General features: G+C 34.5%; 57 protein-coding genes, 1 other RNA gene and 1 pseudogene (1 of these 59 only partly in view). 40 read left to right on the forward strand and 19 right to left on the reverse strand.

Going from position 1 to position 57,384, the window contains the following annotated elements; translation table 11 throughout:
• Positions 1-341 (forward strand): LPXTG cell wall anchor domain-containing protein (locus ACTJFD_RS05440; RefSeq protein WP_442260158.1); only part of this gene is annotated, 341 nt, incomplete at its 5' end.
• Between the two features lie 22 nt (positions 342-363).
• Positions 364-684, forward strand: a complete 321-nt coding sequence (locus tag ACTJFD_RS05445) for a hypothetical protein (RefSeq protein ID WP_442260159.1) — start codon at positions 364-366, stop codon at positions 682-684.
• 233 nt (positions 685-917) lie between these two features.
• On the opposite strand, the gene ACTJFD_RS05450 is transcribed toward ACTJFD_RS05445, so the two are convergent.
• From ACTJFD_RS05450 to lexA, 6 genes are all read right to left on the reverse strand, one after another.
• On the reverse strand, positions 918-2,204 hold the full coding sequence (locus ACTJFD_RS05450; RefSeq protein WP_442260160.1) for a hydroxymethylglutaryl-CoA reductase, degradative: 1,287 nt from the start codon (positions 2,202-2,204) through the stop codon (positions 918-920).
• 12 nt (positions 2,205-2,216) lie between these two features.
• Positions 2,217-3,380: a hydroxymethylglutaryl-CoA synthase gene (locus tag ACTJFD_RS05455; RefSeq protein WP_442260162.1), complete on the reverse strand. Its 1,164-nt coding sequence runs from the start codon at positions 3,378-3,380 to the stop codon at positions 2,217-2,219.
• A gap of 196 nt (positions 3,381-3,576) precedes the next feature.
• The gene (locus tag ACTJFD_RS05460) at positions 3,577-4,197 is read right to left on the reverse strand and encodes a 50S ribosomal protein L25/general stress protein Ctc (protein ID WP_442260164.1); all 621 of its coding nucleotides are present in this window, start codon (positions 4,195-4,197) and stop codon (positions 3,577-3,579) included.
• Positions 4,198-4,533: 336 nt separating this feature from the next.
• On the reverse strand, positions 4,534-5,559 hold the full coding sequence (locus ACTJFD_RS05465; RefSeq protein WP_442260166.1) for a M42 family metallopeptidase: 1,026 nt from the start codon (positions 5,557-5,559) through the stop codon (positions 4,534-4,536).
• 67 nt (positions 5,560-5,626) lie between these two features.
• Positions 5,627-5,800, reverse strand: coding sequence for a hypothetical protein (locus ACTJFD_RS05470; protein WP_442260167.1), 174 nt, complete (start codon positions 5,798-5,800; stop codon positions 5,627-5,629).
• 86 nt (positions 5,801-5,886) lie between these two features.
• The gene (lexA, locus tag ACTJFD_RS05475) at positions 5,887-6,507 is read right to left on the reverse strand and encodes a transcriptional repressor LexA (protein ID WP_442260169.1); all 621 of its coding nucleotides are present in this window, start codon (positions 6,505-6,507) and stop codon (positions 5,887-5,889) included.
• 147 nt (positions 6,508-6,654) lie between these two features.
• On the opposite strand from lexA, the gene ACTJFD_RS05480 reads away from it, so the two are divergent.
• Together ACTJFD_RS05480 and tkt are read left to right on the forward strand one after the other, a co-directional pair.
• Positions 6,655-6,897 (forward strand): DUF896 family protein, encoded by a 243-nt coding sequence (locus ACTJFD_RS05480; RefSeq protein ID WP_442260171.1) that lies wholly within the window; start codon positions 6,655-6,657, stop codon positions 6,895-6,897.
• Positions 6,898-6,995: 98 nt separating this feature from the next.
• Complete coding sequence (gene tkt / locus ACTJFD_RS05485) at positions 6,996-8,990, forward strand: transketolase (protein ID WP_442260173.1); 1,995 nt, start codon at positions 6,996-6,998, stop codon at positions 8,988-8,990.
• Between the two features lie 86 nt (positions 8,991-9,076).
• Here the strand turns inward: tkt and ACTJFD_RS05490 are convergent.
• A pseudogene (locus tag ACTJFD_RS05490) lies at positions 9,077-10,384 on the reverse strand (APC family permease); the annotation flags it as partial.
• A gap of 229 nt (positions 10,385-10,613) precedes the next feature.
• Between ACTJFD_RS05490 and lepB the strand changes: the two are divergent.
• From lepB to dinB, 5 genes are all read left to right on the forward strand, one after another.
• Complete coding sequence (lepB, locus tag ACTJFD_RS05495; RefSeq protein WP_442260175.1) at positions 10,614-11,171, forward strand: signal peptidase I; 558 nt, start codon at positions 10,614-10,616, stop codon at positions 11,169-11,171.
• A 101-nt stretch (positions 11,172-11,272) separates the two neighbouring features.
• Positions 11,273-14,851, forward strand: a complete 3,579-nt coding sequence (locus ACTJFD_RS05500; RefSeq protein ID WP_442260177.1) for a PD-(D/E)XK nuclease family protein — start codon at positions 11,273-11,275, stop codon at positions 14,849-14,851.
• Positions 14,838-18,608, forward strand: a complete 3,771-nt coding sequence (gene addA / locus ACTJFD_RS05505; protein WP_442260178.1) for a helicase-exonuclease AddAB subunit AddA — start codon at positions 14,838-14,840, stop codon at positions 18,606-18,608. Before ACTJFD_RS05500 ends, addA begins: the two co-directional genes overlap by 14 nt.
• Before the next feature lie 114 nt (positions 18,609-18,722).
• Positions 18,723-19,514 (forward strand): DUF975 family protein, encoded by a 792-nt coding sequence (locus ACTJFD_RS05510; RefSeq protein WP_442260179.1) that lies wholly within the window; start codon positions 18,723-18,725, stop codon positions 19,512-19,514.
• A gap of 245 nt (positions 19,515-19,759) precedes the next feature.
• The gene (gene dinB, locus ACTJFD_RS05515; RefSeq protein WP_442260181.1) at positions 19,760-20,878 is read left to right on the forward strand and encodes a DNA polymerase IV; all 1,119 of its coding nucleotides are present in this window, start codon (positions 19,760-19,762) and stop codon (positions 20,876-20,878) included.
• A gap of 44 nt (positions 20,879-20,922) precedes the next feature.
• Here the strand turns inward: dinB and ACTJFD_RS05520 are convergent, their stop codons facing one another.
• Together ACTJFD_RS05520 and ACTJFD_RS05525 are read right to left on the reverse strand one after the other, a co-directional pair.
• The gene (locus ACTJFD_RS05520) at positions 20,923-22,107 is read right to left on the reverse strand and encodes a toxic anion resistance protein (protein ID WP_442260183.1); all 1,185 of its coding nucleotides are present in this window, start codon (positions 22,105-22,107) and stop codon (positions 20,923-20,925) included.
• A gap of 5 nt (positions 22,108-22,112) precedes the next feature.
• Complete coding sequence (locus ACTJFD_RS05525) at positions 22,113-22,808, reverse strand: 5-bromo-4-chloroindolyl phosphate hydrolysis family protein (RefSeq protein WP_442260185.1); 696 nt, start codon at positions 22,806-22,808, stop codon at positions 22,113-22,115.
• 181 nt (positions 22,809-22,989) lie between these two features.
• Here ACTJFD_RS05525 and ACTJFD_RS05530 point away from each other — a divergent pair, with 181 nt between their 5' ends.
• The 4 genes from ACTJFD_RS05530 to ACTJFD_RS05545 are packed head-to-tail and all read left to right on the forward strand — an operon-like array spanning position 22,990 to position 25,000.
• Positions 22,990-23,550 carry an NUDIX hydrolase gene (locus tag ACTJFD_RS05530; protein ID WP_442260187.1) on the forward strand — a complete coding sequence of 187 codons (561 nt, stop codon included), beginning with the start codon at positions 22,990-22,992 and terminating at the stop codon, positions 23,548-23,550.
• Position 23,551: 1 nt separating this feature from the next.
• Positions 23,552-23,734, forward strand: a complete 183-nt coding sequence (locus ACTJFD_RS05535) for a hypothetical protein (RefSeq protein ID WP_442260188.1) — start codon at positions 23,552-23,554, stop codon at positions 23,732-23,734.
• Between the two features lie 15 nt (positions 23,735-23,749).
• Positions 23,750-24,439 (forward strand): 5'-methylthioadenosine/adenosylhomocysteine nucleosidase, encoded by a 690-nt coding sequence (locus tag ACTJFD_RS05540; RefSeq protein WP_442260190.1) that lies wholly within the window; start codon positions 23,750-23,752, stop codon positions 24,437-24,439.
• 15 nt (positions 24,440-24,454) lie between these two features.
• On the forward strand, positions 24,455-25,000 hold the full coding sequence (locus ACTJFD_RS05545) for a cysteine hydrolase family protein (protein ID WP_442260192.1): 546 nt from the start codon (positions 24,455-24,457) through the stop codon (positions 24,998-25,000).
• Between the two features lie 48 nt (positions 25,001-25,048).
• On the opposite strand, the gene ACTJFD_RS05550 is transcribed toward ACTJFD_RS05545, so the two are convergent.
• The gene (locus ACTJFD_RS05550) at positions 25,049-26,059 is read right to left on the reverse strand and encodes a YeiH family protein (protein ID WP_442260193.1); all 1,011 of its coding nucleotides are present in this window, start codon (positions 26,057-26,059) and stop codon (positions 25,049-25,051) included.
• Positions 26,060-26,177: 118 nt separating this feature from the next.
• Here ACTJFD_RS05550 and ACTJFD_RS05555 point away from each other — a divergent pair, with 118 nt between their 5' ends.
• Positions 26,178-26,993 (forward strand): LysR family transcriptional regulator, encoded by an 816-nt coding sequence (locus tag ACTJFD_RS05555; protein WP_442260195.1) that lies wholly within the window; start codon positions 26,178-26,180, stop codon positions 26,991-26,993.
• Between the two features lies 1 nt (position 26,994).
• Here the strand turns inward: ACTJFD_RS05555 and ACTJFD_RS05560 are convergent, their stop codons facing one another.
• Both ACTJFD_RS05560 and ACTJFD_RS05565 read right to left on the reverse strand, forming a co-directional pair.
• Complete coding sequence (locus ACTJFD_RS05560; RefSeq protein WP_442260196.1) at positions 26,995-27,561, reverse strand: TIGR01440 family protein; 567 nt, start codon at positions 27,559-27,561, stop codon at positions 26,995-26,997.
• Positions 27,562-27,679: 118 nt separating this feature from the next.
• The gene (locus ACTJFD_RS05565) at positions 27,680-28,705 is read right to left on the reverse strand and encodes a lactonase family protein (protein ID WP_442260198.1); all 1,026 of its coding nucleotides are present in this window, start codon (positions 28,703-28,705) and stop codon (positions 27,680-27,682) included.
• 163 nt (positions 28,706-28,868) lie between these two features.
• Between ACTJFD_RS05565 and ACTJFD_RS05570 the strand changes: the two genes are divergently transcribed.
• Together ACTJFD_RS05570 and ACTJFD_RS05575 are read left to right on the forward strand one after the other, a co-directional pair.
• Positions 28,869-29,222, forward strand: coding sequence for a PTS glucitol/sorbitol transporter subunit IIA (locus tag ACTJFD_RS05570; RefSeq protein ID WP_442260199.1), 354 nt, complete (start codon positions 28,869-28,871; stop codon positions 29,220-29,222).
• Between the two features lie 10 nt (positions 29,223-29,232).
• The gene (locus ACTJFD_RS05575) at positions 29,233-30,426 is read left to right on the forward strand and encodes an AI-2E family transporter (RefSeq protein ID WP_442260201.1); all 1,194 of its coding nucleotides are present in this window, start codon (positions 29,233-29,235) and stop codon (positions 30,424-30,426) included.
• A gap of 29 nt (positions 30,427-30,455) precedes the next feature.
• Here ACTJFD_RS05575 and ACTJFD_RS05580 read toward each other — a convergent pair whose 3' ends face one another.
• Positions 30,456-31,064, reverse strand: coding sequence for an FMN-dependent NADH-azoreductase (locus tag ACTJFD_RS05580; protein ID WP_442260203.1), 609 nt, complete (start codon positions 31,062-31,064; stop codon positions 30,456-30,458).
• Between the two features lie 199 nt (positions 31,065-31,263).
• Between ACTJFD_RS05580 and ACTJFD_RS05585 the strand changes: the two genes are divergently transcribed.
• The 8 genes from ACTJFD_RS05585 to nth all read left to right on the forward strand — a co-directional run bounded on the left by ACTJFD_RS05585 (position 31,264) and on the right by nth (position 38,283).
• Positions 31,264-31,869, forward strand: a complete 606-nt coding sequence (locus ACTJFD_RS05585; protein WP_442260204.1) for a thymidine kinase — start codon at positions 31,264-31,266, stop codon at positions 31,867-31,869.
• A 5-nt stretch (positions 31,870-31,874) separates the two neighbouring features.
• On the forward strand, positions 31,875-32,945 hold the full coding sequence (gene prfA, locus ACTJFD_RS05590; protein ID WP_442260206.1) for a peptide chain release factor 1: 1,071 nt from the start codon (positions 31,875-31,877) through the stop codon (positions 32,943-32,945).
• Positions 32,938-33,792: a peptide chain release factor N(5)-glutamine methyltransferase gene (gene prmC / locus ACTJFD_RS05595; protein WP_442260208.1), complete on the forward strand. Its 855-nt coding sequence runs from the start codon at positions 32,938-32,940 to the stop codon at positions 33,790-33,792. Before prfA ends, prmC begins: the two co-directional genes overlap by 8 nt.
• A gap of 5 nt (positions 33,793-33,797) precedes the next feature.
• A complete protein-coding gene (locus ACTJFD_RS05600; RefSeq protein ID WP_442260210.1) occupies positions 33,798-34,829 on the forward strand; it encodes an L-threonylcarbamoyladenylate synthase in 1,032 nt (343 codons plus the stop codon).
• 55 nt (positions 34,830-34,884) lie between these two features.
• Positions 34,885-36,123, forward strand: coding sequence for a serine hydroxymethyltransferase (glyA, locus tag ACTJFD_RS05605; RefSeq protein ID WP_442260212.1), 1,239 nt, complete (start codon positions 34,885-34,887; stop codon positions 36,121-36,123).
• Between the two features lie 80 nt (positions 36,124-36,203).
• Positions 36,204-36,833 carry a uracil phosphoribosyltransferase gene (gene upp / locus ACTJFD_RS05610; RefSeq protein WP_442260214.1) on the forward strand — a complete coding sequence of 210 codons (630 nt, stop codon included), beginning with the start codon at positions 36,204-36,206 and terminating at the stop codon, positions 36,831-36,833.
• A gap of 86 nt (positions 36,834-36,919) precedes the next feature.
• Positions 36,920-37,621, forward strand: a complete 702-nt coding sequence (locus ACTJFD_RS05615) for a DnaD domain-containing protein (protein WP_442260216.1) — start codon at positions 36,920-36,922, stop codon at positions 37,619-37,621.
• Between the two features lie 8 nt (positions 37,622-37,629).
• Positions 37,630-38,283: an endonuclease III gene (gene nth / locus ACTJFD_RS05620; protein WP_442260218.1), complete on the forward strand. Its 654-nt coding sequence runs from the start codon at positions 37,630-37,632 to the stop codon at positions 38,281-38,283.
• Positions 38,284-38,367: 84 nt separating this feature from the next.
• Here the strand turns inward: nth and ACTJFD_RS05625 are convergent, their stop codons facing one another.
• From ACTJFD_RS05625 to recU, 3 genes are all read right to left on the reverse strand, one after another.
• Positions 38,368-39,180 carry a MerR family transcriptional regulator gene (locus tag ACTJFD_RS05625; RefSeq protein WP_442260219.1) on the reverse strand — a complete coding sequence of 271 codons (813 nt, stop codon included), beginning with the start codon at positions 39,178-39,180 and terminating at the stop codon, positions 38,368-38,370.
• A 115-nt stretch (positions 39,181-39,295) separates the two neighbouring features.
• Entirely contained in the window at positions 39,296-41,485 is a 2,190-nt protein-coding gene (locus ACTJFD_RS05630) for a PBP1A family penicillin-binding protein (RefSeq protein WP_442260221.1), read from the reverse strand.
• On the reverse strand, positions 41,482-42,099 hold the full coding sequence (recU, locus tag ACTJFD_RS05635) for a Holliday junction resolvase RecU (protein ID WP_442260325.1): 618 nt from the start codon (positions 42,097-42,099) through the stop codon (positions 41,482-41,484). The genes ACTJFD_RS05630 and recU overlap by 4 nt, the downstream gene beginning before the upstream one ends.
• A 222-nt stretch (positions 42,100-42,321) precedes the next feature.
• On the opposite strand from recU, the gene gpsB reads away from it, so the two are divergent.
• From gpsB to ACTJFD_RS05690, 11 genes are all read left to right on the forward strand, one after another.
• Positions 42,322-42,750: a cell division regulator GpsB gene (gene gpsB, locus ACTJFD_RS05640; RefSeq protein WP_442260223.1), complete on the forward strand. Its 429-nt coding sequence runs from the start codon at positions 42,322-42,324 to the stop codon at positions 42,748-42,750.
• 27 nt (positions 42,751-42,777) lie between these two features.
• Positions 42,778-43,160, forward strand: an RNA gene (gene rnpB / locus ACTJFD_RS05645) — RNase P RNA component class B.
• Positions 43,161-43,276: 116 nt separating this feature from the next.
• Positions 43,277-44,428 carry a THUMP domain-containing class I SAM-dependent RNA methyltransferase gene (locus tag ACTJFD_RS05650; RefSeq protein ID WP_442260225.1) on the forward strand — a complete coding sequence of 384 codons (1,152 nt, stop codon included), beginning with the start codon at positions 43,277-43,279 and terminating at the stop codon, positions 44,426-44,428.
• 2 nt (positions 44,429-44,430) lie between these two features.
• Positions 44,431-45,927, forward strand: coding sequence for a carboxypeptidase M32 (locus ACTJFD_RS05655; protein WP_442260227.1), 1,497 nt, complete (start codon positions 44,431-44,433; stop codon positions 45,925-45,927).
• Positions 45,928-46,022: 95 nt separating this feature from the next.
• A complete protein-coding gene (locus tag ACTJFD_RS05660; protein WP_442260229.1) occupies positions 46,023-46,898 on the forward strand; it encodes an ROK family protein in 876 nt (291 codons plus the stop codon).
• A gap of 145 nt (positions 46,899-47,043) precedes the next feature.
• Positions 47,044-47,934, forward strand: a complete 891-nt coding sequence (locus ACTJFD_RS05665; RefSeq protein WP_442260231.1) for a fructose bisphosphate aldolase — start codon at positions 47,044-47,046, stop codon at positions 47,932-47,934.
• A gap of 106 nt (positions 47,935-48,040) precedes the next feature.
• Complete coding sequence (locus ACTJFD_RS05670; protein ID WP_442260232.1) at positions 48,041-48,709, forward strand: NAD(P)H-dependent oxidoreductase; 669 nt, start codon at positions 48,041-48,043, stop codon at positions 48,707-48,709.
• Positions 48,710-48,886, forward strand: a complete 177-nt coding sequence (locus ACTJFD_RS05675) for a hypothetical protein (protein ID WP_442260234.1) — start codon at positions 48,710-48,712, stop codon at positions 48,884-48,886.
• Positions 48,887-48,949: 63 nt separating this feature from the next.
• Entirely contained in the window at positions 48,950-49,522 is a 573-nt protein-coding gene (locus tag ACTJFD_RS05680; protein WP_442260236.1) for a hypothetical protein, read from the forward strand.
• A 149-nt stretch (positions 49,523-49,671) separates the two neighbouring features.
• The gene (locus ACTJFD_RS05685) at positions 49,672-50,547 is read left to right on the forward strand and encodes an ATP-binding cassette domain-containing protein (RefSeq protein ID WP_442260238.1); all 876 of its coding nucleotides are present in this window, start codon (positions 49,672-49,674) and stop codon (positions 50,545-50,547) included.
• 4 nt (positions 50,548-50,551) lie between these two features.
• Positions 50,552-51,307 (forward strand): hypothetical protein, encoded by a 756-nt coding sequence (locus ACTJFD_RS05690; RefSeq protein ID WP_442260240.1) that lies wholly within the window; start codon positions 50,552-50,554, stop codon positions 51,305-51,307.
• 30 nt (positions 51,308-51,337) lie between these two features.
• Here ACTJFD_RS05690 and ACTJFD_RS05695 read toward each other — a convergent pair whose 3' ends face one another.
• Positions 51,338-51,820, reverse strand: coding sequence for a methylated-DNA--[protein]-cysteine S-methyltransferase (locus tag ACTJFD_RS05695; protein ID WP_442260242.1), 483 nt, complete (start codon positions 51,818-51,820; stop codon positions 51,338-51,340).
• 82 nt (positions 51,821-51,902) lie between these two features.
• On the opposite strand from ACTJFD_RS05695, the gene ACTJFD_RS05700 reads away from it, so the two are divergent.
• Genes ACTJFD_RS05700 through ACTJFD_RS05715 form a run of 4 tightly spaced genes read left to right on the forward strand, consistent with a single transcriptional unit; the run spans position 51,903 to position 55,308 of the window.
• The gene (locus ACTJFD_RS05700) at positions 51,903-53,255 is read left to right on the forward strand and encodes a bifunctional metallophosphatase/5'-nucleotidase (protein WP_442260244.1); all 1,353 of its coding nucleotides are present in this window, start codon (positions 51,903-51,905) and stop codon (positions 53,253-53,255) included.
• A 14-nt stretch (positions 53,256-53,269) separates the two neighbouring features.
• Positions 53,270-53,893 (forward strand): YutD family protein, encoded by a 624-nt coding sequence (locus ACTJFD_RS05705; protein ID WP_442260246.1) that lies wholly within the window; start codon positions 53,270-53,272, stop codon positions 53,891-53,893.
• 9 nt (positions 53,894-53,902) lie between these two features.
• Entirely contained in the window at positions 53,903-54,667 is a 765-nt protein-coding gene (locus tag ACTJFD_RS05710) for a TIGR01457 family HAD-type hydrolase (protein WP_442260248.1), read from the forward strand.
• Positions 54,667-55,308, forward strand: a complete 642-nt coding sequence (locus ACTJFD_RS05715; protein ID WP_442260250.1) for a TIGR01906 family membrane protein — start codon at positions 54,667-54,669, stop codon at positions 55,306-55,308. The genes ACTJFD_RS05710 and ACTJFD_RS05715 overlap by 1 nt, the downstream gene beginning before the upstream one ends.
• Here ACTJFD_RS05715 and ACTJFD_RS05720 read toward each other — a convergent pair.
• Both ACTJFD_RS05720 and ACTJFD_RS05725 read right to left on the reverse strand, forming a co-directional pair.
• Positions 55,305-55,826 (reverse strand): phosphatidylglycerophosphatase A family protein, encoded by a 522-nt coding sequence (locus ACTJFD_RS05720; RefSeq protein WP_442260252.1) that lies wholly within the window; start codon positions 55,824-55,826, stop codon positions 55,305-55,307. The two genes, ACTJFD_RS05715 and ACTJFD_RS05720, sit on opposite strands and share 4 nt — an antisense overlap.
• 21 nt (positions 55,827-55,847) lie before the next feature.
• Entirely contained in the window at positions 55,848-56,840 is a 993-nt protein-coding gene (locus ACTJFD_RS05725) for an NAD(P)/FAD-dependent oxidoreductase (protein ID WP_442260254.1), read from the reverse strand.
• A 166-nt stretch (positions 56,841-57,006) separates the two neighbouring features.
• Between ACTJFD_RS05725 and ACTJFD_RS05730 the strand changes: the two genes are divergently transcribed.
• A protein-coding gene (locus ACTJFD_RS05730) for a TetR/AcrR family transcriptional regulator (RefSeq protein WP_442260255.1) crosses the window boundary here: on the forward strand, positions 57,007-57,384 show its 5' portion. Its footprint extends 276 nt past the window's final position; 378 of the gene's 654 nt are visible here — the first part of the coding sequence; the start codon lies at positions 57,007-57,009; its stop codon lies off the right edge, out of view.

Raw genomic sequence — 57,384 nt, forward strand, 5'->3', positions numbered from 1 at the left:
ACGCGACAGATTCAACAGACGCGACAGATTCAACAGACGCGACAGATTCAACAGACGCGACAGATTCAACAGATGCGACAGATTCAACAGACGCGACAGATTCAACAGATGCAGGAACAAAACCAACAGATGATGGTAAAAAACCAGCAGATAATGGTAAAAAACCAGCTAAAAAAGTTACTGTAGCTAAGAAAGATACAACAACTAAAGCAGCAACAGCTAAAAAAGCTGATGCTAAAAAATTACCTCAAACTAATGACACTGTAAATGGTGGTTTAGTTGCTGGTGGATTATTATCTATGCTTACTGGAGCATTTGTATTCTTCAGAAAAGGTAAATAATTACTGGAAGGTGTAGAACTACTTGAGAGCTGATCAACATAAAGACAATTCATCTAAAAAGAAAAAATTGTTGATTTATTTTTTAATTTTAATTGTAGTGGTAGCAATTGCTTTTATTGGTATTAAGAGTTTTGATTTTTCTAGTCCTAGTAACAAATCAGCTAAAGTAACTACTAAAACCGACAAAAAAATTGCTGAAAGTAGTGTTAAGAAAAAGGAATTAGATGAATTAGCCAAAGCAATGGATGGTGTTTTATCATTATATGAAGGTTCTGATTTGAAAGAGTTTCGTAGTGATATAACAACTGAAGATGTTGATAAGGCTAGGAAACTAGTAAACTAGTAAAACCTTTGGATAACAAAGTTAAAGTTAAAAAAGAATTAACAGAACGTTTAGATGATGCTCAAAAATTTATCAAAGAAAAGAAATCTAATGAGAAGAAGTAATTTATTTAAAAGATAAACATCTCTTCAACGATTATACTAGAAAAAAGAATTTTCTTTCAGGTAGGAATTTATTCCTACCTGTTTTTTTGGTTCTTCGTCAAAAGGAAACGAATCAAAAACGACCAATGTTTAGTTGGTCGTTTTTCTGATTCTCTGCAGTAAGTCTTTAGCAATTTCAGTATTCATCGTCTTTTCTTGTCTTAAAAGTCCAGTGAGCTGAGTAATTTCTTGATTGACCGCACCCACTTGAATAGCAAGTGAACTTGCATGTAAGTTCATGTGTCCTTTTTGGATTCCATCAGTGACTAAGGCTCTAAGTGCGGCAAAGTTCTGTGCCAAACCTACGCTAACTATCAATTGAGCTAATTCATCAGCTGATTTGATAGTTAGTAGTTTTAAATTAGTTTTAGCAAGGGGCAAGACTGAGATAGCCCCCCCAACAGTTCCAATAGAAAGGGGGAGCGTCATTTTACCAATTAAGTCATCATCTTCTCTGAACCATTCTGTTAAACATTGATAGCTTCCGTTTCTAGCTGCATAGGCCTGGATACCAGCTTCAACAGCACGGGGGTCATTTCCTGTTGCTATGACTAATGAATCAATCCCATTCATAATTCCCTTATTATGTGTTGCCGCGCGGTAGGGGTCTAATTTAGCGTAATTATTAGCCTCAATTAAGCGTTTAGCTATTTCTTCGGAACTATATTTAGTCTGGCTGGCTAGTTGCTCAATGGGAACACGGCAAGTAGCAGTAACTAGTGATTCAGTATTATAGTTACTTAAGATAGAGAGAAGGGCCTGGTGTCCACTAATGGATTCAATAAGAGGAGTCACACCTTCAAGGATTGTATTCACAATATTAGCACCCATTGCGTCCAAGGTATCAATGATAAGGTGAAGAGTAAGGTAATCATGATTATTTTTCGGATTTTTGACGATACGATATTCAATATTTTTTAAACCACCACCACGTTTAACGATCGAAGGATGCGCGATTTCAGCCATCTTGTAAATGGTTGTTTCTTGTTGTTGAAGTTGTGCAATCACTTTTTGAGGTTCTTGAACTTCTTTTAAAATAATTTGGCCAATCATTCCTTTAATTGCAGAAGTTGCAGTAAAACCATTTTTGTTAAAAAGCTTAGCAGCATGACTAGCAGCGGCAATGACAGAAGGTTCTTCAACGACCATTGGAACGACATATTTTTTTCCGTTCATTTTAAAATTGAGAGCGACTCCCATTGGCAATGCAAATTGACTAATTTGGTTTTCAATTAATGCATTTGCAACGTCTGGGGCAAGTAGAGAGTTGTGTAGATAAGCATCAATATCCTCTTGATTTAAACTCGTGGTTTGTTTCAATTGTTTTAATCGTTCTTCTCGGGAAAGATTGTAAAATTTAGTTGAATGTTGTGTCATCATAAACCTCCATTACTCACAAGTATAGTGCCGTTGCTGATTTTTTATCTCGGATAGGTAAAACTTACCCGTGTCCTGCTTTCGTTCGAGTTGGATGTCAGAACCATCTTTGGGTAAAACCTCGTTAAAAATAGCTTCGTAGTCAGGAACGTTCAATTTAATTCGGTTGAAAAGCAATTGTTTTTGTTCTGTTTTTAAAAGCTGATTTTCATAACCAGCAACAAGTTGACCACTGAAAAACTCACCGACAGCGCCAGAACCATAACTAAAGAAGCCAATTCGTTGTCCTGCTTTTAAGTCTGTTGCGTGGTTTAGAAGGGAGATTAGCCCTAAGTAAAGTGAACCGGTATAAATATTACCAATATCTCGAGTATAGTAAGTGCTTTGTTCGTAGTGAGTTAACAAATCAGTCATTATTTTTTCGGTTTCATTTTCTAAAAGAGGGAGTAAAGCTTTTTTTCCCATTTTTGTATAAGGTAAGTGAAAGCATAAAGCTGCATAATCTGAAAAAGTTAACGCGGTTCTTTTTTGATGTTCATTCCAAATTTTGTTAAAAAAGTGAGCATAGGCTTCATTTGAAAACTTACCATCAACAATGGCTGTATCTGAATAATTAGGGCGCCAAAAATCAAAAATATTTTCTGTCATTGCAACACTATCCTTGTTTAATTCAAGCAATCGAGGTTGGTGAGTGACAAGCATGGCAACTGCACCAGCTCCTTGTGTCACTTCCCCCCCAGTGGCTAAGCCATAACGTGATATATCGGAAGCGATGACTAAGGCTTGACGAGTGGGGTGATTCGTCACGTAATCTAGAGCCATCATCAAACCGGCTGTCGCACCATAACATGCTTGTTTGATTTCAACGGCCTTAGCGAAAGGTTGAATATTGAGTAGTTCATGTACAAAAGTTGCGGTTGCTTTTGATTGGTCAACGCCAGTTTCAGTACCGACAATTACCAAATCAATCAATTCTCTATTTTCTTTTGTGAGTAGAGGAAAGGCGGCATTAGCTGCCATACTGACCGTATCTTGTGTGATGGGAGGGACGGCCATTTTTGCCTGACCAATGCCAATGGTGAATTTATTTGGATCAATGTTACGCTCATTTGCTAAATCAATTAAGTCAACATAAGTATTTGGGGTATAAAAATTAATTTTATCAATGCCTACCATAAAGGGTACACTCCTTAAGTATAGATATAATGTCAAACGTTATTTTAACACAATTTATAGTAGACTTTATCTTTAGTTCTCAAAATTATGAAAGCTTTAAGAAATCTGAAAGAGTGACGATGATCTCAATCAAGAAAAATGGTAGACACAAAAAAGAGACCAACCTAGAAAGGTCAGTCTCTTTTTTTAATTTATATTATTCAGCTTCTGGTTTAGCATTGATTACTTCTGGTTCAGCAACTACTGCATCAGGATCAACTTCTGGCATTGCTTGAGCTTCAACAACGGCACAGATTTGTTCTTCAACATCAGTGATGATATCGTAATCTTTATTAACTGGAATATCTTTAACTTGTAGTGAATCCCCAATTTCTAACTTAGTGATGTCAACTTCAACACGTTCAGGTAATTTGTCTGGTGTAGCAGAAACAATAACGTTATAAAGGTTTTGTTCTAATACTCCACTAGCTTTAACTCCCTTAGCAGTTCCAGTCAGAACTAATTCAGCTTCCACTTCTTGTTTTTCATTCATATCAACAGCTAAGAATTCTGCATGAACCCAAGCTTTTGAAAATGTATCTAACTCATAAGTATGTAATAAAGTACTGATTTGTTTTCCGTCTAAGTCTAAACTATAAACAGCGTTTTGTCCGTTTTCACGAATTGCTTTTTCTAGTTCTGCTGCATCTAAAGAAATAGATAAATGAGAAACACCATTTCCGTTGATTGCTGCTGGTACTTGTCCAGCCTTTCTTAAACTTTTACGAATAGATCTTGGTCTAGTCGCTCTTTCTTCTACTTTTAATACTACTGACATAAATAATCTTCCTCCTTCAGAATAATATCTTAATTCAGTTCGTTATTTACTTCAAGCAGTTTAATCGTTGGATTGAGCACCCGATTAGCTTACTTCCTCTCTCAAGTGTATGTCAAACAATTGAAAGCTGACGAACATAAACTTAAATTCAAGCGTGGCAAATTTAACTGAAGTAAAGAAGTCAATTAAATCTTGTAAAATAAAACTTAAGCAATTTACAATTTGCCTGCTTATCGTAGATAAAAATCTACACTATATTATAAGCTTATATAACAACAATACTACTTAGTTCAAAAAAGGTCAAGTAAAATGGTGAATATGAAGAAGTTCTCCTTTTTAAGAAAGGGGACTTAATAAATAGGTGGTGACTAGTTGTTCAGTCGCTTGGATTGAATCGAGGTGTGTTCGTTCCATAGCGTGGCTGGATTCGATACCAGCACCAAATAAAGCATGTTTAACATCGTATCCTGCACGCATTGCCGCAGAAGCGTCACTACCATAGTAAGGATAAATATCTAATTGATATGGAATTTTATTTGATTGGCACAAATCAACAAGGTGACGTCGTAGACCTAAGTGATAAGGACCACTTCCATCTTTAACACACAGACTAACACTGAATTCATCTGTTTGTTGATCATCCCCCATGGCTCCCATGTCAACAGCAACGTATTCAACGACACGGTCGTCAATATTTGAATTACCTCCATAACCAATTTCTTCATTATTTGAGAAGAAGAAATGAGTCGTTACTGGTAATTCTTGCTGTTTATTTTGGATTAAAAATTGTAAGAGTATAGCAGCTGAAACTTTATCGTCAAGGTGACGAGATTTTAGAAAACCACTAGTCGTAAGTTCAGTTCGTGGATTAAAGCTAATAAAATCACCGACTTGAATACCAAGTTGTTTGGTTTCTTCTGCATTTTTAGTTTTTTCATCCAGACGAATTTCGATGTTTTCTTGATTTCTCTCCGCAGTTCCAGCATCTTTATAGACGTGGACACTTGTTTGATGCATTAAAATTGTTCCGGAAATTTTTTGACCAGATTGAGTTTCAATCGTACAGTATTCTCCTTCAATCGCATTAAAGCGAAAACCGCCAATTAAATCAATTTTTAGTCGTCCATTTGGTTTGATTGCTCTGACCATCGCACCAAGAGTATCAACATGGGCGGTAATAAATCGGTGGTGGTGATCATTTTTCCCGGGAACACTAACGAGCAGTGCTCCTTTATTCGTGAGTTGACTTGTCAGGTTGTGTTCTGCTAGCAAATCTTGAATGAATTCGATGATTTCATAAGTATTACCTGTTGGTGAAGGGATGCTGGTTAATTTTTGGATGAGCTCTATTGTTGTTGGCATAAAAAAACTCCTTTACTTTCATATAAGATAAGAGTAAGGGAGTTTTTAGACTTTAGCAAGAATAAGTTTAATAGGGATGTTTGTGATAGTTTTGAAGGTAAGATTTTTCATCCCAAATCATTAACCAAACAAAAACAAGGGGAATTAAAACAGCAAGTGCAATCTTCCAACCTAAAGAACCTAAAACAATCCCAATTGTTAATACAATTAATAGTAATGCCGTTAACCTAACCATTTGCATAAAAAATTCCTCCTAATAAAATAAATTAATGATTGTTGCGAATGTATGTTCGTTTTTTTATTAAAAAATATAAAGCACGAATGGCTTTATATTTGACTACGATAAAGACTGATTACTTTTCCTAGAATACTAACTTCGTCCAAAATAATAAGTTCCATCGTATCGTTTTCAGGTTGTAATCGGTAATAAGTTTTTTCTTTGAAGAACCGTTTGCAAGTCGCTTCATTTTCATTAGTCATTGCGATAATGATATCTCCATTGTTCGCAGAAGCTTGCTTTCTAACAATCACATGGTCCCCATCAAAAATCCCGGCGTTAATCATACTTTCACCTCGAATAGTAAGCATGAAAAGACTGTTTTCCTCATACTTAAGATGCGGAGGAATAGGAAAGAAGTCTGAAGCATCCTCTACAGCTAAGATAGGCTCTCCAGCAGTGACGACTCCTAATAACGGAATGGTTTTGGGTCTAACGCCAATTAAAGTTAAAGCTTCCTGCGTTAACTCGATGGCACGAGGCTTCGTTGCATCTCTTAAAATTAACCCTTTTTTTTCTAGGCGTGATAAATGACCATGAACAGTCGAGGTTGAAGACAAGTTGACTGCCTCGCCAATTTCTCGAACGGTAGGTGGATATCCTCGATCATTGAGGTGTTGATAAATACAGCTTATTATCTCTAATTGTCTAGAGGTCTGTTTTTTTGTCATAGCTTTCCCTCGCTTATTGTTTCTTTTTATTTATCATAGCATAACCTTGATGATTAATCAAACGTCTGTTCGCCTGGTAAATCAATTGTTTTTTTTAAAAGATTAGGCTATTCTAGTGAGGAAGATAAAATTTAAGGAGGAAATAAAATGTTATCACATGATAAATTAAGTCGCATCAATGAGTTGGCCAAGAAAGCCAAGACAAGTGAAGGTTTAACACTTGCAGAACAGGATGAGCAAAAAAAGTTAAGAGAAGAATATCTTTTTCATTTTAGAAAGGGAATGCGTCATCATATAGAAGGAATGAAAGTAGTTGATGAAGAAGGAACAGACGTGACACCAGAGAAACTAAAACAAATTCAGAAAGATAAAGGAATTCACGATCGCTAAAAAGAAAAAAATTACGATGAAAAGCCTTGCAAAAAGTGATTAAAATGGTTAGAATGTGGATAAAGGTAAAAAAAACCTAAATAATAGGAGGCTTTTGTATGTTCGATAAAACAGATCAATTAGGTGTTAATACTATCCGTACGTTAAGTTTAGATATGATTCAAAAGGCAAATTCTGGTCACCCTGGTTTACCAATGGGCGCAGCTCCAATGGCTTATGCATTGTGGACAAAGCATTTAAAGGTAAATCCAACAACGGGAACTAACTGGGTTGATCGTGACCGCTTTATCCTTTCAGCAGGACATGGTTCAAGTATGTTATATAGCTTGCTACATTTAGCGGGTTATAACCTACCAATGTCTGAATTGAAAAATTTCCGTCAATGGAACAGTTTAACTCCTGGACATCCTGAAGTAGGACATACAGATGGTGTTGAAGCAACAACTGGTCCTTTAGGGCAAGGAATTGCAATGAGTGTCGGTTTTGCGATGGCAGAAGCACATCTTGCAGCCACTTATAACAAAGATAAATTTAAAATTGTTGATCACTATACTTATGCATTATGTGGTGATGGTGATTTGATGGAAGGTATTTCTCAAGAAGCGATTAGTTTAGCAGGACATTTAAAATTAGATAAATTAATCGTTCTCTATGATTCAAATGATATTTCCTTAGATGGCCCGTTAGATAAGTCATTTAGTGAAGATGTTAAAGGACGTTTCGAAGCAACAGGTTGGCAACATCTTTTAATTAAAGATGGTAATGACTTAGTAGCAATTTCTGAAGCAATTGAAACAGCTAAAGCTGAAACAGGCAAACCAACTATTATTGAAATAAAAACAGTGATTGGTTTTGGAGCTCCAAATGAAGGAACGAATAAAGTTCACGGAGCGCCTCTTGGAGCAGAAGGCATCAAGCATGCTAAAGAGGTATATGGTTGGGACTATCCAGACTTTACCGTGCCAGAAGAAGTAGCGCAACGCTTCCATGAAACGATGGTAGCGAAGGGTGAAAATGCAGAAAGTGAATGGAACGCTTTATTTGATGAGTATCAAGTAGCCTATCCTGAATTAGCTGCTCAATTTAAGGCCGCATTTAGTGGTGAAATTGAGGTTGATTTAGAAAGCATTCTTCCACAATACGAAGTAGGCGAAAGTTCAGCAAGTCGTATTACGAGTAAAGAGGCTATCCAAGCATTAGCGGCAAATGTTCCAAATCTTTGGGGAGGTTCAGCGGACCTTTCTTCATCAAACAATACAATGATGGCAGCAGAAAAAGATTTTGAACCTGGTCAATATGAAGGTCGTAATATTTGGTTTGGTGTTCGTGAATTTGGTATGGCAGCAGCAATGAATGGTATCGCATTGCATGGTGGAAGACGTGTTTATGGTGGGACATTCTTTGTTTTTGTTGATTACTTTAAGGCAGCCGTTCGTTTAGCTGCTATTCAAAATGTTCCTGTAACATATGTGTTAACGCATGATTCAATTGCTGTTGGTGAAGATGGGCCAACGCATGAACCTATTGAACAATTATCAAGTTTACGTGGCTTGCCAAATGTAAACGTGATTCGTCCAGCAGATGGAAATGAAGTTGCAGCTGCTTGGAAATTAGCGGTGTCATCTAAAACAACACCGACAGTTTTGGCTTTATCTCGTCAAAACTTACCTGTGCTTGAAGGAACAAAAGAAAAAGCTTACGCTTCAGTTGAACGTGGGGCTTATGTTTTATCTGCACAACAAGGAGAGGTTCCAGAAGGAATCTTGATTGCAACTGGTTCTGAAGTGAATCTAGCAATGGAAGCACAAAAAGAATTACGTGCAGCAGGTCATGATGTTTCTGTGGTATCAATGCCATCGACAATGTTGTTTGATCAACAAGATTCAACCTATCAAGAATCTGTTTTACCAAAAGCGGTGAGAAAACGTGTTTCAATCGAAATGGGAGCATCATTTGGTTGGGATCGTTATGTTGGCTTAGATGGAAAAACAATGAGTATTGATCGCTTTGGGGCAAGTGCTCCGGGTAATACTGTGATTGAAAACTATGGCTTCACTGTTGATAATGTCGTTAAAACGTATCAATCTCTATAAAAAAATAAAATCTGAGTGACTTTTTAAGTCATTCAGATTTTTTTATTCTCGAATAAAAAACAATGTCTTTGCTAGTCTGACACTGATTAATTCATGAGATGCCGTCTTTTATAGTAAGCAACACCAATCCAATAAAAAATGGCACATAGAACAAAGGAAACGCTCATTTGGATTGGATTTGAAGACACTCCACCAATGACAATCACCAGACCGCCAATAATGGCAAAAATAGGAGCAATTAGGCTAGTAAAGCTATTTGATAATTGTTTGTGTCGATACATATTAAAAACTTTTAGATACAGTGTGATGTAAAAACAATAGCCAAAAACGACGGCAATTTCACTGATATCTCCTGTTGGTAATAAGTGAAAAGCTTGCGTTAAATAATGAATAGCAAACCAAAAAAGAGTGGTTAAAAAACTAATTACGGCAGAATAATGATTTAATTTTGATGAATAGATCGTCAGATGTTTGGGTAAAGGTAACATTTCTTTCGTGACTAGGGCTTTCGGCATCCGCAAGTGTCCCAATATCACGCCATTAACCACACCTAAGACTGAAATTAAGACAAAAAATAAAAGAACTTTTTCACCGCTTCGTCCCAACAATAATTGGCCAATTTTTGTAACAGCACCGTCACCAACAGCTAAGATATAGTCTGCTCCTAGGATATGAGTCATGCCTAAAAAATAAGTCAGATAGACCGTTAATACAATTAAAGGTCCTAAAACAAGAGCTTTTGGCATGTTTTTTTTACTATCTTTAACTTCATTTGAAATAGTCAAAGCAATGGGCCAACCATCAAAAGAAAAGGCCATAGGAGCTAAAGCGGCTAACCAGCCCCAACTAGTACTGCTCGGTATTTGGGCAGGAACGCCAATGGGTAGATTGGGTGTATTTTGGTGCCAAAAAAAAGCAACAAGTCCAACGCCAAGTAATGGAATAAGTTTTATGAGGGACGAGAAAACTTGAAAATGGCCTCCTAAATTTTTTGAAAAAATATTAATAGCATAAAAAAAGAGAAGATAGATTAACCCAATGAGCATTTGTAATGAAAAGGTATTGGGCAAATCAAATAAGAGCAATGTGTAAATTCCAGAGACCCAAGAAACAACGGCAATAACCGTAGGGTAGTAGAGGAAGGTTTGGTACCAGCCAAAACCACTTGCGATTTTCGGGCTAAAAAAGTCTTCAAAATAGGCAACCATCCCACCGGTTTTATCTGTTAAAATTTCTAGATTCGTTAACGAGATACTACCGAAAATAATACTAAAAGCACCAATGATGAAAACAATGACACCGAGTGTAACATTTCCTCCCGTATAAGCTAAAATATCATCTACTTTGAAAAAAATACCGGAACCAACACAAATACCGACAATCATTGAGGTCGCGGTCCATAAACCATATTTTTTTTTGTTCGATTTGAATTCTCCTTTCTTATATTAATCTATAAAAAACTATACCATAAAAAGAATGAGTTGGCTTTAAAGTAATAGATAGAATTAATTTATTTTATAAAATAAAAAAGTTTGAAGAATAATCGAATATATTTAGATAAACTGTTCATGAAGTTGATGTTATGTTAAAATAAAACTATTATGAATTGAAGGTGATATAAGGATGAATGCAAAACCATGGATTAAAGATTTACTATGGTATGTTGGCTTGATTATTGTCTTAATTCTACTTAAAGTCTTTGTGTTTACTTCAGTAATTGTTTCTGGAGACTCAATGAATCCGACTCTAGTAGACCGTGAGAGAATTATTAGCTTAAAAATGACAAAAATTGATAGGTTTGATATTGTGACCTTTCCAGCTCCAGATGAACCAAGTAAGAAGTATATCAAACGAGTAATTGGGATGCCGGGAGACACGATTGAATACAAAGATGACCAATTATATCTCAATGGTAAAATTTATAAAGAGCCTTATTTGGATGAACTGAAGAAAGGGAATGATCCAGACTTACTTCCTGAAGGGTTACCAGTAACTAAGGATTTCACCCTTGAAGAAGTCACTGGGCAAACGAAAGTTCCAGAAGGACACTATTTTGTGATGGGAGATAATCGTCAAAATTCTAAAGATAGTCGAATGATTGGTTTTATTGATGAAGCAACGATTTTAGGCGATGTGAAATTTTCTTTCTGGCCAGTGTCCAAGTGGGGTCTAGTTAAATAATAAGTATAAAGGACCATGAAATAGTAATATTTCATGGTTTTTTTAATATCTTAAATTATGTTAAAATGAGGCTATCAATGACAAAGAAATGAGGTTAATTCATGAGTATTCAGTTTTGTATTGGAACAGCAAAGGAAAATCATGCCGAAGCGTTGCTCCTTCATGCCAGTGAATGGTTACAACAAGACGTTAAGCATGATGTTTTTTACATTGTTCCCAATCATGTCAAATTTGAAACAGAAGTTAATGTTTTAAAATCTCTACATGAGTTACCACCCTATCAAAATTTAAAAAATATGGCGAGCACTCGCTTGCAGATTTTTTCGTTTTCACGTTTAGCTTGGCACTTAATGCAGCATACGGCAAGCTATCAACAAAAAGTATTATCTGAATCAGGAAAGCTGATGTTACTAAAACAAGTATTATTAGAACATGAGGCAGAAATAGAATTATATCGTTATGAATTAAACAAACCAGGATTTATGCAGCAATTGATCGAATTATTTGATGAATTACAATTAGGAAATATTGATCCAGAGGATTTAGAAGTTTTACAGACAGCACTTGATCAACAGCACGTCTTGAAGGACACATTTGCTAAGTTATCAGATTTGCAATTAATTTATCGGTATTATTTAGAAAAATGTCAAGCAGTCAATGGTGAAACAGAGGACGTTAAAAGTCGTTTAGCAGATTATTTAAGCGAGAAAGATTTAAGTAACGTCATGTTTATCATATCTGGATTTTCTAGTTTAACGGCAGTTGAAAAAAAATTGATGGCTGTTTTATGTCAAGTTGCCGGTGAAGTTAAAGTGAGTTTGGTATTGGATCGACCATATCCTGATCGACTACCCGAATCTCATGATTTATTTTATCACCCTGGACAAGTTTATTTTGAACTTTATCAAACGGCCAAAATGGCTCGTGTTCCAATTTTATTTGATCAGCGATTAAGTACTTCTAAAGACAAGGATTTAATTGCGTTAGATGAGATTTGGCGAGAAAGCCAAACGTTATCCGTCGTTAAAGAAACGAGAACTCTATCAAATAATCGGTTAGCTATTTTGAGTTGTGAAGACCCTTATGGTGAGATGGTGGTGGTTGCTAAAGAAATTCGTCGCTTAGTGGCAGAAGAAAATTATCGTTATCGAGATATTTTATTGTTAACTAGAGAAGCAAGTCAATATCAAAAAGTTTTAGAACCTGTGTTTACAAGACATGATATTCCTTATTATTTGAATGAGGAAAGTGAGATGAAACATCATCCCCTGATTGAATGGACAACAACCCTATTTCGAATGAAAGATCGGTATTATCAAGAGCATGATGTCTTACGATTTTTACGGACTGAATTGTTTAAACCCAATTTTGAAGAAAATGTTTCACTTGAGGAATGGGAAGAACAGCAAAAAGAATGGCGTCGACAAATTGATTATACTGAAAATGTTGTCTTAGCGAGTGGTTTTAGTGGGCATGATTGGTTACGCGAATGGCCATGGCGTTATGTAACTTATCAATCATTAGGTGAAGAGGAAAACAATCAAGATCAATTGATGGAAAAGGCTTCAAATGAAGTTCGAGAGGCTATTCGTGCCAATTTACCTGATTTTTATCAAGCGTTTGAAGAAGCGAAAACTTATGAAGAAGCTTGTGTCATTTTTTATAACTTTTTAATCTCTTCAGGAGTAGAGCATCAATTGAAACAATTTCGCCAACAAGCGTTATCTCGTGGAGAACTGGTAATGGCTAAAAACCATGAACATATTTGGCAAGAGCTGATGAATTTATTAGATGAGTTTGTAGAGTTACTGGGAACTGAAAGCTTTGAATGGTCTAGTTTTGAACAAATATTAATTAGTGGACTTGAAGGAATAACCTATCGGAAAGTACCGGCAACTGTCGATCAATTAATGGTATCATCGGTTGATTTTGTTCAAGCGGAGAAACGCCCTGTGACGATTATTATCGGGATGACAGACCAATCTTTTCCTAAGAAAATCGAAAATAAAACCTTACTAACAGATGAAGAACGGTCATTGTTTAAAACATTCTTAGTGGAAGATAAATATTTAAAAAAAGATGCTAACGCTGATTTTATTCGAGAGCCTTACGTTTTTTATTTAGCCTTATTATCCTCGACAGAACGTTTGATTCTAACGTATTCAAAACGTAGTGATCAAGTGAAAGATTTGAAACCATCTCCGTATTTATCAATATTGAGTCATGGCTCATCTCTTCAAGTTCAGGAAGTTTTAACAGAACCTGAATTGAATTATTTAGATGTGGTTACTAATTTTTCAACGGATCGAATGTTGTTGCGTGATTTAGTAGGGGTCAAGCGGAGGCTACAGGAAGATAAATTACCTTTGTCTTGGTTATGGCAACAATTAGAGAAACGTCTTCTGAAAAAAATGCCACTTCAAACGGAACGCGTATTAGAAAGTTTAACGTATCAAAATATACCAGAAACGTTAACGGAGGAGTCAGTCGACGCTTTATATGGAGCAACAATTCGAGCCTCTATTTCTAAAGTAGAAAGTTTTTATCTCTGTCAATATCGTTATTTTTTACAGCATGGATTAAAATTGAAACCCCGTCAAGTTTACGAATTATCCCCAGCAGTTGCCGGTGATTTTTATCACGAGGTTTTGGATGCCTTTTTTAAAGAACTAGTGAGTTCAAAACGTCATTTATCAGATTTAACAAAAGAAGAAGTTCGTGAACTTTCAGATTCGGTTTTGAAACGAGTTCTTGGTGACCATCGCTTTTCCATTTTGGATACGAGCCACCGCATGTTATATATCAAGTATCAACTAGAAAAAACCATTCATCGTATGAGTTGGTCTTTACGTGAACAGAGTCATCGCAGTGGTATGACGACACTTCAAACGGAACTTTTATTCGGAGAAGCTTGGGAAAAAGTCGGTGTTGCCGGCTTAGAATTTCCTTTACAACGTGGGAAAAGCTTGAAAGTCCGTGGGAAAATTGATCGTGTTGATCATATGCAAGTAGCAGGGGTTGATTATTTATCAGTTGTCGATTATAAATCAAGTAAACATGAATTTAATTTTATTGATGCTTATTATGGATTAGCGTTACAGATGATTACGTATTTAGATGTCGCATTACGTAATGCTGAAAAATTAGTTAAAAATAATCAAGTCAAAGCTGCTGGCGCTTTTTACCTTCATGTTAAAAATCCAACGCTTAAACCGGTTATTCCAGTCGATGACGAGGTTTTGAATGCTCAAATGTTAAAAGAGTTTCGATATGAAGGAATATTATTAAAAGATCCTCTGGTACTAGAACATTTGGATAAAGAAATTGAACCTGGTGTGTCTTCGCTAGTTTATCCTTATCGACAAATAAAAAAAGAAGAAGCGATGAAGTCGTCTCAATTTGTGACTGAAAAAGAACTATCTTTGCTTTTAAAAAATAATGAGTCCAAATTTCAAGACGCAGGAGAAGCAATCTTTGCAGGTTCTACCAAGTTAGACCCAGCCTATGATGATAGCAAGAAGGAACGGGTTGCCTGTGGTTATTGTCCATTTAGGAGTGTTTGTCAGTTTGATGTAATGCTTAAAGAAAATGAGTATCATCGTTTGAAGAAATTAACAAAAGAAGAAATTATTAATGAATTATCAGTACCTGAGGAGGAAGTCGAAAATGGTCAAGATTGAAAAACCTTTAGCTAGTCATTTTACAGACAAACAATGGCAAGCCGTTTGTGATGATGGAACAAATCTTTTGATTTCTGCCTCGGCAGGATCGGGTAAGACGACTGTTTTAGTTGAGCGTGTGATTCAAAAAATTAAGGCTGGCGTGAGTGTGGATGAGTTACTGATTGTGACCTATACAGAAGCTGCGGCTAAAGAAATGAAACAACGGATTCAATCGGCCGTTCAAGTGGCGATAAATGATGATGCTCTGTCAGTAGAAGCTAGGCAACATTTTGTCCGTCAGTTGAGTCTATTGCCAACAGCTGCGATTAGTACGCTCCATGCCTTCTGTTTGACCGTTATTCGTAAGTATTATTATTTGATTGATATTGATCCTGTTTTTCGTTTACTAACGGATGAAACAGAAAGTTTGTTGTTAAAAGAGGATACTTGGAATGATTTGCGAGAGAAACTCTATGGTGAGCGTCAAGAAGCTTTTTATCGATTGGCAGAAAATTTTTCTAATGACAGAAATGATAATGGATTAACGAATCTTATTTTTTCATTGCAATTGTTTGCATTAGCAAATCCAAGTCCTGAAGCGTGGTTAGATTCTTTGAGTGACATCTATCATGTTGAAAATAAAAAATTAGCAGAATTAGAATTATACCAAGATTATGTTAAACCTGAAATTTTAGCGGAGTTATATCAAGGTATTGATTCTTTAACGGCACAACTTTCTATTATTGAAGGTGAGGTTGATTTTAAAAAAACTGTTTCTGTTATTTTAAGCGACTTAGAACAATTGAGCCGATTGATGGAGTTACTGGAAACAGATGAGTTAGAGGATTTTTATCAACAAGCAAGTACCCTCAAATTTGCTAGAATCGCTGGACCTAAAAAAAGTGATAGTTCTGAAGAAATGCTGGAAATTTATGAACAAGTTAAAGGTGTTCGAGGGGGAGTCAAAGAAAAGATTAGTAAAATAATAAAAAAACATTTTAGCCTCTCACCACAAGATACAGTAGATTTAATGGCTCAGGCTTATCCACTTGTGACAGAAATGGTTGCGGTAACTAAAGAGTTTATAAACGCTTTTCGTGAAGAAAAGAAGAAAAGAAATGTGGTTGATTTCAACGATTTAGAGCATTTTACTTTAAATATCTTACGTCAGTTATCAGAAAATAATGGATGGCAAGAATCAGCTGCTTCTACTTATTATCGTGAGAAATTTGCGGAAGTTCTTGTCGATGAGTATCAAGACATTAATCGATTGCAAGAAAGTATTTTGTATTGGTTACGCCAACCGAAGTTGAATGAAGGTAATTTATTTATGGTAGGAGATGTGAAACAGTCGATTTATGCTTTTCGTTTAGCCGATCCCACCTTATTTATCGAAAAATATGAACAATATGCAACTGAAAATGATGGACGTCGGATTATCCTAGCCGAGAATTTTCGTTCAAGAAGCACAGTTTTAGATTTTACAAATTTAGTTTTTAAACAGTTAATGGATCCCTCTTTAGGTCAAATTGCTTATGATAAGAGCGCAGAACTTGTCACTGGTTTTAAGGATTATCCCAAAAGTGAAGCGTACCAAACGGAGATTTTGATTTATGAAAGTCAACGAGAAGAAACAGAAGAAGGCGTTTTTGATGAAAATATTGAATTTACAATTGATGATAAAACAGAAGGTGAGTTGCTATTAATTGGTAAAAAAATTCAAGAATTAATCAAGGAACCCTTCCAGTTGTATGATAAAAAAAGTAAGACAACACGTGATTTGAAATATAGCGATATTGTATTGCTGACGCCCACGAAAAAAAATAATTTAGTGATTTTAGATGTTTTTAAGAAATTAGAAATTCCTTTGATGATTAATGACACACAAAATTATTTTCAAGCCACTGAAATTCGAATCATGGTAGCGCTACTCCAAGTGATTGATAATCCTTATCAGGATATTCCGTTAGTTTCAGTTTTACGTTCACCAGTTGTTGGGTTAGCTGAGAATGAATTAGTTCGTATTCGTGAAATGGCTCCGAATGCCTATTTTTACGATGCTTTGTTACAATTTTTGGCAAAAGAAACACAGAATGATTCGTTGTATCAAAAATTAGAATGGTTCCTGAATCAACTGGATGATTGGCGTGAAATGGCACGACGAGAAAAACTTGCTACTTTAATTTGGAAAATCTATGACCAAACAGATTTATTAGACTATGTTAGCGGTATGCCTTCTGGAAAACAACGTCAAGCGAATCTCCACGCGCTATATGAACGAGCAGAAGCTTATGAAGAAATGAGCTTCAAAGGTCTATTTCAATTTGTTCGTTTGATTGAAAAGATGCAAGCAAAAGATAAGGATTTAGCTGAACCGGCGAGCCATGTTGAGGAAGAAGCCGTTCGGGTGATGACTATTCATGCAAGTAAAGGACTTGAGTTTCCAGTTGTTTTTGTTTTAGATTTAGCTAAACAGTTTAATTTACAAGATGTTCGTAGCAATAAGTATATCTTTGATGAAAAATTAGGAGCTGGAATTAAATATTTAGAGGAAGAAACGCGAGTAGTCTATGAAACTTTGCCTTTTAGTGTGATTGGCGAACAAAAGAAACGGAAGTTATTAGCGGAAGAGATGCGAAAACTTTATGTGGCGTTTACACGAGCGGAACAAAAATTATACTTAGTTGGTTCTTATAAAAATAAAGAAACCGCATTTAAAAAATGGCAAAATAATTTAACCACGCAAGAAATCATTGTCCCGATTGCTACAAAATTAAGTCATCAAAGTTTAATGAGTTGGATTGGAATGACGTTAGTTCGGGTACCATCGATTCAAAAAGCGTATCCAGAAATCGAGGTTTCTAGTGTCACTGCACTGGCAGATTTAGAAGTTCCAATCGGGTTATCATTTTATAATGATGAACAGTTGAGCGAGATGATGCATCTTTCAGTTGAGCAAAAAGATGAAAAAGCTTCATTAGTTATTGATTTAAAACCGAATGTTGCTAAACTTAAAGAAGTCACAGATTTATTGAATTTTGACTATCCTTTTGAATGGGCAACGAAAACAACGAGTTATCAATCAGTATCAGAAATTAAACGTGTCTTTGAAGACCCTGATGCCCAAAAATTGCAATGGCTAGACTTAACCAAAGTAAATGAAACAACGGGGTTTCGTTATGTAGAGCAAGAATTTAAAAAGCCTAAATTTGTTCAAGAACAGGATGAAGTCAGTCGTGCAGAAATTGGGACAGCGACCCATCTTTTGATGCAATTGTTATCTTTTGATACACCAATCACTCAAACAAGTTTGACAGAGCTCTTAGAGGATTTGATTAGTCGAGGGTTAATTACTAAAAAAGTAGGACAACAAGTTTCGATAGCCAATCTATTAAGTTTTTTTGCTTCAGATTTTGGTCAGAAAATGTTGAATTATCAAGCGACTTTACAACGTGAGCAGCCTTTCTCACTCTTATTATATGCTCATCAATTGTTTAAAGATTATCCAGAAAAATCACGAGATCAATTATTGGTTCATGGGATTATTGATGGGTATTTTGAAACAAAAGAAGGACTTGTATTATATGATTTTAAAACGGATTATGTAAAAAATCCTCAAGACAAAAAAGAAATTGAAAAAATCAAGCAACGTTATCAAGGACAAATGAATCTTTATCGATTAGCCCTTGAAGAGGCTAGTCAACGTCGAGTAGTCGAGTCTAACTTAATTTTACTCAATCCCGGTTGCGTAATAAAAATGGAAGAATTGTTTTAAAAGAAGAGGGCATTGAGTAAACTAGGGTCACATAAAAAATATGTTGTTCATTTAAAATAGTAGTAGTCTTTTTAAAAACGTGATAAACTGTAAAAAAAGGAGGTCGAGTACACCATGTATAAAACATCGAGTGAACTAAAGAAAGTGGCAAAAGATTCTCTGAAAGGTCGTTGGGGAGAAGCTATAAAATTAAGTTTGGTTCCAATCCTACTTCAATTAATCTCTATTTTTATCATTACTCTAGCGATTGCTGGCTTTTATTATTTTGTAACTGAGTATTCATCTACGGCAAATGAGATATCTGAATTCGGAGAAAGTAGTTATGATAGTATTGGAGAGAGTAGCCCAGGTTTTAGTTTTATAATTGAACCGATTTTATCGTTTGTTGGAATTTTTATTACTCTGGGGATTTCTTTTACTTTTTTAGATATGATACGTAAAGAAACAACAGGCCCTGTCGGCGTTAAAGATGCGTTTCGTTTGTTTAACGGTCAAGATTTTGTTCCTATCTTTTTAATTAATTTATTGATTAACATTTTTACTAGTTTATGGAGCTTACTTTTTATTATTCCAGGAATAGTAAAAACTTACTCTTATTCACAAGCTAACTTTATTTATAAAGATTTAACCACGCATAAAGATACACGCTCAATGCCGGTAACCTCATTTATAACAGAGAGTCGCGAATTAATTAGAGGACATAAAGGGCGTTTGTTTTGGTTAGATTTAACTTTTATTGGTTGGTGGCTTTTAGTTCCCTTTACCTTTGGTTTAATTTTAATCTATTTGATTCCTTATACAGCAGCAACAAAAGCAGCTTTCTATGATGATTTATCAAAAGGTAAATTTTTAAAACAAGAAGAAGTTTATGATGATATTGATGAAGGTGAATGGACTAATTTCTAAAGGATGAGATATTTCTCATTCTTTTTTTATTGGATTACCAACAGAAAATGGGTTGATTTTAATCATAAAAGAGTAAAATAGTTGCATACCAATTATCCCGAATTGGTTTTTTATACTTAACTCCTATCGAGAGAAAGTAATAACAACCTTCATTTCCACTAGAGCGACGGCTTTAGTGGTTTTTTTTTATGTTTTTAGTTATAATGGATAAGAACGTACGTTTGCTTTTAGAAAGGGAGAGAAAGATGGCTCAGGATTTAGTATTTCCGTTAAAAAATGATGTTTCTCGTAAAATAATCCATATTGATATGGATGCTTTTTATGCTTCTGTCGAAGAACGGGATCGTCCTGAATTAAAAGGCTATCCTTTGGTTATTGCTAGGCATCCAAGCGATACGGGCGGACGTGGGGTGGTTACCACAGCTAATTATGAAGCTAGAAAATATGGAATTCACTCGGCTATGAGTGCCCAGAAAGCCTATGAGTTATGCCCTAAAGCTAATTTTGTGCCAGGGAGACATGCGCATTATGCAGAGATTTCAAAACAAATTCATCTGATTTTTCATCGTTATACAGATATTGTTGAGCCGCTAGCGCTAGATGAGGCTTATTTGGATGTGACGATTAATAAAATTGATGCTCGTAGTGCGATTCGTATTGCCCGATTGATTCAATTAGATATTTGGCATGAATTACATTTATCGTGTTCAGCGGGAGTGAGCTATAATAAATTTCTAGCAAAACTAGCTTCTGATTATCAAAAGCCTAGTGGTTTAACGACAATTTTACCAGATGAAGCCATCCCTTTTCTTGAAAAATTACCGATTGAAAAGTTTTATGGTGTGGGGAAAAAGACGGTACCTAAAATGCATGAGATGGGAATATTTACTGGGAAAGAGCTAGCAGAAAAAAATGAAATGGAATTAATTCAAGCATTTGGTAAAATGGGCTACTCTTTATATCGTAAAGTTCGTGGAGTGCATAATGCTCCAGTTCGTGCTGAACGCGATCCTAAATCAGTTGGCCGTGAAAATACATATGCTAAAGTCCTACATACGCCAGACGAGGTGACGGTTGAGTTGCGAGGTTTAGCGAAGGAGGTCGAGCGAGCGTTAGCCAAACACCAATTGCAAGGGATGACGGTTGTTTTAAAAATTAGAGATAAAGAATATCACACGTTTACTAAGAGAGTCACTTTACCAGACTATGTTTGGTTACAAGAAGATTTATTTTATCATGCTCATGAATTATGGTCGTATTTTGAAAGTATTCAAGAAAAAGGGATTCGTTTGTTAGGCATTACCGTGACTAATCTTGCGCCTAAAACATTTGAACTGATTAAGTTACCTCTCTGGGAAAAATAAAAAGCCAACGAAACTTAAAGTAAAGTGACGTTGGCTTTTTTGTTTTAAGATTGAGTCAGTTCAAGTAGTTTATGTTTCAAATCTTCTTCCATATTGGCTAATTCTAATTCAGCATTACGGCGTTTTTCTTTACCTTCTTTTTGAATTAAGAGTGTTTCTTGAATTGTTTCAATTAAATCATCTTGTGTTTTTTGCAATGTTTCAATATCGACAACGCCACGTTCATTTTCACGTGCTGTTTCAATAGCCGAAATTTTAAGCATTTCCGAATTTTTAGTTAATAAATCGTTGGTTGTTTCGGAAACTTGACGTTGAGCTGTTACGGCATCTTTTTGACGAAGTAAAGTCAACGCAATGGCCACTTGATTTTTCCAAAGTGGAATTGCTGTATTAATCGAGGTTTGAATTTTTTCAGCTAAGGCTTGATTAGTATTTTGAATCAAACGAATTTGTGGTGCTTGTTGGATTGTAATTTGACGAGCTAATTTTAAATCATGCGTTCTTTTCTCTAAGCGATCAACAAATTGATTGAGATCGTTGACGATTTGAGCATCCATCTGATCACCGCTAGCTTGTGCTTTTGCTACAGCATCAGGAATTGTTTGGGTTTGAAGTTCTTCCATTTTATACTCACCTGCGGCAATATAGACATTGAGCGCATCAAAATAATCTTTATTTTGATGGTAGAGTTGTTCTAACATCGAATTGTCTTTGATTAAACTGTTTTTTTCTTTGTCTAAACGAACGGCAATTTTATCAATTTCAGCCCCAATTTTTTGATATTTAGCGGTAATTTCGTAAATGGATTGTTTTACTTTACCAAACATTCGTTTAAAAATATTAGATTCTTGAGCTGCTAACTCACTAGGATTCGCTTCATTTAAACGATACATTAAATTAGTTAGAGAATCTCCCATCGGTCCAATATCTTGTGCTTGGACTTGATTTAACATTGAGTGTGAAAATTCACCCAATTTTTGTTGTGCAGCGGCACCGTAACTTAAAACAGCTTGGCTATCATTAACGTCAATTTTGCTCGCTAAATCGATTGCTTGTTTTTGACGTTCAGCTGGAAGCTTATCCATCATTTTTGGAGCAACATCCCCAGAAACAAGGGGAGTACTTTCAGGCACTGAAGGCGTAGGCTCCATGGCTGGTAAATCAAATGGGTTACTTAATAAATCGTCAAGAGTTGAGTTCTCTAATGGTTGGTTGGGTTGGTCTGTCATAGCATTTATTCTCCTTTATATTCATCTTGATAATGACTAGTATTTTTTTCGGCAATTGAAATTTCAACATCGAGCTCATCTAAATCATCTTGGACAAATTTATTATAGTCTCCAATAAGAAGAATAGACGCTTTTTCAATGGCTTCTGCACATTGTTTTAATGCTTGATAGGTTTGCTTTGTTTTTAATTCATGCCGATCAATTTCAAGATATTTGTTAGTCAGTTCGGTAATGTTCGGTAAATGATTATATAAAAATTGATCCGCAAGATGGAGTTTTTGTGGGTCATTGACTAATTCTTTAAACATCGCTTTCGCTGCTGTTGTTGTTTGCAAGCGTAAATCAATAGATTTAAGTTTTGCTGTTGACGTCATATTTTTATTAAGAGTTACAATGTTGGCTTTTGCTTCTGCCATTGTTTTTCTGAAAAAAACAATTTCATCTTCGGACATTCCGGTTTTTGAATAATGCTCTTCTTTGACACGTGATAGACTAGGTAAGTTATCTTTAGTACTATTATCTTTTTTCAACAAACGTTGGAAGAGAAATTTCAAATTTAGTAAAATAGAAATCAAAAGAACAAATATCGCGATTCCTAAGAAAAATTCATCAAATCCCATTATTAGCAAAAAAACAATAACGATAATCGATACTACAGTTACTAAAGTACTTTTTCTTAATTTATTATTTTCTTTTTTCATATTGTCACTCCTATATTTATGAGAATAAGTCTCACGTTCTTTACAAAAACATCTTACCATAAAGTAGCTTATTTAATATCAGTCGAAAGTTTGATTTATTTCTCGGCCGCTAATTATATTGAAAAGAGTTACGATTAACGTTATCATAATCTTAACATAAGTCTTGATTAAGGAGAAAAGAATGTTAGAAAAATTTTATGAAAAAACAATCAGTCGTGAAGTTATTTATGATGGAAAAGTGGTTCATTTAGTAGTCGATGAGGTAACGTTACCTGATGGAAATCTCAGTAAGCGTGAGTTAGTTTTACACCAAGGCGCAGTGGGAATCTATGCAATAACAGCAGACCAACGTTTAATTTGCGTTCGTCAATTCCGTAAAGCGTTAGAAAAAACGATTATTGAAATCCCAGCGGGAAAAATTGAAAAAGATGAAAAAGATTATGAACTGACGGCACGTCGAGAATTAGAAGAAGAAACAGGTTACCAATGTGACAAGATGGAAAAGTTAACGCAGTTTATTTCATCTCCAGGTTTTTCAAATGAAATCCTCTATCTTTATCAAGCAACTGGTTTGACAAAAGTTGAAGACCCATTGCCACAAGATGAGGATGAGTTTTTGGAAATTATTGAATTAACGCTGGCAGAAGCGTTAGAGAAAATAAATACAGGTGAAATCTGTGATGCTAAGACAATGTATGCTATTCTGTATTGGCAGCAACAAATGATGATAAAGGAACGATGAAATGATTAGAAAACAAAAAAAAGAGAAAACAGAAGAAATCTCAAGTTCTTCTGATCAACTATTAACTCGTAGCCGTGTGAAGGAATATAATAGAAATAAAAAGAGAAATCGATGGTTAAATATAGCCATTGTCGTTGTTATTGTTTCACTTGGCTTAGTGATTTATGCTATTTTGAATCTATAAAAAGGGGTTTTTTTAATGAAAATAGGAATAATTGGTGCAATGCAAGAAGAAGTAACACTTTTAAAAAGTTATTTAGTTGGATTAGAAGAATGGACAGAAGCAGGCGCACAGTTTTATAGCGGTCAAATAGGTGAGCATGAAGTTGTTCTGACTCAATCTGGGATAGGCAAAGTTTTAGCGGCGGTGACAACAACATTACTTATTAGTCATTATCACGTTGATATGGTCATCAATACTGGGTCTGCAGGTGGTATTGGCGAAGGTCTTAAGATTGGTGATTTGGTTATCTCGGAAAAGTTAGCATATTCAGATGCTGATGTGACAGCCTTTGGTTATGCCTTTGGCCAAATGCCTCAGATGCCACTTTATTATGAGGCGGATACTAAATTAATTGCCTTAACGAAAGAAGCTGCTCGTGAGAATGGTTGGACTAATTACAGTGGTTTAATTGTTTCTGGTGACACTTTTGTTCATAGTCAAGTTCAGATTGATGCGATTAAAGAGCATTTTCCAAATTGTTTAGCCAATGAAATGGAAGGCGCAGCGATTGCTCAAGTTGCTTACCGTTATGAACGCCCATTTTTAGTAATTCGTGCGATGAGTGATGTTGCCAATGAAGAGGCTAGTGTTAACTTTGATGAATTTATTATTGAAGCAGGTAAAAAATCAGCTCAACTGGTTTTAACTCTATTAAATAAATTATAGAAGGAATGATAAGTGATGGAAGCTTTATTATCGATTGATTATACTGAAGATTTTGTTGCGACGGATGGAAAATTAACGACCGGTGCTGAGGGACAAAGCATTGAAAAAGAGTTAACTGCTTTAACGAAGCAATTTATAAAACAGGGGGACTATGTCGTTTTTGCGATTGATGGACATGATGAAAAGGATCAATACCATCCAGAAAACAAACTATTTCCACCTCATAACTTAATGAAGACAAAAGGACGTGAACTATATGGTTCACTTCGACCGCTCTATGAAGAAAATAAAAACAGGACTAATGTTTATTGGATTGATAAGCGTCACTATTCGGCTTTTAGTGGCACGGATTTAGATATTCGCTTGCGTGAACGTGGGATTAGAAGACTTCATTTAACCGGAGTTTGTACGGATATTTGTGTTTTACATACAGCGATTGATGCTTATAATTTAGGTTACCAAATTGTCGTCCATGAAAAGGGTGTTCAAAGTTTTGATCCGATTGGGCATAAGTGGGCGTTAACACATATGAAAAATACGTTAGGTGCTGAAATTAGATAAATAGAAAAAAGGAGGGATGGCATGATAAAAAATGCCATTCCTCCTTTTTTATTGAATGCTAAAGATTTTAATCCAAAGAATGACAAAAATAATTTGGAGCAGGCCGACGCTAGCAGTATAAAGTAAGAAACGTTTTCCTTCTTTGAAAAAACGTTTGAAATTTAAACGCAAGCCAATTGCAGCCAGAGCGGTGACTTCAAACCAACCGCTTAAAAGATGAGCGGAGTTAGCGATCCATGGTGTTAAAGTTAAAAAGCTATTTAATAAACAACTAATTAAAAAACCAATAATATACCAAGGGAGTGGTAATTTCTTTTTTTTGTTTATGATCTTTTGATCTCCTGTTTTTTCTTTAGAGTCATTTGCAAATTTACCAAAAAAGAAAACAACCAAGACCAACAGCATAATTCGCATAATTTTGAATAGCGTTGACCATTCAACGACTTCTGGACTAACCATACTAGCACTAGCTACTACTTGCCCAACCGATTGAAGAGTTCCACCAATCATTGCACTTTGAGTCATGGCCTCATTGGGGTAGAGGAAAGTGGCGAGGAAAGGTAAGGTTAGCATTAAAACAGTCCCTAAAAGATTAACGAGTGTAATGATTTGTCCTTTTTCTTCTTCTTTGGCATTAATTTCTGGAGCAATTGCTCCAATAGCGGAGGAACCACACACTGCGTTTCCACCTGCCATTAAAAGGGACATGGTTTTTGTAAATTTTAATTGTCGCCCTATTAAATAGACAGTAATAATGGTACTTGTCATTTGAAAAATAATAAAAACAAAACCATTGAGGCCCATTTTAGCAATAGTTTGAAAGGTCACAGTGAAGCCAAGGAGTACAATCGACCATTCCAATAATCGACTTTCAGAAAATTTAGTTCCTTTATTTAAGCCCGGTTGTTGGCAAAAAGTATTGCCTAACAAAATTCCTAATAAAATGGCAATCGTTGCCGCTCCAAGATTGGGAATAAAATGTGCTAAATACTTACTAAGAATAGCGACGCAAAAAGCGAGTAAGAAACCTGGTAAAATTTGTTTGAGTGTTTGTTTCAATTTTGACACATCCTCATCATTTCAATAATGTTATTAGTATAACGTACTTGTTTTCATTTGATAAATAAATAGTTATAATAGGCATTATAACTATTTATTATAGTTGAGGAGGAAAAATATGTTTAAATGGTTAAAAACATTTAAAGTGGCTTATGAATGTAAAAACTTTTCAGTTGCTGCCGAACATCTTTATATTTCACAACCTGCCGTTTCGAATCAGCTAAAAGCTTTGGAAGAAGAGTTAACGTGTAAACTCTTTGTAAGAAGTGGAAAACAGGAGATGAAACCAACGCTAGAAGCTGATCTTCTTTATGGACGTTTATTGGACTTGTCAGATGATTGGGAGGAGACGCTTCAATTATTGAAAGGCAAAAAAGAGGAGCAAAAAATTTGCCGCATTGGGGCGTCACATACATTTGCTATTTATTATCTACCAGAACTATTAAATCAACTTTTGCGATTTTTCCCAACGATTGATTTTGAAATCGAGATGATGAATTCTGAAGAAGTTTTAGAGGGAATTGAAAAGCATCATTTGCATTTGGGGTTTATTGAGAAGCCATTAGTTACGATTACGAGTGAGCGATTAAAATTAAATCAAGATGAGCTTGTTTTAGCTGGAGATTTAAACAGCTCCTTTTGGCTAAGTCGTGAAGAAACATCAGGTGTTTATCACTATATGCACCAATACTTAACAGAAATTAATTTAAAACCACAAATGATGCTCGTTAAAAATAATGAAATGATTATCAAACTCTTAGAACAAGGATTAGGAAAGAGTATGGTATCAAAAAAAGCACTCCCGGAAGGAATGCCTTATCAATCGTTGAATGACTGTTATCAACGTCATTTTTATTTGTTAAAAGGAAGTCACTTGGTGGCTAAGATTTATCAAAATTTAGTGACGAAAATTTTAGAAATTCAGCAGGATTAAATTATTTCTTTTTAATGGAAGCGGGAGCATACTGAGCTCTTTCACCACCAATTAATTTTGGACGAGTGCCAAGAGCACTTAAATGCGCACATCCTAGTTCTTTTAGAAGGGGGCGAATTGGAATTTGGACATGTTTAACGTGCATCCCGATATGTGTATCGCCAATATCAAGCCCAGCTTTGGCAATCAGATGTTCGATTTCTACGGGGTCATTCATCAGTTGATAGGCTGCAGTCGCTAACGCACCACCAGCATGTGGTCTAGGAACAACTGAGACTAAGTCAAAGGGTTGTTGCTGACTAGCGGCACGTTCAATCGTTAAAGCTCGATTGATGTGCTCACATCCTTGAACGGCTAGATGAATACCCAAAGGATTTAGAATGGTTAAACATGTACTAACAATTAAATCACCGATTTCTTCATTCGTTGCTTGGCCAATAGATTCACCAATCACCTCGCTAGAACTACCACCTAAGATAAAGAAATCCCCTTTTTTTAAGTTTGTTTTATCAATAAGATCAAGCAAGACGCTTGATAAATCTTGTTGGAGTTGTTCATTTGTTTGCATGATAATCACCTCTCTATTTAATAGTTTTATTATAGCACAAGCTTTTAAAAATAAGGGGTTAGACGAAAGGCTAAAAAGCTCTCTTTAAATTAATAAAGAAGAGCTTTTTTGAGTGAGATTAAAATTTAACGCAAACAACTTCAGGAACATAAACTTCTTTTTGTAATAAGGTTAATTTACCATCTGTGGTGTTACGTTCAAATAAAGTTAAGTTATCAGAGTTTTGATTAGCAACAATCACAAACTTTTCATTGGGGCTTAAGTTAAAATCACGAGGAAAATCACCTTCGACTGATTCGCGTTGGATTAATTCTAATTTAGAACCCGCATTACTTGTTTGGTAAACAACAATCGAGTTATGGCCTCGATTTGTGGCATAAACGAATTTTCCGTCATTAGAGACCCGAATAGCCGCGCCACTATTAAAATCAGTATGCTCTGTTGGAATGGAAGAAATAATTTGTTGTTCTGTAAAAGTTCCATCTGTTGAATCATAGTCTAAGACGATAACTTCACTAGAAAGTTCAGCAAAAAGGTATGCAATTTTTCCATTCGGATGAAAAACAAGATGTCTTGGACCAGCACCAGGATGAGTATGAAAACGAGCGGTTTCTGTTAATTTTCCTTCTTTAGAAACAGTGTAAGTATAGACCGTATCGTTTCCTAAATCACAAACAACTAAGCGATTATCAGGTGTTAAATCAGTATAATGTGCATGAGGCCCCTCTTGATTTTCATGGGGACCATGACCTTCATCTTGAATTTTATCGACTAAAGTGACAGAACCATCTGTTTCGATTTGATAAACTAAAATGATTCCTTGATGATAGTTTGCGCCATAAACGAGTTGACGTTTATGATCAACGGCAACATAACAAGGAGGTGCACCGACTTCTAAGGACCGATTAATTAATTTGAAATGACCATCTTCTTGTTTTTGATAGGCAGCAATTCCACCTTTATCCTTCTCTTGGGTAACGCTATAAATAAAATTTTCTCCATTGAAATCTAAATAAGTGGGATTGTTTTCTTTGATAAGAAGTGTTAATTCCTTTAGTTTTTTTTCATTATGATCTAAAATAATGGTATAGATACCTTGACTATCACGACGAGTATAAGCACCTAAATAAATTGTTTCTAACATATCTAAACATCCTCTCTTTGAGTCTTTATCAAAAGTATAGCATAGAATTAAAAAAACAAAAAATATGAGAAAGTGAAATTATAAGAAGACTGGAAAAAGATTATTTAGACTAATTATGTTATAATTAGTTATTATAAATCTATAGAAGTAGAGGGGTTATTGTATGATTAAATCATTAGTTAAAGAAATTGGTCCAGAAGCAACGAAAGCAGATGAACCAATTATTATTTTATTTAATGAAACAGTGACAGATTCATTAAAAAATTATTGTGTGGTACACGAAACAGAAGTAAACGCTGTTTTTTCATTAGCAGAAGGAAATACAATTTCTTTTGGTAATCAAGAATATACGATCAAAAAAGTCGGACCAATGGCTAATAAATTTTTAAATGAAATGGGTCACGTGTCTATTGTTTTTTCAGCTGTTCCAGTTGAGGATGAATTGGTAAATGCGTTATATGTTGAGCCATTCGAATTACCAACAATTTCAGATGGAATGGTAATCAGTTACAGTTAGGAGGACTTGTATGGCAAGTAAACTTAAAATAAGAGAAAAAAGAACGTGGTTTGAGAAATGGTTTCTTAATAATCAAGTTGTAACGGCGTTGTTGATTGCACTTTTGTGTTTACTAATTATTTTAACATTCACTAAAGTTTCGCACCTTTTTCGTCCAATCGCTCAGTTTCTAGGGATTGTCGGACTGCCGATTGTTATTTCGGGACTTTTATTTTATATTTTAAATCCATTAGTTAACTTGATGGAAAAGTATGGAATTAAACGAGTTTGGGGGATTACGCTTCTCTTTGTTTTAATTATTGGACTCATTGGTTGGGGATTGATTATTTTAGTTCCTAAGTTAGAGTCGCAAACCATGAGTTTTATTAAAAATTGGCCAAATTATTGGAAAATTATTGAAAGTAAAATATCTGATGTTTTAAGTTTTCCTATTTTTGATAAGATTGGTGAACCTTTAGAGAAAGCCCTAAATGAATTATTTGCTTCGATTAGTAATCTGACAAAAAGTATTTCTAAAAATGCTTTTAAAGGAATTGGTAGTTTAGTTGGAGCGGTTGCAAGTATTGTTGTGACGGTTGTGACGGTTCCATTTATCCTTTTCTATTTGTTAAAAGATGGAAAGCAACTAATGCCTTATGCTACCCAATTTTTACCAACAAAAATGCGTAAACCAACGATTGTTGTTTTAAAAGACATTAATAAACAATTGTCTTCTTATGTTAGGGGACAGGTCACAGTAGCTTTCGCAGTAGCGATTATTTTTATCGTTGGTTTTTCTGTCATCGGCTTGGAATATAGTGTAACCTTAGGGATTTTAGCAGGCTTTTTAAATCTAATCCCTTATATTGGATCTGCATTGGCTACTATCCCAGCAGTTGTTTTGGCTATGGTGAGTGGTCCCAAAATGTTAATCGCAGTGATTATTGTTTTTATCATCGAACAGACATTAGAGGGTCGTTTTGTATCTCCTTTAGTTTTAGGCAGTCAATTAAAAATCCATCCAATTACGATTATATTTGTCTTATTAACCTCTGGAAAATTGTTTGGTGTGTTAGGTGTTATCTTGGGTATTCCAGGGTACGCTGCACTCAAAGTCATTGTCACGCATGCTTTTGATTGGTATAAAGAAGTCTCAGGTCTTTACAGAGATGATACAGTTAAACAATTAGCAGCACCACAAAAAAACACTAGTGAATCTGACTGATAAAGTCATTTTCATTAGTGTTTTTTTATTTAAAATGTTTTGGCTATTTCTTTTGCTTGATTTAAAGCTTTATCTAAGATGACTTCTGCCTGGTCAGGTTGAAAATCAATTCCCTCAACAGCAAGTTGCGTGAAATCATTGATTCCGATAAAATTAAAAATTGTTTTTATGTATTGTGAAGCAGGGTCTTGTCCAGTGTAGACGCCACCATTTGATTGAATGTGTAAAACTTTGCGGCCACCGGAAAGTCCAACAGGGCCATTTTCTGTATATTTAAACGTTTTACCAGCAACATTTATTGTATCAACCCAGGCTTTTAAACGTGTTGGAATATTTAAATTCCAAAGTGGGTTGGCAATGACAATTTTATCTGCTGATAAAAATTGAGCGGTTAGTTCAGCAAAACGATTTACTTTTAAACTTTCTGCGTCAGTTAATATTTGCTTTTGACTGGCTTTAGTCCAGCCCGTTAAAAGATCTAAATCAATTTCAGGAATAAAATCTTGGTATAAATCAAGAGTTTCAATTTCATCATTGTTTTCTTTTTTATATTCATCTAAAAAAGTAGTTAGTGCTTTGATTGATTTTGATTCTTCTTGTGACAGTGGATGTGCTTTAATAACGAGTAACTTTGACATGATAATCCTCACTTATATAGTTTTATTTTACTTATTTTAAATAAGTAAATAAAGAATACCTTTTAACCTAAAATAAGTAAAGTTAAAAGCTTAGAATAAAAAAAGAAAGTCGTCTTTAAAATTTAAAGGGGTAACGGGATGATTTTTTTAAATTTTTAAAGTATACTATCATAGAATAAGCTTGAGGGAGACAAAACAAATGGCACAGTTATTTTTTAAATATGGAGCAATGAATAGTGGTAAAACAATAGAAATCTTAAAAGTCGCACATAATTATGAAGAGCAACATAAACCTATTGTGATTATGACTAGTGGTATTGATACTCGAGATGAAGTTGGTACAGTGTCTAGTCGGATTGGCTTGAAACGTGAAGCGATTCCGATTTTTAGTGAGACGGATGTTTATGCTATAATAAAAGGGTTGGAAAAAAAGCCATATTGTGTATTAGTTGATGAATCTCAATTTTTAGAAAAGCATCATGTCATCGGTTTAGCGCAGATTGTTGACGAATTAGATATCCCAGTTATGGCATTTGGACTGAAGAATGATTTTAAAAATGAACTTTTTGAAGGCTCAAAGTATTTACTGCTTTATGCTGACAAACAAGAAGAATTAAAAACAATTTGTTGGTTCTGTCATAAAAAAGCAACGATGAATCTGAGAGTTTCGGATAACGAACCCGTCTATTCGGGTGAACAAATTCAAATCGGTGGAAATGAATCTTATTATCCAGTTTGTCGTAAGCACTATTTAAATCCACCACTTAATAAAATTGAGAGTGAACAGAATGGAAAGGAAGATTAATCAAGATGTATGATCAGTTACAATCGGTAGAAGACCGTTATGAAGAATTAGGAGAATTATTGAGTGATCCAGAGGTTATCACTGATACGAAACGTTTTATGGAGTTATCTAAAGAAGAATCGAATTCTCGTGAAACAGTCGCGGTTTATCGTCGATATAAAGAAGTTATTTCAGGTATTAGTGAAACTGAAGAATTATTATCTGAAAAATTAGAAGATGAAATGCAAGAAATGGCGAAAGAAGAATTAAATGATTTAAAAGCCGAAAAAGATGAGCTAGAAGAACAAATGAAAATATTATTATTACCAAGTGATCCTAATGATGATAAAAATATTATTATGGAAATCAGAGGCGCTGCTGGTGGTGATGAAGCGGCCTTGTTTGCTGGCAGTTTATTTGAAATGTATCAAAGCTTTGCCACGGCACAAGGGTGGAAATTTGAAGTAATGGATGCTAATATCACTGATATTGGTGGCTATAAAGAAGTGACAATTATGATTACGGGTAATAAGGTCTTTTCTAAATTGAAATATGAAAGTGGCGCTCATCGTGTGCAACGTGTTCCATCGACAGAATCACAAGGACGTGTTCATACATCGACTGCGACGGTTGTTGTCTTACCAGAAGCAGAAGAGGTTGAACTTGATTTAGCAGACAAAGATATTCGTGTGGATATCTATCATGCAAGTGGCGCTGGTGGACAGCACGTGAATAAGACCGCCTCAGCAGTCCGTTTAACTCATTTACCGACAGGAATAGCTGTTGCTATGCAAGATGAACGCTCACAACTTAAAAACCGTGAGAAAGCAATGAAAATTCTACGTGCTCGTGTTTATGATCAATTAAAACAAGAAAATCAAAGTGAATATGATGCTAGTCGTAAATCAGCCGTAGGGACTGGTGATCGTTCAGAACGTATTAGAACTTATAATTATCCTCAAAATCGGGTAACTGACCATCGAATTGGTTTAACCATTCAAAAATTAGATCAAATTTTATCGGGTAAATTAGATGAGATTATCGATGCATTAGTAATATATGATCAAACAGCTCAATTGGAGAAACTAAATGGATAATTCCATGACCTATTTTGAAGTCCTCCAATGGGCTTCTTCTTTTTTAGAAAAAGCCAAAAAAGAAGTTTATATAGCAGAGTATTTGATATTAGAGCGATTAAATTGGAATAAAACAGATTTGTTAATGCACTTTAAACAAGAAATGCCTGAGGTTGAAAAGAGCCAGTTAATGGCAGATTTAAATCTAATTTTAGAAGATGTTCCACCACAATATATTATCGGCTCAACAGAATTTCTAGGGGAGCGTTATAAAGTTTCAAGAGAAACTTTAATTCCTCGTCCAGAAACGGAAGAACTAGTGATGTTGTGTTTAGAAGAAAACAATTTACCAATGCAGTCAGTAATAGATATTGGGACGGGGACTGGAATTATTGCCATCTCATTAAAAAAAGCACGACCAGATTGGCAAGTGAGTGCACTTGATTTATCAGAAGGTGCATTAGCTATTGCTCAAGAGAATGCGAAAAATCACCAGGTCGAACTTGAACTGTATCAAAGTGATGTTTTTGATGAGGTGGAAAAAACAAAAAAATTTGATATTATTATTTCTAATCCACCTTATATAGCGATGGATGAGAAGGACGTCATGGATGAAAGTGTCAAGCGTTATGAACCTTTAACTGCGTTGTTTGCAGAAGAGCAAGGACTAGCAGTCTATAAAAAAATAGCAAGGCAAGCTCAAGACTATCTGTCAATCAAAGGACAGATTTATTTAGAAATCGGGTACCAGCAAGGAAGAGAGGTTCAAGCCATTTTTCAAGCCGCTTTTCCTAAAAAAAAAGTGAGTATCGTTAAAGACATGAACCAAAATGAACGTATGATTAAAGTCACTGAGAAAGAAGATTAAACCAAATGAAAACAAAAAAATTGAATGCACAGGAAGTTGCAGAAGCCGCATGTTTAATAAAACAAGGAAATTTAGTATCCTTTCCTACTGAAACCGTTTATGGATTAGGAGCAGATGCAACAAATGAACTCGCTGTAAAGGAAGTTTATTTGGCAAAGGGACGTCCGAGCGATAACCCATTGATTGTTCATATTGCCTCACCAGAAGCGTTACTTCCTTTTGTCGAGGGTGTATCAGAGATCGCTCAAAAATTAATGAAATCATTTTGGCCGGGTCCTTTAACTTTAATTTTTAAGTTAAAAAATAACAGTGTTTTTTCAAAAGCCGTAACAGGTGGACTAGAAACAGTTGCTTTTAGAATGCCTAATAATACGCTGACACTCGATTTAATCCAACAATCAGGAACTGTTTTAGTTGGCCCAAGTGCCAATTCGTCGGGTAAACCTAGTCCAACATTGGCCGAACATGTTTTACATGATTTAGATACTAAAATTAGTGCTGTTCTTGACGGTGGGATGTGCTCTGTCGGAATTGAATCAACAGTAGTCGATGTTTCTGATGAGCAAGACGTGCCAACGATTTTACGACCTGGGGCAATTACGAAAGAACAGCTTGAACAAGTTGTTGGTGAGGTTCGTTTTGACAATCATTTAGTTGGAAAAGCAGAAACACCAAAAGCACCTGGGATGAAATATAAACACTATTCACCAGATACACCGGTTTTAATGGTAGCTGGAGGAGCGGAAGTTTTTCAGAGTGCTTTAAATAAATATAAAGATAATAAAGTTGGTGTTTTAGCTAATCAAGCATTGATTGATCAAATGAGTGGTTATGAAGCAGCCTACTCATTATCAAAAAAAAGTCACGTCAAGGAGGCAATGCAGTATTTATTTGCTGGACTACGTTCGTTGGATTTAGTCAACCCAAAATTAGATTTAATCTTAGTCGAGACTTATCCAAATGAAGGAGAAGGTTTAGCTTACATGAATCGACTTAAAAAAGCAGCTGGAGAGCATTATTTTACATTAGAAAGCTAACCTCCACTTCATTTTATGATACAATAGTAAAAAATGAAGTTAGGAAGTGGTAAGTATGGATTTTAAAGAACAAGATGTTGTTTTATGGGAAGCCATCGAACACGAAAAAAATCGTCAAGAAAATAATATTGAATTGATTGCTTCAGAAAATTTTGTTTCACAAGCGGTTATGGCAGCGCAGGGAAGTGTCTTAACTAATAAATATGCTGAAGGTTATCCGGGAAAACGATATTATGGCGGTTGTGAGTTTGTTGATATCGTTGAAAATTTAGCAATCGAACGTGCTTGTAAATTATTTAATGCCCAATTTGCTAATGTTCAAGCTCATTCAGGTTCACAAGCTAATACAGCAGCTTATCTTTCATTGGTCGAATCAGGAGATACTGTTTTAGGGATGGATTTAACGGCTGGCGGTCATTTAACGCACGGTTCTCCCGTTAACTTTAGTGGTAAAACCTATAATTTTGTGTCATATGGTGTTGATCCAGTAACTGAAGTGATTGATTATGATGTTGTTAAAATATTGGCACGAAAACATAAACCTCAACTCATTGTTGCAGGTGCAAGTGCTTACTCTCGTGAAATTGATTTTAAACAATTTAAAGAAATCGCAGATAGTGTTGGTGCGAAATTGATGGTAGACATGGCCCATATTGCTGGTCTTGTTGCAACTGGTTTGCATCAAAACCCAGTTGATTATGCAGATATTGTAACCTCAACAACACATAAAACATTACGAGGCCCTCGTGGTGGCTTAATTTTAACAAATGATGAAGCGTTAGCTAAAAAAATAAATAGTAATATTTTCCCAGGAATTCAAGGGGGACCATTGGAGCATGTGATTGCGGCTAAAGCAGTAGCGTTCCAAGAAGCACTGCAACCTGAGTTTAAAGAATATTCAGAACAGGTTATTCGTAATGCTAAAGCAATGGCACGTGTCATTAATCAAACACCGGGACTAAGATTAATTAGTGGAGATACGGATAATCATTTATTATTAATCGATGTTAGTGGACTTGGAATGACTGGAAAACAAGCCGAAAAGATTTTAGATAGTGTTAAAATGACTGTTAACAAAAACACCATACCTTTTGAAAGTTTAAGTCCTTTCCAAACAAGTGGTATCCGAATTGGAACGCCTGCAATAACAACACGCGGCTTTAAAGAAGCAGAGGCAGAAAAGGTCGCTCATCTGATTGCAGAAGCGTTAGTGAATCATGAAAATGAAGAACAACTAGCTAAAGTAGAGGAAGAAGTTCAAACATTAGTTAAAAAAAATCCTCTTTACTCTTAAAAAAGTTAAGGATTGACTAGTCAAGACTATTATTTTCCGTTACAATAGATTGGGATTAAAACTTAAAGGAGAGACATATCATGGGAAAATTTCAAGTAATCGATCATCCATTAATTCAACACAAATTAACAATTATTAGAGATAAAAATTGTGGAACGAAAGTTTTTAGAGAAGTTGTCGATGAAATCGCAATGTTGATGGCATACGAAGTTTCAAGAGATATGCCTTTAGAAGACGTTGAAATCGAAACACCAATGGGACTGACAACTCAAAAAAGATTGTCAGGAAAAAAAGTAGCCATTATTCCGATTTTACGTGCAGGTATCGGAATGGTCGATGGTATTATTGAACTAATTCCGGCTGCGAAGATTGGACATGTTGGTTTATATCGTGATCATGTCACGCTTGAACCGGTTGAATATTTTGTTAAATTACCAGCTGATATTGCAGAGCGTCAGTTACTAGTTGTTGACCCTATGTTAGCAACAGGTGGATCAGCCATTATGGCAATTGATTTATTAAAAAAACGTGGAGCAACAAATATTAAATTTGTTTGTCTTGTGGCAGCACCAGAAGGAATTAAAGCATTGCAAGATGTTCATCCAGATGTTGATATTTATGTCGCAGGTTTAGACGAAAAATTAAACGAAGATGGTTATATTGTACCAGGCTTAGGCGATGCTGGGGACCGATTATTCGGAACAAAATAAAAACAGAAAGCGTGGGAAAATCTATTCGTAAGAATCTGATTTTCACGCGTTTTTTTATAGTACTTTGAAGAAAGGAAGTTCATAAGATGCTTGACTTAGCTTATTATTTAAATTTTGGTCAAACAATAAGTTCTAATCTACTTTTGGATTATTATAAAAAAGTAGGAATGACTGATGAAGAGTTTTTAGTTTATTTACAACTGTCTAAATTTAGCCAAGCAGGAATCGAATTTCCTGAATTAAGTCAAATTGCAGCACTTTTAGATTATCCTCTTGAAAAAATTTTTTCGGTGGTTGAATCATTGATAGATAAAAAAATAATGACCATTGAAACACAGATAAATAAAGGAGGAAAATCAGAAGATCGTTATAATTTAAACCTTGTCTATGAAAAAATCAATTTATTGTTGAAGCAAACTGCTGAAAAACAACAAGAAGTGAAAATAGAAAATAAAATTGCTCAACTTTTTCAATCTTTTGAGCAAGAATTTGGTCGCTCATTATCCCCTATTGAATATGAAACGATTCAAATCTGGTTAAATCAAGACGGTTATTCACTTGAATTGATTGAATTAGCTTTACGGGAAGCTGTTTTAAATCAAGCCTATAGTTTGAAATATATGGATCGAATTTTATTAGACTGGGAGCGTAAGAATATTAAAACAAAACAACAAGTTCAAACCGCTCAAAAGAAACGGAAAAATCAGTACCAACCAACAGAAGAACCTAATGAAGAAAAATTACCCAAGGTTCCACTTTATAATTGGCTCAACCCCAATGGAAAGTAGGTGCAAAGGTGTTATCAAAGAAAAAGACATTACTCGCTTTTGAACGAATGAAAAAGATGTATCCAGATGCTCGTGGTGAATTAAATGCAGAGACTCCTTTTCAATATCTAATTGCGGTTATTTTAAGTGCTCAAGCAACTGATGTTTCTGTAAACAAAGCGACACCTGGTTTGTTTGCTCTCTATCCAACACCAAGAGCATTGGCTCGTGCAGACGAGAATCTCGTTCGTGAGAAGATAAAAACAATTGGCTTGTACAAAACAAAAACTAAAAATATTATGCGAACAGCTCAAGCGGTTGAAACTGAATTTAACGGAGAAATACCAGAAACGATTAAGGAACTAATGACACTTCCCGGTGTAGGACAAAAAACAGCGAATGTTGTTGCGGGTGATGTTTTTAATGTCCCAGCAATAGCTGTTGATACGCATGTTGAACGCGTCAGCAAACGGTTACGTATTTGTCCTAAAAAAGCTAGTGTGAAAGAAGTTGAAGAAGCTTTAATGAATAAAATACCTGAGGATGAATGGGTGTTAGCGCATCATACGATTATTCTTTTTGGTCGTTATCATTGTACAGCAAGATCGCCGAAATGTGAAAATTGTCCTTTATTGGATCTATGTTTAGAAGGCGAGCAAATATTAAAGAAAATAAATCAATAAAAAAGAACTCTATCCTTTTTTAGAAAGGCTCCATGTCAACTTGACAAAGGGAGTTGTTTCTTTCTAAAGTAGAGTTCTTTTTTATTAATCTATAAGACAAAAACCAGCTTGTGTAACCCAGTGATCAGGCTTATTTTCTTGGGCAGGTGAGACTATTGGAATATTAATCATCAATCCATTGGTTTGGTAGTTATTCATTTCAATCCATAAAGCAATCGCTTCAGTGACTTGAGGCATTTGTTCATAGCTACCACTAAAGGTAACAGAGGCCATTTTAAAAGCAGGTGCAGTATAGAAAGTGAGATTTCCTAAGTTTTTATAATCACCGCTGACATTAGTTTGAACTTCCACATCAATATCATTATTTTTAAATTCAGTATCATGGAAAAGAGTCATTCCAAAAGGTGGCTGGGTGTAGATAACTTTTTGTTGCGCACCATAGTCATAAAGTTCATTCCAGAGTAAAGTTTCTTCGTCATAAGATTTTATTTTTTTACGTAAGCTAATGACTTGACGTTCTGGTATTTCAGTTAGTGTGACAGGATATTTTTCTAAGTAGTAGCCTTCTTGCGCCTTGTGTTGAAGCCCTTTAACGAGTTGTTGTTTTTGTTTCATTTTTTTGATTTCCTCTCTTAATTCATCTTGTCTTAATTCATAGTAATCATCCAAAGAATCTAAAGTATCATGGTTTAAAATATCTTTGATCATTTCCAATGAAAAACCGATTTGTTGTAATGATTTAATAGTATTCATTTTGGTTAATTGCTGCGCAGTATAGTAACGATAATTTGTACGTTGATCAATTTTTTCAGGTAGCAAGAGTCCTTTTTGCTCATAGTAATAAAGAGTCCGTATTGTCGTATGAGCTAACTTAGAAAATTCACCAATTTTAAACATATCTTCTCCTTTCTAGTCCTTGAATTTACTTTATTCTATCACGTAAGGTAAGAGTCAAGAGGGAAAATAAAAAAACGTGTAAAGGTTCGTTTCCATTACACGTTTTTATTCTTTTTTATTCTTTTTTAGGAGGGGTTTCTCCACTGTCATTTGGAGCAGTCGCTTCGTTATTATTATTATTAGAAGGCTGACTAGAGGCTGGTGTGCTTTCTTCTGGTTCCTGTTTCTCAGGCTCTTTTTCTTCTACAGATTCTGAAGAGGCTGATTTAGGAGGCTCCACGGCTCTCGAAGAAGGTTTTGTATAAAAATCTTCTTCGGAACTTTCATAATAATAAGTTTTGGGCGTATATTGATTGGTATGTCCTTTAATATAGACTTCGTTCCCAATTTTAATGATATTATTCGGAAGCTTCCAATCGGTTATTTCTAAGTTTTTACTTTGGTAAAGATAGGTCATAAAGTTACGATAAATATCCATTGCTAATTGCTGATTGTAGACAGGAATCGCTTGGAAGTATTCATCATAGCCAGTCCAGACAGCTAAAGAATACTTAGGCGTATACCCAACAAAAGTAATGTCAGGACTACCAAAACCTTTGATTTTATTAACATCATCATCAGAATAGTTAGAAGTTCCTGTTTTCCCAGCTTGAATTAAACCAGGAACGCCCGCAGGTGAACCTGTCCCGCGATTGATAACATCTTTCAACATATCGGTAATAATATAAGCGGTAGATTCTTTCATTGCTCGCTTACCTTCAGGTTCAAATTTTTCCTCAGTGCCATCAGCATAAACGACTTTATTGATGTAAGAAGGACGGTAATAAACGCCACCATTAGCAAAAGGTGTATAAGCAGCAGCCAATTGTTCAGTGGAAGCTTGCATACTAATTGCAGTCGATTCATAAACGTCATTTTTTAAACCTAAATTAGAAATAAATTCTTTTGCTTTATCCGTTCCGGCTTCATCGAGTGCTTTTAATGCTGGGATATTTCGTGAATCTACTAGTGATTCACGCATGGTTAATCCGCCACGATAAGCTTTATCATAGTTATAAACAGGTTTGTTACTACTTTTATAGTTGTAAGGCTCATCGACAAAAATTTGACCGGAACCATAGTTGGCTTCTTCAATTAGTGGACCGTAAGCAACGAGCGGTTTGGAAGTTGAGCCAATGTCTCGTTTACTTTCAACGGCTCGATTGAGTTCAAGTTGTCCAGGTTTTTCGGATTTTCTCCCACCAATTTCAGCTCGAACATATCCTGTCTTAACATCAATCAAGGTAGCGGCCGTTTGGAATTTATTATCCGGAAAATTAATAGCTGAAGAATCATTATTGACTAAGTTATAGAGATACGTTTGAGCTTCCATATCAATATTAGTATAAATATCTAAACCATCCGTGTAGATATCTTTTTTTGTTCGTTCTTTAACTTCTTTGATCACTTCATTGATGTAGTTATCAGCAATCATTTGTTTGTCCGTATTTTTATTTTTCAGAGGAACTAATCCATCATCAATAGGGACGGCGATGGCTTCATTGTATTGAGCATCTGATATTTTTTTATTTTCTAACATTTCTTTTAAAACTAAATCACGTCTTTTTTTAGCGTTATCTGGATGAACATAGGGATCATAGTCATTTGGAGCTTGCGGTATTCCAGCAAGTAATGCGTACTGAGAGAGATTTAATTTATCAAAATCTTTGTTATAATAGTCTTTTGCAGCTGTTTTCATACCGTATAGACCATTTGCCATATAGACACGATTAATGTAATAGGTTAAGATTTCATCTTTTGATTTATTTTTTTCTAATTTAATCGATAGCCAAGCTTCTTGTGCTTTTCTTTTATAGGTTTGATCTTCTTGTTTGGTTGAAAAATAAGATAGTTTGATTAACTGTTGAGTTAAAGTACTTCCTCCTTGTGTGTGGTTGCCTTTTAAGTTAGAAATAGCAGCGCCAGTTATTCTGATAGGGTCGACACCTATATGTTTTTCAAAACGGCGATCTTCAATTGAAAGAATAGCGTCTTTTAAAACGGGTGGGATTTGGTTTGGTGGGATTGTTTCTCTTTTTTTCACACCAATAGTCATGAAAAATTGATTGTTGACATCGAATAAATTAGAAGATTGTGTGTCTTCTAATTTTGAATATACAAGTTCAGGTGTATCTTTAATGAAATACATAAAAACACCTGTACCAATGATTAATGGGACGAAAATTAAAGTAAGTAAAGTCACTAAAATAATGGTGACTTTATTTCTTTTTTTATCACCTTTTTTATTTGGATGTTGCTTTTTCATAATTCAGAGTCTCCTTTTAAAATAAATTTATCTATTACTTCTAAATAGGGGATTTGTGGAAAAAGGCTGGTTTCAATCAAGAAGCCGCGTTCTTTTATAGTTTGATAGGGAATTGATTTTCTTTTGCCGTTTTCTTGATTGTCCCAAAAATCGATAACAACTTCAGCAGGTAGATAAAAAATTTCTTGAAGTGAGGAAAAACGAATGAGAATAAAAATAATTCCTCCCTGTTTTAAGCATAATTTCATATGACTAATTTGATGTTCATGAAAATTATTTAAAGGAAAAGATGTTTTGTTTTTTGTTTCTTTTGCTTCAAAATCAATATAACGTCCACGATAAATACCATTATAATCAGTTGTAGAAGATTCTTTAAAGTAGGCTTCGGTAATCATCGCAGCACTGCGTTTAGGATAATGAACTTTTACAATTTGAATAGGGGTTGGTTTTTTGTGGATAACTGCTTTTTCTTTTGTCAGATAATATAGATTACTTTGATTAATTTCTTCTTCGAAAGACATACCACGATTGGCATACGATTTTTTTTTGAAATTTTTATCATCGAAAGAAGTTAACGCTTGTAACTTACTACCTTTAGGATAATTAATAGTCAGATGAATCACACTCCTATGGCACATTATAGCAAAACTTGAATTACAATGAAAAGGAATTAAGGAAAAACTTTCTTTTTTAAGAGTAATTTTACGCTTTTTAGGCTATTTTGAATAAAAACATTGTCAACTGTTCAAAAAATGATTATAGTATAAGGTAGGGAAATATGTGAGTTTCTTGAAACTCGAGTATAAAAAATGACATTTAAAGGATGGGTGTAATCATTGGCTAAATTAACATACTCTGCAAAAGATATTTTACAAAAAGAATTTAAAAGCAAAATGCGTGGATACGATCCAGTAGAAGTTGATGAGTTTTTAGATAACGTTATCAAAGATTATGAGCAGTACAATCAAGATATCATTAATTTAAAGGAAGAAAATCAACGTTTGGTAAACAAAGTAGATCAATTAACACAAAATCAAGCAACATTATCAAGAATGAAACAAGAAACACCAAAATCAAGCGCGATTACTAATTTTGATATTTTAAAACGTTTGTCAAATTTAGAAAAACATGTTTTTGGTAGCAAATTAGAAGAAGGAATTGCGGTAGAATCTGAAGTGAGTCGTAAGGCTCGTACGACTTTAAATGAAGCAGCAAAAAAAGTTTTAGAAGATCAAGACGATTTAGAGATGACAAAACGCTTTTAATCGAGTAAAATGGAAATATTCCTTATAGTTTTCGGATAATTGCGGCATCATTCTTAAATGATGTTGAGGAAAGTCCATGCTCGCACAGACTGAGATGTTTGTAGTGTTCGTGCTTAACGAAAAAATAAGTTAAGGTAGTTTGATTATTCAAATTAACGGCAGGCAAAATAGCTAAAGCCTTTCGGGGTCATGCTAGAGTAGTCTTGAAAAGTGCCACAGTGACGAAGTGATTTTAGAAATAAAATCAGTGGAACGGGTAAACCCCTCGAGCGAGCAACCCAAACTTATGGTAGGGGCACCTTTCTCAAGAAACTTGAACGACGAGAAGGGACAGAAAAATTTCTGTAGACAGATAATTATCCTTGGTATTTTTCCCTGAGAAATATCAAGACAGAACATGGCTTATAGAAAACTATAGAAATCAGGATAGGGGTTGTGGCAAACTATTTGTTTTGTCACAGCCCCTTTTAAAATACGTAAAATTAATAAAATTTTTATACTAATAATCAAGTAAAGGATAATTTAAATGAAACAATTCAAGTTAGTAGCAACAGCAGCTAGTGGTATCGAAGCGTTAGTCGGTAAAGAATTACGCGATTTAGGAATAGAGTGCGAGGTTGAAAATGGTAAGGCCATCTTTTTTGGTGATATGTCAACGATTATTAAAGCGAATTTATGGTTAAGAACAGCAGACCGAATTAAAATTATTGTTGGTGAGTTTGAAGCAACTACTTTTGAAGATTTATTTGAACAAACAAAAGCAATTCCATGGGAAGACTTATTGCCAATGGATGCTGAATTTCCAGTCGCAGGTAAATCAATTAAGTCTACTTTGTATAGTGTTCCTGACTGTCAAGCAATCACTAAGAAAGCGATTGTTAATCGCTTAAGTGAGCATTATTCTCGTTATGGACGTTTGCCAGAAACAGGAGCAAAATTTCCAATTGAAGTGGCTCTTTTGAAAGATAAAGTGACGTTAACACTAGATACAACAGGTTCTAGTTTATTTAAACGTGGCTATCGCTTAGATAAAGGTGGTGCGCCTTTGAAAGAAAACATGGCTGCCGCGATTATTAAATTGACAACATGGCGTAAAGATCGTCCGTTTTATGATCCAGTTTGTGGTTCAGGAACGTTTTGTATTGAAGCTGCTATGATTGGGCGTAACTTAGCACCAGGTTACAATCGTCAGTTTTTAATAGAAACATGGTCATGGTTTGATAAGTCAATCGCTACAACCTTACGGGCTGAAGCAAAAGAACAAGCAGATTATGACTGTGAGCTGGACATAACGGGGACAGATATTGATCCTAAAATGATTGCGATTGCTAAAGCTAATGCTGAACAAGCTGGTTTAGGTGATTCAATAACATTTAAGCAAATGAATTTGACAGATTTTAATACAACCAAAGAATATGGCGTAATTGTTGCGAATCCACCTTATGGGGAACGACTAGGTGAAGAGGAAGCAGTTCAACGTTTGTATAAAGAAATGGGTAAGACATACAAACCATTAGATACTTGGAGTAAGTATATTTTAACTAGTGATTTAACTTTTGAAAGCCATTATGGTTCAAGAGCTACTAAAAAAAGAAAATTATATAATGGTGCATTGAGAACTGATTTATTCCAATATTGGGGCAAACGTCCTCCACGCCAACCGAGAAAGGAAGACTAATTATGACGAAAGAACAAAAGTTTTTAGCTTATTTAAAAGAAATAGGACTTCTTCGAGAAGCAGTTGGCTTAGCAGAATGGGATAGTCAAACTGGGATGCCAGAGATGGCTGCTGGATATCGTGCTGAGATGTCTAGTTATCTCGCAGGACAAGCTTTTGACAAGAGTACTAATCAAACGATGGCTGATTTTATTTCGTTCTTTACAAGTCATCCAGAAGAATTATCTGATTTTGGGCAAGAGGTCTTTACAAAGGTTAAAGAAGAATATGATTTAAACAATAAAATACCTTTAGAACGTTATCAAGCTTATGCTCGTTTAACATCAGAAGCGCATAGTATTTGGGTTGAATCTAGGAATAAACAAGAATTTTCAATTTTTAAACAGACCTTACAGGAGATTATCAATTTCAATAAAGAATTTATTCCATTGTGGCGTAAAAATGAAAAAACAAACTATGATGTTTTGTTAAATCAATATGAACCAGGGATGACAACGGAAATTTTAGATGGTGTTTTTGGTCAAGTTAAAGAGGGAATTATTGCTATTCGTCAAACATTGGCTGAAAAAGGAACGGAACCTAAAACAGATTTTCTTAATCGACATGTTTCTCAAGCACAACAGGAAAAATTTGTGACTCATGTGATTGAAGAGTTAGGTTATGATTTTAAACGTGGTCGTTTGGATGAAACGGTTCATCCTTTTATGTTAAATTTAAATCGTCGCGATGCTCGAATAACAACGAATTGGATAGAAGATGATTTTATCGTTGCTACTCTAGGTACTATTCATGAGGCTGGACACGGAATGTATGAGCAAAATGTTTCCGAGCACTTTGATTATACACCATTAGCTGGTGGGGTATCGATGGGCATACATGAATCACAATCTTTATTTAACGAAATCATTGTAGGAAGCTCACGTGCTTTTTGGAAGAAACAATATCCTGTTTTTCAAGAAATTACGGGGGATACTTTTAAAGATATTGATTTTGAAACTTTTTATAAAGGATTGAAGAAAACACAATCTAGTTTAATCAGAATCCAAGCAGATACTTTGACATATCCGTTGCATATTATTATTCGTTATGAGATTGAAAAAATGATTTTCAATGATGATTTAGATTTAGAGCAATTACCAGAAATTTGGAATAGCAAATATGAGGAATATTTAGGTATCCGTCCAGAGAATGATGTTGAAGGTATTCTACAAGATGTTCATTGGTCGGGTGGTAGTTTTGGTTACTTCCCATCTTATGCTTTAGGTTACATGTATGCTGCTCAGTTGTATCAAGCAATGAATAAAGAATTTGATGTCGAAGCAACCTTAGCTTCAGATGATTATTCTCCAATTCTTAATTGGTTAAGCCAGCATATTCATCAATATGGCAGTTCACGTAAGCCAAGTCAATTAATTTTAGATGCCACGAAAGAGCCTTTAAACCCAACTTATTTAATCGATTATATGCGTCAACTCTATTTTGAAGTTTATGACGTTTAATGAATGTAATTGGAAGTTATTGAATAATTAACTAGTCGAATAGCCATTGATATGTTAGAATAAGTGTAAATTTGAAGGTAAGGGAGAGTTTTTGAATGATTTTTGGTGCTATTGAAGCTGGGGGAACAAAATTTGTATGTGCAGTGAGTGATGAAAATTTAAATATTATTGAACGCGTTAGCATTGCTACAACCAAACCTGAGGAAACAATGAAAGAAGTTTATGCTTTTTTTGATCGTTATGAGGTTGACTCAATTGGGATTGGTTCATTTGGTCCGATTGACGTTAATCCTAAATCAGCTACTTATGGTTCGATTACTTCGACACCAAAATTAGCTTGGGCTCATTACCCATTTTTAGATGAAATGAAAAAAAGGTATGATATTGCTTATGCTTTTACAACAGATGTCAATGCTGCCGCTTATGGTGAGATAAAAAAAGGGGTTGCATTTGGCAGTAACAGTTGTATTTATATTACTGTTGGAACTGGAATTGGTGCTGGAATAGTAATTGATAGTAAAATTATTCATGGCTTTGGACATCCAGAGGCTGGTCATATTAGTGTTCAACATCATCCAAACGATCAATTTGACGGTTTATGCCCATATCACACTTCATGTTTAGAAGGGCTAGCATCTGGACCAGCAATTGAAAAGCGTTGGGGTAAGAAAGCTCAAGAACTTGAAAAAACTCATCAAGCATGGGAAATAGAGGCTTATTACTTGGCACAAGCCTTGGTTGATTATACACTAGTAGTATCCCCAGATAAAATAGTATTTGGTGGTGGTGTCATGAAACAGAGTCAACTTTATCCATTAATTTTTGCTGAATTTAAAAAATTAATGAATGAGTATGTTGCTACGCCACTTTTAGAAGATTACATTGTCCCTTGTGGTTTAGGTGATGATGCTGGAATCACTGGCTGTTTATTATTGGCAATGGATGCCTTAGAAACAGCTATTAAAAAATAATATAGAAATCAACGGGGATGAATGACTTCGTTGATTTTTTTATTGAAAACTTTCACGTTTTTTCCAATTTTTCATTTTATTTTTTGTTACTTTATATTATAATATGACGTATCGTTGTGAGTAACTTAACAAAGGAGCGAGGAAAATGACAGATAATCAAAAGATTGAAAAAATGATATCCGGTAAAGGTTTCATAGCAGCACTTGATCAGAGTGGTGGAAGTACGCCGAAAACATTAAGACAATATGGGATCCCTGATAATAGTTACCAAACAGATGAAGAAATGTTTAATATTGTTCATGATATGCGTCAACGAATTATGATGAGTCCAGAATTTTCTTCGGACCATATCATTGGAGCGATTATCTTTGAGGATACAATGAAACGAAAAGTGGAAGGTTTATTTACGGCAGATTATTTATGGACTAAGAAACAAATTTTACCGTTCTTAAAAATTGATGTGGGACTACTACCTGAACAGAACGGTGTTCAATTAATGAAAGAAATCCCAAATATCGATCAAAAATTAGCAGATGCGAAAGCTCATCATATTTTTGGAACGAAAGAACGTTCTTTTATATTTGGTGCAAATGAAGTAGGAATTAAGACATTGGTTGATCAACAGTTTAAGTTAGCTGAGACTGTTTTTAAAGCAGGATTAATTCCAACAATTGAACCAGAAATTGATATCCATAGTAAAGATAAAAAACAATCTGAAATAATTTTAAAAAAATATTTACTTGAAAAATTATCTGAGTTACCTACTGAAATGAAAGTTATGTTGAAATTGACGCTCCCATCAATTCCTGATTTTTATCAAGAATTAATAGCACAGCCAAATGTTATACGAGTAGTCGCGTTATCAGGGGGGTATAAACGAGATGAAGCAGATAAAAAATTGGCAGAAAATCATGGGATGATCGCTAGTTTTTCAAGAGCCTTACTTGAAGATTTAGCTTATCAAGAAACTGATTTTGAATTTGATATGTATCTTAGACAAACAATTGAACAAATTGATGATGCTTCAAGAAGCTAATGAGTTAATTGTTAGGACTGTGAATTTTCACAGTCCTAATTTCTTTTTCTTTAAAAATAGTAGTAGGTAAGCTAAAATATGTAATAAGAGAATAAGGAGAAGAGAAATGAAAACATTAATTTTAGTTACACATCCAAATTATGATGAATCAAATACCCAATCTTTTTTTAAAGAAGCCTGTTCAGAGTTAGAAACCGTCACAATCTATCGCTTGGCAGAATATAAAGCAACTGAGGTATTAGTTCTTCAACAACTCATTCGAGAAACGGATCGATTGATTTTTCAATTTCCACTCTATTGGTACAGTTGCCCTGGTGAGTTAAAAATTTGGATTGATCACTTATGGACCCCCACTTTATATCAACAGAATCTAGTTGGAAAAGAGCTCGGTATTGTTGTATCCACAGGTGTTTCTGAAGAAGCCTTTCAAGCAGGAGGACAAGAAAAATTTACATTATCAGAATTATTACGTCCTTTTGAGGCGTTAGCAAATAAATCCAAGATGTTATTTATGCCTATTTTTAGTCTAGCTAATTTTAACTATTTATCAGAAGAAGAAAAAAAGGTAATCTTGATTAACTATCAACAATATTTAACCAAAATAAATTCACCCCAGTTTAAAATAAAGGAACAATGGTTTATTGATAATCTAAAGAAAAAAAATAAAATGATTCAGACCGATAGTCTAGCTCAAGTGATTCACCAACTTGAAGAAAATCAGGATTATTTACTTTCCTTGCAAGATTCTTTAGCTGAAATGAAGGAGGAACTTTAAGTGAATCAAGAAGAATGGTTACTGCATGAGATTGATCAATTAATGAAACAGAGCAAAACGTATCAAGACTGGTCATTTTACCTAGAGTTAAAGAAAATTGTTCGTGAACAGTATCGACGAATAGAATTAGCTGAAGGCGAGTTAGATGGTACGCTTTGGAGTCCTAAAAATTGGTAATTCAAGAAGTTTTTTTGAAAGAATTATAGTATACTAATGATTGGGATTGAGGAGGGTGACATTTTGAAAGAAAAAAGAAAATTACTTTTCTTATTGAGTTTTTTATTAATAATAACAGGCTGTTCACAAAAACAAAATACTGTTAATTTTCCAAAAGAAAAAAAAGTGACTAAACTGACTGTTGCAGATGTTAATAAAAAGAAAAAAAGAACGGATATTATTAATAATTTAATGATTGGTCGAAGTAAAATCAGTTTTAATAATCAAGAGTTCAGTCAACTTTCGGATGGAAAGTTTACAAGTGAAGAGTTATGGGGAACTTTTAGAGATTTAGATCAACCAGAGCTAACCTTGCAATTAAATGCAGCGGATAGTAAACAAGCAATTTATGGTGAAATTTCAGGATATGAATTAGAGGGAATTGACTGGGATAAAGAAACACCTGTTAAATATTTAGGTTTGATGGAAGAAGCATTACAATTTTCTAAAGATAAAAAAATATTAATGTATAAAGCAAGAACGGGAGATGTTATTTTTTCAACAACGTTAGTTGGAAAAAGTGAACTAACAGATACTGAGATATTACTTTTAAAATCCATTGCTAAAGGGATAAAGTTGGAATTTGTTGGAGAATAAAAGAGTGGATTTTTAAAAATCGGACATTTACTATCGTTTAAGAATTTTATCTTGTTATTTTTTGTTAGGAGACTGTTACTCTATCGTAACATTAGTAGCCTATGATAGGGTGAGATGTTTTATTTTTTAAAAGGAGAGGAATTACCAACATGGGAATTCAAGCAAAGGATTTATCAAAAGTTGTTGATGGACAATTGATTTTAAACGATATCAACTTGGAGATTGATAAACAGAGAGTTTATGGTTTGATTGGTCAAAATGATTCAGGTAAAACAACATTATTGCGAATTATAGCAAATTTAAGATACCCAACGGATGGTTATCTTGAAGTTGATGGGATTGATATGGCTGAAAATCCACAGATTGTAAAAAAAATATATTTTCAGTCACAAGATGATATTTATCCTAAAAGAGCAAAATTGAAACAAATTATTAAGTGGACAAAGCAATCGTATGATTGTTTTCAGTTAAGTGTTTGCCAATCTTTGTTGGAGAAATATGGACTGAATCAAGAGAAGGTCTTTAGTCAATTATCGATTCAAAAGCAAATGATTTTTAGAAGTTGTTTGGCTTTTAGTATAGATACTGATTATCTTTTACTAGATGAACCAACATTTTCTTTAGATGCAACACATCGTTATTCGCTTTATCAAGATCTGCAAGCAAGTTACCATCGTCATCCGAAAACAATTATCTTATCCACTCACTTTATCGATGAAATTGAATCGTTGATTGAAAAAGTGGTTATTGTAGAAGATGGTCAAGTAATTGTTGATGATTTTGTTTCTGAATTGATTAATCAAGCTTATGTGGTTGAAGGAGAAGAAAAAGAAGTTCGCGATTTTATCAGACAACGTAATGTGATTGGACAAATTTATTTAAATGGTCGTTTACAAGTTTGCTCAAGATTAACTGATGAAGAAGTTTATGTTGCTACTGACTATGATATAAATGTACGTTCATTAAATTTACAAGAGTTATTTATACACCTTACTAGACCGATAAATGAAGAAAGTGAGGCGTAAGTAGATGAAAAGAAATCGAGTTGTTTTAAAAAATCAATGGTTTAATTATGTTAGGATTTTCTTAGTTTTTATTTTGTTATATTTGCTATTAATTGGTTTTAGCTTTGTTAGTAATCATTTTCAAATCATCGATTTTAAAGTTGAACAAGTTAGTTATTTATTTTTTATATACCTTTTTGTGATGGCATGGTTAAATCTAACCAAAAATATTACTTTTTTTAGTTATCACTCTGTAACAAGAAAAGAAATTTTAAATCAAACTATGTTGATTCAATTTATAACATGTCTAGCAGGCAGTTTTGTGATAGAAGGAATCAATCAATTAATCGCTAGATTCCCTAAATTAATGTTTATTAATTATTCGGATAGTATTCGAAGCATTTATCTAAAAGAATTTAATTTACCCATCTATGCGGAATTAATAGCAGTACTTTTATTTTTAACACTTGTTCTATTCTGTGTTAGTCAGTTGGCAAACTTAGTTGCAATTCTTACTTATTCATGGAAACGAACTAAATTATTAGGTGTTCTGAGCCTAGTTTTTGCTGTACTTGTCCTTCTTATTTTTAGTTTTAGATTTTGGACAGGAGCGATGTATTCTATTTTTGTTAAGATAATGGGCTGGTTAACCGGAACAGGACAAAATGTCGTTCCGAGTCTTGTCATTCCTTTAACTTTGATTATTCTTATTTTAATCGTGGTTGTCGCGATTGAAACTAAGAAAATGAAACGTTTAGAAATTAATAAGTTTATTGTTTAATCAACTAAAAAGATTACAACCTTGTTTGTTTTAAGGTTGTAATCTTTTGTTTTGTGTTTCTAAATCGATTAAAAATTGCTTAGTCGTTAAACCTTTCTCGGAGTTTCCCGTGTAACCAGTTAACGTACCGTTTTTTCCACAGACACGATGACAAGGAATGAGAATTGGAAGTGGGTTTTTACGATTGGCTTGTCCAACCGCTCGGTAAGCATATGGTCGCTTAATTATTTGTGCGATATCAGCATAAGTAACAATTTGACCATAAGGAATTTTAGTTAAAGCTGACCAAACTTCTTTTTGAAAATCAGTTCCTATGGTTAAATCTAAAGGAACAGTAAATTGCTGCAGTTGACCAGAAAAGTAAGCATCCAATTCTTTTTTTAGTAGTAGAAGGTGGGGATGGTTAGGAGTTGATGGCGGTAATTCAGGTAATGAAGCAGTAAATTTAATTTCTGAAATGCCGTCAGAAGTAGCTGTGATTTCTAATTGGATTGTTTTATTTTTATAAAACAAGGAGTTCACCTCTTTTGCTATGTATTGAATTCGATTATAATAGAAAGATAGAATGAAAATAAAAGATAGGGTCGTCTGAAAAATGAAAGAATATATAAATTTACTTCATACGAATGATTTACATTCTCACTTTGAAAATTGGCCTAGATTATCTCGCTTATTGAAGCAACAGCAAGTGATAGATTCCTCAGTCTTTAAAATTGATTTAGGTGATTTTATGGATCGAGAAGCACCACTGACCGAATGGACAAATGGTCATGCTAATGTAGAACTTTTAAATCAGGCAAAGTATGATTTAGTAACAATTGGAAACAATGAAGGAATTACAAATAATAAGCAGCAACTAAATCATCTGTTTGATAAAGCTAATTTTAAAGTAACTCTTGCTAATTTACAAGATTTATTAACAAAGAAACAACCCATATGGGCAGAACCTATTCACTATTTTAAAACAGAAAGAGGAACTACTCTTGGTTTTATTGGATTGACGGCTCCAATGCCGCTGACGTATGAACCTTTTGGTTGGAAAGTTTTAGATCCTGTTCAGTGTTTGGAAAAGTGGTTGCCGGTTATGGAGCAAACTGCTGATATTATAATTGTACTCTCCCATCTAGGGTTACCAATGGACCGGGAAGTAGCCAAAAAATTTAATCAGATTGATTGTATTTTAGGGTCACATACACATCATCTCTTACCTCAAGGTGAGTTGGAACAGGGAGTTTTATTAGCGGCCGCTGGCCGTTACGGTGAATACTTAGGTAAAGTTACATTTTGTTTAGAGGCGGGTCAGTTAATTTCTAAAAAAGCCGTCACTTTTCCAGTTATTGATATTGTTGAAAAAAGTGAAGATCAAAAAGAAATAGAAGAGTTAAGAAATCGAGGCAAAAATGGCTTGCAAAAAGAAACAGTAACAGAGTTAGTAAGACCACTATACAAGGAAAAAGAACTCATCGAACAAACGCTATTAGCAATGTTAAATGAGAGTCACACAGCGATTGCATTAATCAATTCGGGCTTGTTTTTGAAAACATTGCTTGAGGGAAGAGTAAGTCGTTATGATTTACATCAATGTTTACCTCATCCTATGAATCTGGTTCGTGTGACCTTAAAAGGTAAAGACTTGAGTGTTCTTATTTTAAAGATTGAGAAATTAAGAAGTAAATTGAAAGAGCAACAAATTATCGGGATGAAATTTCGAGGTAAAGTTTTTGGTGAAATATGGTATCATGGAATCAATCAAGTGAGTGCGAAGCAAATCAATGTCTTAGACGAACCAATTGATCTTGAAAAAAACTATCAGTTGGTGACAGTTGATCATCTGACGTTCTTACCTTATTTTTATGCTGAATTTAATCAAGGTAAAATAGAAATTTTATCAGCACGTTTTTTAAGAGAAGTAGTGGCTGATTGGTTAGCAAATAGAATTGAAGAATAGTGGATGGTGAAAAAATGGGAAAAAAAGAAGTGAAAAATACGATTGAAGTTGAAATAGAAAACGTAGAAGTTGAAGTCGTTGAAAAAACAGAAGAAGAACTTCGAATTGAACAGTTAATTAAAGAGTTAGATCCAGCCGATTTTTTATTAGGTAATGGTCATTATCGATTAGTAAAGAACTATCGAGAAGGGTTTGATTATCGAGCACTGTTAGAACGTTATCATGAAATATTAAATAAATACGATTATATTGTTGGTGACTGGGGTTACGATCAATTACGTTTAAAGGGTTTTTTTAAAGATGATTTTAGAAACGCTGCGATTGATTCAAAAATTAGCCATCTGGAAGATTATTTATATGAATACTGTAATTTTGGCTGTGCTTATTTTGTGATTGAACAATTCGGTGAATTTCATCGTAAAGGTCGTGACACATCTAATAGTCGACCAAGAAAAAAAACGAAACCAAAACCTAAAAATCAAGTAGAAGAAACTAAAAAAGAGCATCAAAAACCGCGTCGTAAATCTAATTTTAAGAAAAAAGAGCAACCACGAAAAGATAATAAAAAAGAAAAAAAAGAGGTTAAGAAAGTACAAACTAAAGCTAAAGGTTTTGTGATTAGAGAGCGAGAACAATAGGGGGATATTATGACATACCAAGGATATTTAATTGATTTGGATGGTACGATGTATTTGGGAAACGAGAAGATACCGGCAGCGAAACCATTCATTGAACGATTACAAGCAAAAAAAATTCCATTTATGTTTGTTACGAATAATACAACAAAAACACCATCAGATGTGAGTAGACGCTTGGCAGATTCATTTGATATTCATGTTTCAAAAGAGCATGTCTATACGGCAACGTTAGCAACCGTTGATTACATGAAAAAGCTAAACAAAGGAAATAGTGTCTATATTATTGGTGAGAGTGGTTTAAAGGAAGGAATTTTAAAGGCTGGATTTGTATGGGAAGAAAAAAATCCGGATTATGTTGTAGTTGGTTTAGATACAGAATTAACATATGAAAAATTAAAATTAGCCACTTTTGCGATTCAAAATGGAGCTTTTTTTATAGGGACCAATCCAGATAAGAATATTCCAACGGGCGAAGGTTTAGCGCCGGGAGCGGGTTCTTTGATTAGTTTATTAGAAACGGCAACGCGAGTAAATGCAACATATATAGGAAAACCAGAAGCAATTATTATGGAATCAGCGTTACAGGTTATGGATTTACCTAAAAAAAAGGTGATCATGGTTGGTGATAATTATGAAACGGATATTCAAGCTGGGATTAGGAACGGAATTGATACCTTACTGGTTTTAACAGGTTTTACGTCAGAAAATCAGGTACCATTATTACCGGAAGCTCCAACACATGTGGTTTCTTCACTGGATGAGTGGATAATCTAGTGAAGGTAAAATTAAAAAACTATTTACAATTTGTGATGTTACTCCTTTTTTTATTGACTCTCGCGATTACGCTAACGATTAATGCGCGTTGGTTATATGTAATCGATGTTCATTCTCTCGAGATAACTAAAATTGTTGATTTGTCGTATTCAAATTTGATGAAAAATTATGATGAATTAATGCAATATCTTAATTTTTTTTGGATAAACTCGCTAAAGTTAAGTGATTTTTCAAGTTCTGTTAATGGCTTGTTACATTTTAAAGAAGTTAAAAATTTATTCCAATTGAATTATTTAATTTTACTCTTAACAAGTTTACCTAGTTTTTATTATATTGGTCAACTGTATCGTCAAAAAAGAATATGGACATTGATTAAACCGTTAACTGCTGTTTTAGTTGTTCTATTATCACTTGTAGCAACAATGGCGGTCGCATTTAATCAGTTTTTTATCTGGTTCCATGAACTATTTTTTAATAATGATGCTTGGATGTTTGATCCATTAACTGATCCAATTATCAATGCATTACCACAAGATTATTTTTTACATTGTTTTATTTTATTTTTTATTTTATTTATTTTGTTTTGTTTCCTTTTTATAAGGCTTGGAAAAAGACAATTAAAAAAAGATATTACCGTTTAATCGGTAGTATCTTTTTTTATTTCGAATTTTGTTTCAGGCATGGAGTGGGCAAGGCGGCTTGCTGCTGCTGCTGCTATCGCTCCAACGATATCATCTAAGAATGTGTGAACATTATTATCACCATGACAGTTTAAGCGAGCCAGAATGCCAGGTTTGACTTTATCAATATAGCCATAGTTTGTAAAACCAATCGTTCCATATACGTTAACAATCGCTAAAGCCATGATTTCATCAATACCATAGAGACCTTCATCGGTATCTATGATTTCTTGTAAAGGTTGCATCAGCTTACCTTGTTCAGCTAAAATATCTAATTGAACACCTGTTAAGATGGCATTTTGAACTTCACGTTTTTTTAGGACAGCTTCAATATTTTCTTCACATGTTTCAAGTGTTAACTCTTCTAAATAATCTTTCTGTAAGAAATAAACGAGTTCAGCGATATCTCGCATGGTGACCCCTCGATCTTCAAGACAACGTTTAGCACTTTCCTCAAGGGTTTGGCGTTTGACATTCATTTGGACACTTCCTTTACTTTTTTATTGTTCGTAGAGACTAGTACTATGCATTGGTTGTAACCGTTCTTTAGGATTAATCCAATGAATGGCATTATTAACTGCTGTTGGTGCTTCACCGAAGCCTGTCGCAATTAATTCTACTTTACCAGGATAACTAACAATATCTCCGATAGCAAATATTCCTGGTTGAGAAGTCGACATATCAGAGTTGACTAATATAGAAGAACCTTTTAAATCTAAGCCCCATTTTTTTATCGGACCTATGGAAGAAGAAAAGCCGTAGTTAACCATTAAATGATCAAGAGTGATTGTTTCTATTAAATCCTCTTTTGGATTTTTTAATCGTAATTTTTTTAATTGATGGTCAACGACGATTAAGTCATCAATGACGTACGGAGCCTTAATTTCAACAGTCGATTGTTTTAACTTTTCTAAACTGTACTCGTGGGCTCTAAATTGGGGTCTACGATGAACAAGGGTGACAGAATTAGCGATGCTTTCTAACATTAAAGCCCAATCAACAGCAGAATCACCACCACCACAAATGACAATATCTTGATTTTTAAAATCAGCCATATTTTTAACATAATAATGAAGTTGTTTTCCTTCAAAAGTATCCGCTTGTTCAATATTGAGACGTCTAGGTTGAAAAGAACCATTACCTGCTGCGATAATCACCGTTTTAGAAAAATGGATTTCTTTGTTGGTTGTTAATTTGAAGAGCTGACCTTCTATTTGTTCTAACTGTAGAACATCCTGACCTAGACAGATTGTCTGCTGAAAAGGTTTTATTTGTTGAATTAAAGAATCAACGAGTTCTTGTGCTTTAATTTTAGGAAAACCAGCAATATCATAAATCTGCTTTTCGGGATAAAGTAAAGCGAGTTGTCCACCTAATTCAGGCAAACTATCTATAATTTTGGTTTTTGCCTGACGCATACCAGCATAAAAGCCAGCAAATAGTCCAGCAGGTCCACCACCAATGATTGTAATATCATAAATTTCTTGCTTCATTTTTCGACTCCTTTTTTTATTCAATTATAAGTATACGTGATTTAGAAATAAATTGGTATTCTTTTGTTTTTAAATAAATTGTAAATTTGAATATAAAAAAATTGATAAATGACACGTTGTCATGTATAATGACACAATGTCACATGTTCAAAAGGGAGGATAAAAAATGCCATCAGAAACCTTTTTTCGCTTAGACGAAGAAAAACAAAATAAAATTATGGCAGCAGCAAAACAAGAGTTTTCAAAACATGCTTATCACGATGCTGCGATTTCAAATATCATTAAAATAGCAGATATTCCAAGAGGGAGTTTCTATCAATATTTTAAAGATAAACAAGATTTGTTTTTTTATTGTATTTTATTATTACGGTTTGATTTAGAAGATTATTATAGTGAGATGCTACAAGTTTCTCATGGTGATTTTTTTGAAACATTTTATTTATTTTTTAATTATTTTGTAGAAGAGGTTTTTTTAGGCGCACACGCAAAGTTTTATAAAAATTTTATTGTCTATATGGATTTTAAAGCCTCTCACCAAATGTTA

Source organism: Vagococcus sp. (genome assembly GCF_052102835.1).
GTDB lineage: Bacteria > Bacillota > Bacilli > Lactobacillales > Vagococcaceae > Vagococcus.

What these genes read in the sequence shown, in the direction of transcription:
- prmC (WP_442260208.1), top strand. Translation starts at nt 32,938, where the DNA reads ATGGATAATTCCATGACCTATTTTGAAGTCCTCCAATGGGCTTCTTCT.
- ACTJFD_RS05465 (WP_442260166.1), bottom strand. Translation starts at nt 5,559, where the DNA reads ATGCCAACAACAATAGAGCTCATCCAAAAATTAACCAGCATCCCTTCA.
- ACTJFD_RS05600 (WP_442260210.1), top strand. Translation starts at nt 33,798, where the DNA reads ATGAAAACAAAAAAATTGAATGCACAGGAAGTTGCAGAAGCCGCATGT.
- ACTJFD_RS05570 (WP_442260199.1), top strand. Translation starts at nt 28,869, where the DNA reads ATGATTAAATCATTAGTTAAAGAAATTGGTCCAGAAGCAACGAAAGCA.
- ACTJFD_RS05460 (WP_442260164.1), bottom strand. Translation starts at nt 4,197, where the DNA reads ATGTCAGTAGTATTAAAAGTAGAAGAAAGAGCGACTAGACCAAGATCT.
- ACTJFD_RS05560 (WP_442260196.1), bottom strand. Translation starts at nt 27,561, where the DNA reads ATGCAAACAAATGAACAACTCCAACAAGATTTATCAAGCGTCTTGCTT.
- prfA (WP_442260206.1), top strand. Translation starts at nt 31,875, where the DNA reads ATGTATGATCAGTTACAATCGGTAGAAGACCGTTATGAAGAATTAGGA.
- ACTJFD_RS05540 (WP_442260190.1), top strand. Translation starts at nt 23,750, where the DNA reads ATGAAAATAGGAATAATTGGTGCAATGCAAGAAGAAGTAACACTTTTA.
- ACTJFD_RS05705 (WP_442260246.1), top strand. Translation starts at nt 53,270, where the DNA reads ATGGGAAAAAAAGAAGTGAAAAATACGATTGAAGTTGAAATAGAAAAC.
- ACTJFD_RS05500 (WP_442260177.1), top strand. Translation starts at nt 11,273, where the DNA reads ATGAGTATTCAGTTTTGTATTGGAACAGCAAAGGAAAATCATGCCGAA.
- ACTJFD_RS05615 (WP_442260216.1), top strand. Translation starts at nt 36,920, where the DNA reads ATGCTTGACTTAGCTTATTATTTAAATTTTGGTCAAACAATAAGTTCT.
- addA (WP_442260178.1), top strand. Translation starts at nt 14,838, where the DNA reads ATGGTCAAGATTGAAAAACCTTTAGCTAGTCATTTTACAGACAAACAA.
- ACTJFD_RS05580 (WP_442260203.1), bottom strand. Translation starts at nt 31,064, where the DNA reads ATGTCAAAGTTACTCGTTATTAAAGCACATCCACTGTCACAAGAAGAA.
- lexA (WP_442260169.1), bottom strand. Translation starts at nt 6,507, where the DNA reads ATGACAAAAAAACAGACCTCTAGACAATTAGAGATAATAAGCTGTATT.
- ACTJFD_RS05520 (WP_442260183.1), bottom strand. Translation starts at nt 22,107, where the DNA reads ATGACAGACCAACCCAACCAACCATTAGAGAACTCAACTCTTGACGAT.
- ACTJFD_RS05660 (WP_442260229.1), top strand. Translation starts at nt 46,023, where the DNA reads ATGATTTTTGGTGCTATTGAAGCTGGGGGAACAAAATTTGTATGTGCA.
- ACTJFD_RS05655 (WP_442260227.1), top strand. Translation starts at nt 44,431, where the DNA reads ATGACGAAAGAACAAAAGTTTTTAGCTTATTTAAAAGAAATAGGACTT.
- ACTJFD_RS05685 (WP_442260238.1), top strand. Translation starts at nt 49,672, where the DNA reads ATGGGAATTCAAGCAAAGGATTTATCAAAAGTTGTTGATGGACAATTG.
- tkt (WP_442260173.1), top strand. Translation starts at nt 6,996, where the DNA reads ATGTTCGATAAAACAGATCAATTAGGTGTTAATACTATCCGTACGTTA.
- ACTJFD_RS05700 (WP_442260244.1), top strand. Translation starts at nt 51,903, where the DNA reads ATGAAAGAATATATAAATTTACTTCATACGAATGATTTACATTCTCAC.
- ACTJFD_RS05725 (WP_442260254.1), bottom strand. Translation starts at nt 56,840, where the DNA reads ATGAAGCAAGAAATTTATGATATTACAATCATTGGTGGTGGACCTGCT.
- ACTJFD_RS05565 (WP_442260198.1), bottom strand. Translation starts at nt 28,705, where the DNA reads ATGTTAGAAACAATTTATTTAGGTGCTTATACTCGTCGTGATAGTCAA.
- ACTJFD_RS05470 (WP_442260167.1), bottom strand. Translation starts at nt 5,800, where the DNA reads ATGCAAATGGTTAGGTTAACGGCATTACTATTAATTGTATTAACAATT.
- ACTJFD_RS05575 (WP_442260201.1), top strand. Translation starts at nt 29,233, where the DNA reads ATGGCAAGTAAACTTAAAATAAGAGAAAAAAGAACGTGGTTTGAGAAA.
- ACTJFD_RS05530 (WP_442260187.1), top strand. Translation starts at nt 22,990, where the DNA reads ATGTTAGAAAAATTTTATGAAAAAACAATCAGTCGTGAAGTTATTTAT.
- ACTJFD_RS05525 (WP_442260185.1), bottom strand. Translation starts at nt 22,808, where the DNA reads ATGAAAAAAGAAAATAATAAATTAAGAAAAAGTACTTTAGTAACTGTA.
- ACTJFD_RS05650 (WP_442260225.1), top strand. Translation starts at nt 43,277, where the DNA reads ATGAAACAATTCAAGTTAGTAGCAACAGCAGCTAGTGGTATCGAAGCG.
- lepB (WP_442260175.1), top strand. Translation starts at nt 10,614, where the DNA reads ATGAATGCAAAACCATGGATTAAAGATTTACTATGGTATGTTGGCTTG.
- ACTJFD_RS05585 (WP_442260204.1), top strand. Translation starts at nt 31,264, where the DNA reads ATGGCACAGTTATTTTTTAAATATGGAGCAATGAATAGTGGTAAAACA.
- ACTJFD_RS05625 (WP_442260219.1), bottom strand. Translation starts at nt 39,180, where the DNA reads ATGTTTAAAATTGGTGAATTTTCTAAGTTAGCTCATACGACAATACGG.
- ACTJFD_RS05630 (WP_442260221.1), bottom strand. Translation starts at nt 41,485, where the DNA reads ATGAAAAAGCAACATCCAAATAAAAAAGGTGATAAAAAAAGAAATAAA.
- ACTJFD_RS05720 (WP_442260252.1), bottom strand. Translation starts at nt 55,826, where the DNA reads ATGAATGTCAAACGCCAAACCCTTGAGGAAAGTGCTAAACGTTGTCTT.
- dinB (WP_442260181.1), top strand. Translation starts at nt 19,760, where the DNA reads ATGGCTCAGGATTTAGTATTTCCGTTAAAAAATGATGTTTCTCGTAAA.
- ACTJFD_RS05535 (WP_442260188.1), top strand. Translation starts at nt 23,552, where the DNA reads ATGATTAGAAAACAAAAAAAAGAGAAAACAGAAGAAATCTCAAGTTCT.
- ACTJFD_RS05665 (WP_442260231.1), top strand. Translation starts at nt 47,044, where the DNA reads ATGACAGATAATCAAAAGATTGAAAAAATGATATCCGGTAAAGGTTTC.
- ACTJFD_RS05710 (WP_442260248.1), top strand. Translation starts at nt 53,903, where the DNA reads ATGACATACCAAGGATATTTAATTGATTTGGATGGTACGATGTATTTG.
- ACTJFD_RS05545 (WP_442260192.1), top strand. Translation starts at nt 24,455, where the DNA reads ATGGAAGCTTTATTATCGATTGATTATACTGAAGATTTTGTTGCGACG.
- ACTJFD_RS05480 (WP_442260171.1), top strand. Translation starts at nt 6,655, where the DNA reads ATGTTATCACATGATAAATTAAGTCGCATCAATGAGTTGGCCAAGAAA.
- ACTJFD_RS05510 (WP_442260179.1), top strand. Translation starts at nt 18,723, where the DNA reads ATGTATAAAACATCGAGTGAACTAAAGAAAGTGGCAAAAGATTCTCTG.
- ACTJFD_RS05670 (WP_442260232.1), top strand. Translation starts at nt 48,041, where the DNA reads ATGAAAACATTAATTTTAGTTACACATCCAAATTATGATGAATCAAAT.
- ACTJFD_RS05450 (WP_442260160.1), bottom strand. Translation starts at nt 2,204, where the DNA reads ATGACACAACATTCAACTAAATTTTACAATCTTTCCCGAGAAGAACGA.
- upp (WP_442260214.1), top strand. Translation starts at nt 36,204, where the DNA reads ATGGGAAAATTTCAAGTAATCGATCATCCATTAATTCAACACAAATTA.
- ACTJFD_RS05555 (WP_442260195.1), top strand. Translation starts at nt 26,178, where the DNA reads ATGTTTAAATGGTTAAAAACATTTAAAGTGGCTTATGAATGTAAAAAC.
- ACTJFD_RS05690 (WP_442260240.1), top strand. Translation starts at nt 50,552, where the DNA reads ATGAAAAGAAATCGAGTTGTTTTAAAAAATCAATGGTTTAATTATGTT.
- ACTJFD_RS05455 (WP_442260162.1), bottom strand. Translation starts at nt 3,380, where the DNA reads ATGGTAGGCATTGATAAAATTAATTTTTATACCCCAAATACTTATGTT.
- glyA (WP_442260212.1), top strand. Translation starts at nt 34,885, where the DNA reads ATGGATTTTAAAGAACAAGATGTTGTTTTATGGGAAGCCATCGAACAC.